The sequence below is a fragment of the Micromonospora sp. NPDC023633 genome (assembly GCF_040640035.1).
GTDB lineage: Bacteria > Actinomycetota > Actinomycetes > Mycobacteriales > Micromonosporaceae > Micromonospora.
In genome coordinates this window covers 1-47359 of sequence record NZ_JBFABB010000055.1, presented here as the reverse complement: position 1 = coordinate 47359, position 47359 = coordinate 1, and the positions used below count along the sequence as shown (strand labels likewise).

General features: G+C 71.9%; 45 protein-coding genes and 1 pseudogene. 19 read left to right on the top strand and 27 right to left on the bottom strand.

All coding sequences use genetic code 11. From position 1 onward, the window contains the following. The coding region (locus AB0G13_RS18780; RefSeq protein WP_357875764.1) for an RING finger family 4 domain-containing protein at nt 1-1611 on the bottom strand (1611 nt) is incomplete at its 3' end. 206 nt (nt 1612-1817) lie between these two features. Here AB0G13_RS18780 and AB0G13_RS18775 point away from each other — a divergent pair. Next, nucleotides 1818-3107, top strand: coding sequence for an MFS transporter (locus AB0G13_RS18775; RefSeq protein WP_357875762.1), 1290 nt, complete (start codon nt 1818-1820; stop codon nt 3105-3107). Between the two features lie 91 nt (nt 3108-3198). Here AB0G13_RS18775 and AB0G13_RS18770 read toward each other — a convergent pair whose 3' ends face one another. From AB0G13_RS18770 to AB0G13_RS18755, 4 genes are read right to left on the bottom strand one after another with little or no spacing between them, the layout of a single operon-like run. Beyond that, nucleotides 3199-4182: a nitroreductase gene (locus tag AB0G13_RS18770; protein ID WP_357875760.1), complete on the bottom strand. Its 984-nt coding sequence runs from the start codon at nt 4180-4182 to the stop codon at nt 3199-3201. Next, nucleotides 4183-5271 (bottom strand): hypothetical protein, encoded by a 1089-nt coding sequence (locus AB0G13_RS18765; protein ID WP_357875759.1) that lies wholly within the window; start codon nt 5269-5271, stop codon nt 4183-4185. Then, nucleotides 5268-5708 (bottom strand): DUF4188 domain-containing protein, encoded by a 441-nt coding sequence (locus tag AB0G13_RS18760; RefSeq protein WP_357875757.1) that lies wholly within the window; start codon nt 5706-5708, stop codon nt 5268-5270. The genes AB0G13_RS18765 and AB0G13_RS18760 overlap by 4 nt, the downstream gene beginning before the upstream one ends. A gap of 3 nt (nt 5709-5711) precedes the next feature. After that, nucleotides 5712-7292, bottom strand: a complete 1581-nt coding sequence (locus AB0G13_RS18755; protein WP_357875755.1) for a phenylacetate--CoA ligase family protein — start codon at nt 7290-7292, stop codon at nt 5712-5714. Nucleotides 7293-7693: 401 nt separating this feature from the next. Between AB0G13_RS18755 and AB0G13_RS18750 the strand changes: the two genes are divergently transcribed. Beyond that, nucleotides 7694-8371 (top strand): hypothetical protein, encoded by a 678-nt coding sequence (locus AB0G13_RS18750; protein ID WP_357875753.1) that lies wholly within the window; start codon nt 7694-7696, stop codon nt 8369-8371. Between the two features lie 60 nt (nt 8372-8431). Here AB0G13_RS18750 and AB0G13_RS18745 read toward each other — a convergent pair whose 3' ends face one another. Together AB0G13_RS18745 and AB0G13_RS18740 are read right to left on the bottom strand one after the other, a co-directional pair. Then, nucleotides 8432-8824 carry a hypothetical protein gene (locus tag AB0G13_RS18745; protein WP_357875751.1) on the bottom strand — a complete coding sequence of 131 codons (393 nt, stop codon included), beginning with the start codon at nt 8822-8824 and terminating at the stop codon, nt 8432-8434. Between the two features lie 267 nt (nt 8825-9091). Beyond that, a complete protein-coding gene (locus AB0G13_RS18740; protein ID WP_357875770.1) occupies nt 9092-9700 on the bottom strand; it encodes a CatB-related O-acetyltransferase in 609 nt (202 codons plus the stop codon). A gap of 200 nt (nt 9701-9900) precedes the next feature. Here AB0G13_RS18740 and AB0G13_RS18735 point away from each other — a divergent pair, with 200 nt between their 5' ends. Beyond that, complete coding sequence (locus AB0G13_RS18735) at nt 9901-10515, top strand: aminoglycoside adenylyltransferase domain-containing protein (protein WP_357875749.1); 615 nt, start codon at nt 9901-9903, stop codon at nt 10513-10515. A gap of 33 nt (nt 10516-10548) precedes the next feature. Here the strand turns inward: AB0G13_RS18735 and AB0G13_RS18730 are convergent, their stop codons facing one another. Together AB0G13_RS18730 and AB0G13_RS18725 are read right to left on the bottom strand one after the other, a co-directional pair. Next, a complete protein-coding gene (locus AB0G13_RS18730) occupies nt 10549-11301 on the bottom strand; it encodes an alpha/beta hydrolase (protein ID WP_357875747.1) in 753 nt (250 codons plus the stop codon). 139 nt (nt 11302-11440) lie between these two features. Beyond that, nucleotides 11441-11992 carry a hypothetical protein gene (locus AB0G13_RS18725; RefSeq protein ID WP_357875768.1) on the bottom strand — a complete coding sequence of 184 codons (552 nt, stop codon included), beginning with the start codon at nt 11990-11992 and terminating at the stop codon, nt 11441-11443. Nucleotides 11993-12160: 168 nt separating this feature from the next. Here AB0G13_RS18725 and AB0G13_RS18720 point away from each other — a divergent pair, with 168 nt between their 5' ends. After that, nucleotides 12161-12802 carry an MBL fold metallo-hydrolase gene (locus AB0G13_RS18720; protein WP_357875745.1) on the top strand — a complete coding sequence of 214 codons (642 nt, stop codon included), beginning with the start codon at nt 12161-12163 and terminating at the stop codon, nt 12800-12802. A 152-nt stretch (nt 12803-12954) separates the two neighbouring features. On the opposite strand, the gene AB0G13_RS18715 is transcribed toward AB0G13_RS18720, so the two are convergent. Then, nucleotides 12955-14604: a family 10 glycosylhydrolase gene (locus tag AB0G13_RS18715; RefSeq protein ID WP_357875766.1), complete on the bottom strand. Its 1650-nt coding sequence runs from the start codon at nt 14602-14604 to the stop codon at nt 12955-12957. A 967-nt stretch (nt 14605-15571) separates the two neighbouring features. Between AB0G13_RS18715 and AB0G13_RS18710 the strand changes: the two genes are divergently transcribed. Beyond that, complete coding sequence (locus tag AB0G13_RS18710) at nt 15572-17911, top strand: isoamylase (protein WP_357875743.1); 2340 nt, start codon at nt 15572-15574, stop codon at nt 17909-17911. A 54-nt stretch (nt 17912-17965) separates the two neighbouring features. Here the strand turns inward: AB0G13_RS18710 and AB0G13_RS18705 are convergent, their stop codons facing one another. From AB0G13_RS18705 to AB0G13_RS18650, 12 genes are all read right to left on the bottom strand, one after another. Then, on the bottom strand, nt 17966-18604 hold the full coding sequence (locus AB0G13_RS18705; protein WP_357875741.1) for a hypothetical protein: 639 nt from the start codon (nt 18602-18604) through the stop codon (nt 17966-17968). Continuing rightward, nucleotides 18601-20976: an FHA domain-containing protein gene (locus tag AB0G13_RS18700; protein WP_357875739.1), complete on the bottom strand. Its 2376-nt coding sequence runs from the start codon at nt 20974-20976 to the stop codon at nt 18601-18603. Before AB0G13_RS18700 ends, AB0G13_RS18705 begins: the two co-directional genes overlap by 4 nt. Before the next feature lie 22 nt (nt 20977-20998). After that, nucleotides 20999-22879: a protein kinase gene (locus AB0G13_RS18695; RefSeq protein WP_357875737.1), complete on the bottom strand. Its 1881-nt coding sequence runs from the start codon at nt 22877-22879 to the stop codon at nt 20999-21001. A 146-nt stretch (nt 22880-23025) separates the two neighbouring features. After that, on the bottom strand, nt 23026-23820 hold the full coding sequence (locus tag AB0G13_RS18690; protein ID WP_357875735.1) for an ABC transporter permease: 795 nt from the start codon (nt 23818-23820) through the stop codon (nt 23026-23028). Further along, the gene (locus tag AB0G13_RS18685) at nt 23817-24806 is read right to left on the bottom strand and encodes an ATP-binding cassette domain-containing protein (RefSeq protein WP_357875733.1); all 990 of its coding nucleotides are present in this window, start codon (nt 24804-24806) and stop codon (nt 23817-23819) included. The genes AB0G13_RS18690 and AB0G13_RS18685 overlap by 4 nt, the downstream gene beginning before the upstream one ends. Nucleotides 24807-24882: 76 nt before the next feature. Then, on the bottom strand, nt 24883-25239 hold the full coding sequence (locus AB0G13_RS18680; RefSeq protein ID WP_357875731.1) for a hypothetical protein: 357 nt from the start codon (nt 25237-25239) through the stop codon (nt 24883-24885). A 10-nt stretch (nt 25240-25249) separates the two neighbouring features. Continuing rightward, complete coding sequence (locus AB0G13_RS18675; protein ID WP_357875729.1) at nt 25250-25819, bottom strand: helix-turn-helix domain-containing protein; 570 nt, start codon at nt 25817-25819, stop codon at nt 25250-25252. Between the two features lie 378 nt (nt 25820-26197). After that, a complete protein-coding gene (locus AB0G13_RS18670) occupies nt 26198-26818 on the bottom strand; it encodes an L-threonylcarbamoyladenylate synthase (RefSeq protein WP_357875727.1) in 621 nt (206 codons plus the stop codon). An 83-nt stretch (nt 26819-26901) separates the two neighbouring features. Continuing rightward, nucleotides 26902-27288: a DUF202 domain-containing protein gene (locus AB0G13_RS18665; protein WP_357875725.1), complete on the bottom strand. Its 387-nt coding sequence runs from the start codon at nt 27286-27288 to the stop codon at nt 26902-26904. A gap of 52 nt (nt 27289-27340) precedes the next feature. Next, nucleotides 27341-27739 carry a DUF202 domain-containing protein gene (locus AB0G13_RS18660; protein ID WP_357875723.1) on the bottom strand — a complete coding sequence of 133 codons (399 nt, stop codon included), beginning with the start codon at nt 27737-27739 and terminating at the stop codon, nt 27341-27343. Next, the gene (locus AB0G13_RS18655; RefSeq protein ID WP_357875721.1) at nt 27733-28461 is read right to left on the bottom strand and encodes a sulfite exporter TauE/SafE family protein; all 729 of its coding nucleotides are present in this window, start codon (nt 28459-28461) and stop codon (nt 27733-27735) included. Before AB0G13_RS18655 ends, AB0G13_RS18660 begins: the two co-directional genes overlap by 7 nt. A 2-nt stretch (nt 28462-28463) precedes the next feature. Further along, entirely contained in the window at nt 28464-29339 is an 876-nt protein-coding gene (locus AB0G13_RS18650; RefSeq protein ID WP_357875719.1) for a hypothetical protein, read from the bottom strand. Nucleotides 29340-29465: 126 nt separating this feature from the next. On the opposite strand from AB0G13_RS18650, the gene AB0G13_RS18645 reads away from it, so the two are divergent. From AB0G13_RS18645 to AB0G13_RS18590, 12 genes are all read left to right on the top strand, one after another. Continuing rightward, nucleotides 29466-30248: a DeoR/GlpR family DNA-binding transcription regulator gene (locus AB0G13_RS18645; RefSeq protein ID WP_357875717.1), complete on the top strand. Its 783-nt coding sequence runs from the start codon at nt 29466-29468 to the stop codon at nt 30246-30248. Between the two features lie 247 nt (nt 30249-30495). Beyond that, nucleotides 30496-31716 carry a mandelate racemase/muconate lactonizing enzyme family protein gene (locus AB0G13_RS18640; protein ID WP_357875715.1) on the top strand — a complete coding sequence of 407 codons (1221 nt, stop codon included), beginning with the start codon at nt 30496-30498 and terminating at the stop codon, nt 31714-31716. Beyond that, complete coding sequence (locus AB0G13_RS18635) at nt 31713-33188, top strand: aldehyde dehydrogenase family protein (RefSeq protein ID WP_357875713.1); 1476 nt, start codon at nt 31713-31715, stop codon at nt 33186-33188. Before AB0G13_RS18640 ends, AB0G13_RS18635 begins: the two co-directional genes overlap by 4 nt. A gap of 5 nt (nt 33189-33193) precedes the next feature. Continuing rightward, complete coding sequence (locus tag AB0G13_RS18630) at nt 33194-34300, top strand: diphosphate--fructose-6-phosphate 1-phosphotransferase (RefSeq protein WP_357875711.1); 1107 nt, start codon at nt 33194-33196, stop codon at nt 34298-34300. Nucleotides 34301-34327: 27 nt separating this feature from the next. Next, complete coding sequence (locus tag AB0G13_RS18625) at nt 34328-35623, top strand: sugar ABC transporter substrate-binding protein (protein ID WP_357875709.1); 1296 nt, start codon at nt 34328-34330, stop codon at nt 35621-35623. 7 nt (nt 35624-35630) lie between these two features. Next, nucleotides 35631-36581, top strand: coding sequence for a sugar ABC transporter permease (locus tag AB0G13_RS18620; RefSeq protein ID WP_357875707.1), 951 nt, complete (start codon nt 35631-35633; stop codon nt 36579-36581). After that, nucleotides 36578-37399, top strand: a complete 822-nt coding sequence (locus tag AB0G13_RS18615) for a carbohydrate ABC transporter permease (RefSeq protein WP_357875705.1) — start codon at nt 36578-36580, stop codon at nt 37397-37399. Before AB0G13_RS18620 ends, AB0G13_RS18615 begins: the two co-directional genes overlap by 4 nt. Then, nucleotides 37396-38397: an alcohol dehydrogenase catalytic domain-containing protein gene (locus tag AB0G13_RS18610; protein ID WP_357875703.1), complete on the top strand. Its 1002-nt coding sequence runs from the start codon at nt 37396-37398 to the stop codon at nt 38395-38397. Before AB0G13_RS18615 ends, AB0G13_RS18610 begins: the two co-directional genes overlap by 4 nt. Then, nucleotides 38394-39305, top strand: coding sequence for a 2-deoxy-5-keto-D-gluconate 6-phosphate aldolase domain-containing protein (locus AB0G13_RS18605; protein WP_357875701.1), 912 nt, complete (start codon nt 38394-38396; stop codon nt 39303-39305). The genes AB0G13_RS18610 and AB0G13_RS18605 overlap by 4 nt, the downstream gene beginning before the upstream one ends. Before the next feature lie 22 nt (nt 39306-39327). Beyond that, nucleotides 39328-40014, top strand: a complete 687-nt coding sequence (locus AB0G13_RS18600; protein WP_357875699.1) for a GntR family transcriptional regulator — start codon at nt 39328-39330, stop codon at nt 40012-40014. Next, the gene (locus AB0G13_RS18595) at nt 40001-41056 is read left to right on the top strand and encodes an alcohol dehydrogenase catalytic domain-containing protein (RefSeq protein ID WP_357875697.1); all 1056 of its coding nucleotides are present in this window, start codon (nt 40001-40003) and stop codon (nt 41054-41056) included. The genes AB0G13_RS18600 and AB0G13_RS18595 overlap by 14 nt, the downstream gene beginning before the upstream one ends. A gap of 95 nt (nt 41057-41151) precedes the next feature. Then, a complete protein-coding gene (locus AB0G13_RS18590; protein WP_357875695.1) occupies nt 41152-41862 on the top strand; it encodes an IS701 family transposase in 711 nt (236 codons plus the stop codon). Between the two features lie 168 nt (nt 41863-42030). On the opposite strand, the gene AB0G13_RS18585 is transcribed toward AB0G13_RS18590, so the two are convergent. Next, entirely contained in the window at nt 42031-42957 is a 927-nt protein-coding gene (locus tag AB0G13_RS18585) for an NmrA family NAD(P)-binding protein (RefSeq protein ID WP_357875693.1), read from the bottom strand. A 105-nt stretch (nt 42958-43062) separates the two neighbouring features. Between AB0G13_RS18585 and AB0G13_RS18580 the strand changes: the two genes are divergently transcribed. Beyond that, nucleotides 43063-43632: a TetR/AcrR family transcriptional regulator gene (locus tag AB0G13_RS18580; protein ID WP_357875691.1), complete on the top strand. Its 570-nt coding sequence runs from the start codon at nt 43063-43065 to the stop codon at nt 43630-43632. 276 nt (nt 43633-43908) lie between these two features. Here the strand turns inward: AB0G13_RS18580 and AB0G13_RS18575 are convergent, their stop codons facing one another. Next, nucleotides 43909-44127, bottom strand: coding sequence for a hypothetical protein (locus tag AB0G13_RS18575; RefSeq protein WP_357875689.1), 219 nt, complete (start codon nt 44125-44127; stop codon nt 43909-43911). Between the two features lie 550 nt (nt 44128-44677). Beyond that, nucleotides 44678-45538, bottom strand: a complete 861-nt coding sequence (locus tag AB0G13_RS18570) for an MBL fold metallo-hydrolase (RefSeq protein WP_357875687.1) — start codon at nt 45536-45538, stop codon at nt 44678-44680. A 128-nt stretch (nt 45539-45666) separates the two neighbouring features. Here AB0G13_RS18570 and AB0G13_RS18565 point away from each other — a divergent pair, with 128 nt between their 5' ends. Further along, on the top strand, nt 45667-46278 hold the full coding sequence (locus AB0G13_RS18565) for a TetR/AcrR family transcriptional regulator (protein ID WP_357875685.1): 612 nt from the start codon (nt 45667-45669) through the stop codon (nt 46276-46278). On the opposite strand, the pseudogene AB0G13_RS18560 reads toward AB0G13_RS18565, so the two are convergent. Both AB0G13_RS18560 and AB0G13_RS18555 read right to left on the bottom strand, forming a co-directional pair. Next, nucleotides 46279-46483: pseudogene (locus AB0G13_RS18560) on the bottom strand (Tn3 family transposase); the annotation flags it as partial. It abuts the gene before it with no gap. A 603-nt stretch (nt 46484-47086) separates the two neighbouring features. Beyond that, nucleotides 47087-47221, bottom strand: coding sequence for a hypothetical protein (locus tag AB0G13_RS18555; RefSeq protein WP_357875683.1), 135 nt, complete (start codon nt 47219-47221; stop codon nt 47087-47089). Nucleotides 47222-47359: the final 138 nt, after the last annotated feature.

The window sequence follows — 47359 nt, the reverse complement described above, 5'->3', positions numbered from 1 at the left end:
GGCCCGGGCGGCGGCGCGGGCCCGCGCGGTCGCCGCCAGCTCGGCGGCCGTCGCCCGTACCGTCTCGTCCCGGCCGGCCAGTTGGGCCGCGGCCGCGGCGAGCACGCCGGGTGCCACCCGGGCCGCGGTCCGGTGCATGGCCGTCCCGATCGCGGCGGATGCCGCCGGATCGTCCCCGGCGACCCGCAGCAGGTGGTCGAGCCGGCGCCACAACTCGCCCGGGCGTTCGGTGAGCAGGCGGGCGGCCCCTGCCACGTCGCCGCCGGTCAGGGCCTCCTCCACCAGGGACGCGTGGGTCCGTAGGCGGACGGTGACCGTGTCGCCGGGATGCTCGGTCAGCAGCAGGTGCCGGGGCTCGCGGGCGCAGGCCGCCACGATGGCAGCGCCGAGGGCACTGGCGCGGGTCGCGCGGGTGCCGCGCAGCGCCGCGAAGGCGACGGCCGCCGCCGGGTGCGCGGCCACCTTCTCGTACGGGTGCAGCCGCTCGCCGAGGCGCTTCCAGACGGCCGGGTGCCGGCGCAGATCCTCCGCCGCGACCGCGGCGCCACAGGCGTCGAGCCGCGCGAGAGCGGCGCGCCGCAGCGGCCGGGGCAGGGCCCGCACCCGGGGCCCGGGCACGACGACGGCAGGCTCGTGGACCGGACGCCAGGTCGCGCCCGGAGCCGCGGACTCGTCGTCCCGCCGCGGCAGGACCAGCCCCGGGTCCCCACCCGAGTACGCCCACAGGGTCCGCGCCACGTCCGTCGCGGTCGACCAGCGCTGCCCGGCGGCGGCGACCAGGTCGTGCTGGCCGGGGGTGCCCGCCGTGGCGTGCAGCGCCCAGGCGATGACCAGCGCGAGGGTCTCCCGCGCGGGCACCGCCTCGGGCAACCAGTCGAGGCGGCCCGGCGCGGTGGATCTCACCAACACCTCGAGGTCGGCCCGGTCGGCCTCGCTCAGCGCGGCAGGCCGGGCGACGAGCTCGTCCCGGAGCCGGACCGCAGCGCCGACCGGGTCGGTCTCGAGCCCGGCGAGCCGCACCGGGAGCGGCGGCGCGTCCGGGGCGGCGCGCTCGCCCGCGTCCTCGACCGGCGCGGCGGCCCGCCGTGGCGGGCGGCGTAGCGGCGACGGGGGCGCGACGACGGTCAGGTACGTGTTGTCCGCCGCCAGCCGGCGGCCGCAGACAGGGCACGCGGTGACCTGCTCCGGCGGGAAACACGCCGGGCAGACGGGATGACCGCACGGGTCGAGCGGCGCGCCACCGTCCTCGCGGCCGCACAGCACGCAGGGCGCGCCGGGCACGGCGAACAGGTGGGTGAGCAGCCGCCGCACGTAGACCGCTTCGATGTCGCGCGGGGTGTCGGGGAACGCGCGGTAGAGCGGCAGCATCGGGCGGTCCGCGCCGACCATCTCGTCGACGGTCGCCAGCAGCCAGTCGGCCCAGCGGACGCGCACCGCCGCCGGCAGCCGGGCCGCCGCCGTACGCAGGTCGTCCCGGAGCAGCCAGCCACGATCGGCCAGATCGGCCTCGAGCGCGGCCACCCAGGCGGCGCCGTCGGCGGGAACGGTGCCCGTGCCCACCACCGCGACCCGGCCGGTGCGTCGCAGCAGCACCACGGCCAGCGCATCCATGCCCGCGACCTCCCCGTGCGAAGCGGTGGGCGGAGAGTCGCGACGCTAGTTTCGTCGGAAGAAGTGAGAAGGAAGCACCGCGGGGAGCCGCCCACCGCGGGAAGATCATACGAGGACGCCCGCCACCGGCACACCCTGGTTTCGCCATCGGTCGCCGGGCGCGCCAGGGACACCGCTCGTACGGGGGATCGGATTACCCTCGCCGAATGAGCCGACGCTCCGATCCGGTCCGGCGTCCCCTGTGGCGTGACCGCAACTTCGGCGCCTACTGGGCTGCGCAGTCGCTCTCCGCGGCCGGTGACTCGTTCGCCTACATCGCGGTGCCGCTGCTCGTGCTCCACGCGACCGGGTCGGTCGCCCAGATGGGCCTGCTCACGGCCGTGGCCGGCGCCGCGTCCGTCGGCGCGGGGATCTTCGGCGGCGTCCTGGTCGACCGGTACGACAGGCGGACCCTGATGATCGCCGCCGACCTGGCCCGGCTGGTGCTCTACGGCCTCATTCCGCTGGCCTGGCTCGGTGGTCCGCAGATCTGGCTGCTCTTCGTCGTGCTGCCGATCTGCGAAGCGGCCGGCATGGTGTTCCAGGTCGCCGCGGTGACCGCGGTGCGCAACCTCGTCGACCGGCCCAGGATCACCGAGGCCAACGGGCGCCTCCAGGCGACGTACGCGGCGGCTGCCGTGGTCGGGCCGCTGCTCGCCGGCGTGGTGTCGGCCCGGTTCGGCCCGACGGCAGCCATCGCCGTCAACGCGGCCAGTTTCGCCCTGTCGGCCGCCGGCCTCTGGCTGGTGCGGCTGCGGCAGTCGGACGAGAGTGCCGGGGCCGACGGCGCGGTGACGCGGGAGAGCCGGCTGGCCGAGTTCCTCGCCGGCGCGCGGTTCCTCTGGCGTCAGCCCGTGCTCCGCTCGCTGACCATCCTGCTGTCGGTCTTCATCTTCCTGACGTACGGCTTCACCGACGTCCTCGTCTACCACGTCAAGCACGACCTCGGCGGCTCGGACCGCACCGTCGGCACGGTGCTCGGGTTGGCGGCGCTCGGCACGATCGTCGGAGCGCTGCTGGTCGCGCCCCTGCGCCGCCGGCGCGGCTTCGGCATGACCTGGATCGGCGCGCACGCGATGTGTGGTCTCGCCATCGTGGGCATCGGCGTCGTCGGGAGCGTGCGGGGCGTCACCGTGCTGACCGCGGTCTACCTGTGCGGCGTCAGCGTGGGCGGGATCTGCTCGATGTCGCTGCGCCAGGAGATCACGCCCGACCACCTGCTCGGGCGGGTCACGTCGGCGTTCTGGAGCACGCACTACTCGCTCGGGCCGGCCGGCGCCGCGGTGCTGACCTGGGCCGCGGGCCGGTACGGCGTCCCGGCGGTCGCCCTCGTCGCGGGCGCGGGGTGTCTCCTGGTCGCGGTCGGCGGGCTGTTCACCCCGATCCGCCGGGCCGGCTCGGAGCCGGTGGCCCGCCACTCGGAGGCGCCGCGGGCCACGACCAGCCAGGCGTCCTGACCGGACGCCGGCCCTGCGCGTCAGGAGCGGGCGGTACTCGCCGACGCGACCGCGCCACCAGCGTCGTGGGGAACACCACCGTCGACGGGGATCAGCGGAGACCCTGCCCGACGCCACCGACCCGGCGCGCCGAGGGTGCCGCCGGACCCACCGGCCGGCCGACCCGCGCCACATGCAGCAGGCGCTCCGGCGCCACGCCCAGCAACGCCCCCAGCGTCTCGCGGGTGTCGGGCGCGTCGACGAGCTGGCTCAGCGGATGCGCCGCCAGCCCGGCCGCGTGCAGGGTCAGCCAGGTGCGCGCGAGCACCCGCCCGAACTCCACCTGTGTCGCGTCGTCCGTCCCGGGCGGTCCGACGAGGACGAGCGCGGCGCCACCGAGGGCGAGCGGGTTGCCGGACGCCGCCGCGAGGAGCCGGGACAGGCCCAGCCGGCGCAGTGCCGGGTACGCCGCCAGCGCCACCCGCAACGCGGTCGCCTCCCGCCCGGACAGACCCAGGCACCGGTCGGTGAGCCCGTCGGCGTGGTAGTGCGGGTGCGCCGGCGTGAGCCGCAGCCACGACCGCAACTCGCCGACCACCGCGGGATCCGCGTACGTCTGCCGGTCGGCGACCCGCAGCAGGCGGGCCAGCAGCCCGGCGTCCGGCACGGCCCGGACCGTCCCGCCCGACGCCCGCGCGACGGCGTCGGCGGCCGCCACCACCTCGGCGTCCGGGCCGGCCGAGAACCGGCCCCGGTGGGTGCGGCGGGTGAGCACCTGCGCCGCGTTGAACGGGGTGTCGTAGCGGTGCGGGGACGCCCGCAGCCAGCCCACCCGACGCTCGGCGACACAGTGGTCGGCGACGAACTCCATCCCCAGTCCGGCGTCCGCCGCGACGACCAGGCAGGTCTCGACGAAGGCGCCCAGGGAGAGCCGCAGGTCCCGCCCGGAGGGGTCGGCCGCCGGCAGCGTGTACGCCTGGTCCCAGCCCACCCGGATCGCCCCGGGCCGGTGGTCGAGCCGCCACGGTTGGGTGTTGTGCGCGCTCGGCGACCGCCAGCAGAGCGGCTCCAGCGCCCGGAACGCCGCGAGCTCCATCTACAGCGCCTTCTCGTAGAAGGTGTACCCGTGCAGCGGCCGGCCGCCCAGCGCCCGGTACTGCGCGGCCGAGGCCGGATTGTCCCGCCCGACGTAGGTGCTGCGCAGCGTCGTGTACCCGCCGGCGTGCAGGTTGCGACGCAGCGCGGCGGAGAGCAGCCGCTGGTATCCGCGCCCCTGGTGCTCGGGCAGCACCCCCTTGACGATCAACACCGCCTCCCGCCGGTAGCGGCGCCGCACCGCCAGCAGCCGGAGCTGGTTGACCAGGTTGAGGTTGCCGCGCACCCGGACCACGAACTCGCTGATGTCCGGCACGCACAGCACGAACGCCACCGGCCGCCCGGCCCTGCTCAGGTAGAGCAGCAGTGACTCGTCCAGCAGGTACGCGAGCCCGTCGGTCTGCCGGCGCAGCTGCGCGGCGGAGATCTCGGTGTAGTAGCCGAGCTGGGCGAAGGACGCGTTGAGCAGTTCGCGCAGCAGCTCGAGCTGGTCGGCGAGCCGACGGACGTCGCCCCGGTGCACCCTCAGCTCCGCGCCGTCCGGGTCGGCGCCGAGCGGCACGTCGTCCCCGGCGGGGACCGGGCAGATCCAGGTGTCCGACTCGAACCGCCGGCGGAACCCGTACGACTCGTACGCGCTCACGTACCGGGGCGGGTTCCAGGCGCTGTCGATGAAGCCCCGGTCGGCGTACCCGGAGGTGATGACCCCGCCCGCCTGGTTGGGCAGCAACGCGACCGGCCCGAAGAGCGCGTCGCGGTCGCCGGCGGCGTGGGCGGCGGCGGTGACCGCCTCGAACAGCGGTCGCGCCGCCGCGTCGGTGAACTCGGTGAGCCCGAAGAGCTGACACCGGCGGCCGAGCCTGGCGTCGAGGGCGGCGTCGGTGTGCAGGGTGGTGCGCCCCACGACGGCGCCGGTGCCGGCGTCGCGCAGCACGTACATCGGCACGCCGTCGCGCCACCACCGCCGCACCTGCTGGCGGGACGGCGGCACGAAGCGCGGCTCGCCGGCGTACACCCGGTCGGTGAGCGCCAGGAACTCGCGCAGGCCGCGCCGGTCGACGACCCGCTCCAGGCCACGCGGCGCGGTCATCGCCGCACCGCCGGTCCCACCGTCTCCGAGCCCAGCGGCGTGAACGTCGGGATGTGCCCCATCTCGGGGGACTCGGCCCGCCACAGGCCGTTGGAGTAGCCGTCGGGCTCGGCCGTGAAGAGCCGGATGAAGCCCGCGCTCGCGTTGCGGTTGCCGTCGGTGAGCCAGACCATCAGCTTGCGGTGGTGCCGGGACCGGGCGAAGCGCAGCATGGCCTCGCGGTCGGCGAAGAACGCGACGGTGCCGAGGGTGAACGGGAACTCCCAGTACACCCGGTGCCAGCGGTATCCGGACATGCGGCGCATGTCGCGGACCATCCGCAGCCAGGCCGGGAGGAGCCGCAGGATCGCCAGCGGCCCGCTGTAGCGGGTGGCGCCGAAGAACATGGCGCCGGCCTGGGCCCGCGCCGGGGCCTTGGAGAAGTCACGGGTACGCATCACTCAGCCCACCAGGTAGATGTTCTTGATCTTCTGTTGTCCGGCGAACGGGCCGGCGCCCGGTTCGTGCAGCTCGATGCGGAGATCGCCGGCGGCCGGGTCCTCGGTCAGCGACTGCGCGAAGTCGCGGGAGACCGCCGCCAGGTGCCGACGCACCCCGCTGCGGCAGGCGACGGCGAGAGCCTCACGCTGCGCCCCGGACAGCGGGCGGCGCAGTTCGAGGTGGACCACCGGCCGGGTCTCCAGCGTGGCGTCCTCGGCCAGCGCCAGGCAGAACCGGCTGATCTCGGCGGCGTACGGGTTGCCGGTGTAGAGGCCGTACTCCACGTCCTGCGGGTAGAGGTTGGCGCCCAGGTACGACACCGTCGAGTCGCGCCGGCCGAACAGCAGCAGCACCGGCAGGGTCATCCGCTCGCTGGCCAGCGCCGCGCGACACTCGGCCCAGCGCTGCGGGTCGCTGCGGACCAGGTCGAGGATCCGCAGGTAGCCGACGAGCAGCGCCTCGTCGCCGACGTTGTACCGCAGCCGCGGCTGGAGCACGTCGGGACCGGTGATCGTGCAGAGCAGTTCCCGGCGCTCGTTGGTCTCCAGGTAGGTGGCCAACGGGTTGTACTGGAACACCATCGGCAACCGCTGCTCGTCCCCGCCGAGCAGCGCCGCCCGCAGCTCGGGATCACTGCGCAGGCGTCGCCGCAGCCACACGGTGAACCGGGTCTCCGCGCCGATCCCGATGGTCAGGTCCGAGGCGCCGTACGCCGACCGGACCTTCAGGAACCGCTCCTCCAGGTAGCTGCGCAACGCCTCGGTCATCCCCTCTCCCCCACAGCTGGCGAAGATGCGGTGGCGCGCCCAGTCGAAGCCGTCGGCGTCGAGCCGGTCGCGCAGGTGCTTCAGGAACGGCGGGTACGCGGTCACCAGGTAGTCGAAGTCCGGGCCGAACTCGCGAATCGTGTCGACGATCTTGCCGAGGTCCGGGCCGGTGTTCTTGACCACCGCGATCCGGGCCATCGCGGCGCCGGTCGTCGTCCCGGTCGCCCAGGCGCCCATCGAGTAGGCGTTGATGACGAACGGGCGACGCATCGGGAAGACCAGGCTGGTGTAGCCGACGATGTCGCGGTGCACCGCGCGCAGTTCCCGCTCCCCGCGGGGCCAGTTGAAGGGCCGGCCCGACGAGCCGGCCGACTCGTCGACCACCACGCCCCGGGCCGGCAGCCGTCCGCCCCGGCAGCGCTTGGCGGCGTCGAAGGGGACGACGTAGCTCACCTTGTCGGTCTCCGGGAAGTCCCGCAGCCGACGACGGACCCCGGCCGGCCGGGCGCGCAGGTAGGCACGGTACGCCGGGACGTCCAGCGCGGCGAGCGCGCAGCCCGCCCGCGCGTTCGCCGCCGCGAGGAGGTCCAGTGTCGGGTGATGCCGCCTGGCCGACCACCGCCACCACGCGGGATGGCGACCGGCGAGCCGCACCGCCGCCCCGAGTGCCCGGCCGAAGAACGTCAGACGTGCCCGGCGCCAGCGTTCGCCGGCCGTCAGCCGTGGTGACGCGAGGGGGAACGGGTCGGCACGTCGGTGCAGCGTCTCGGTCATGTCAGAATCCTCGGCGGGTCTGGCCGAGGATGCCTGAGCTGGCGCACCGATCCGCCGCTGAGTATCCGCACCTAGGCCTGTTTCAAAAGTGACCGGGCTGCTCGGCTGGGTCGTGAGCCCGATACTCGGGCGACGAGTACGGCCGGAACTGCCCCGGCCGGAGGCCGAGTTCCGGCTCTGGGAGCAGGTCTGGACTGGTTCCCCTTCACCACCGTGCTGCTCGGGTAGACGCCGTGGTGCATGCTCCGGCGGCGTGGCGCCGCGGACCTCTACATCTTCGGCGGCGCGGCCATGGCTGGCACCGTCCAGCTTTCCTCTCGCTGATCCTGTTCGTCGGGAATGGCGGGTGGCCAGTCGAGGGGTTTCGGGGTCGATACTGGCCCTGGAAGCCTGCGGCCAACGTGCCGTACCTGGTGGAAGGGGCGGTGGCGGCTGAGGTGACGGCGGGGAATCATGAGCGGCAACTTGTGGGTCCCGTGTTGGGGCTGGAGATGGCGCAGATCGCGGCCCTGATCGGCCAGGGCGGGCGGTCAGAGCGGCCGACACTGGTCGGCGTGGAAGGGTTCGGCGGTGCCGGCAAGACCGTCTTCGCTCGGCGGCTTGGTCAGTTGCTGGGCAGTTTCCATCTGGTGCACCTGGACGACTTCCTGATCCACGGCGTGGTCAGCAACGAGGACAAGACTGACTTCGACCGCGGGGAACTCACGCGTCGGGTGCTTGAGCCGGCCCGGCGTGGTGAGCTCACGGAGTACCAGACTCTGACCGACAGCGACGGTGGGCCGGGTAGGTGGGTGAGGGTGCCGGCGGTCCGGTATCTCATCGTGGAGGGAGTGTCCGCCTACCACCCCGAGCTGCGGCAGTACTACCACCACCGGATCTGGGTCGATGCGCCGATGGAGATCGCTCGGGAGAGGGCCAGGCAGCGGGACATCCGGCGGGGTATCTACGACCGGGATCTGTGGGACGCCTGGGAACGCTCGGAGATCAGCTACAAGGCCAAGTACGTCCCGCACCTGACGTGCGACATCGTCTACGACAACGCTGGCGAGGCCGCCGACATCCGATGCGGAGACGAGTGAGTCGCCCCTGCACAGCACTGCTGGTGCGTGGACGCGGCGTCGCCTGACGATGCGGAAGGTTCACCGACTGCCCGGGGCGGGCGCATCACATCCCGGCCGATGCAGCCAGGGTGCAACCCTGGGCGCTGCGGCGACAAGGGCGACCGCGAGCACCGTGACGAACGCTTGCCCGATCCGTCCGAGCGTAATTCCAGGAGCGGTGTCCAGCACGTAGTTGGCATACCCGTTCGCCACCGCGTCGCTGGCGAGCACGACGCAGCCGAGCAACAGCCCTTCAAGCCGGCGCAGCGCCAGCAACAGCGCCGCAAGCGGGTCGAACACGGTCAGCGAGGTGAAGTACCACATCAGCCACACCGGCGTGGACGGACTTGGACCACCCGGCCGGACACCGAGCACATCGCCCAAGTGAACGATCCCGCCGTACGCGAAGACACAAACAGCGGCGATCACCACAACACGAACCCACCTGGGCACACCTGCCCACCGCCGCAGCGATGTCCGTGTCGCCGCCAAATGACCCCCCTCGGTCGGGCAATGGCCGACCCATCGATGCTAACGCGACGCCCCAAGAACGTCGCCTACCCGGCTCCAGGCGACGACCAACGGCATTCAGCCATACCCGGGATGGCCGCAGCCTGGCCTCGCCGCGACACTGGCAACGTTTATGGTCACGGCACCAGCCGGCCCGCCGTCTTCCGGGTGGCGGGCCTCGATCTTCCGCTACCGGTGCCCGGGTGCCGCAGCCTCGAGGGCGTCGACGCTGCCGGACATGATCGTGCGGAGGTGCTCGGTGATGTGCGGGAGCGGCCAGTCCCACCAGGCCAGCGCCAGCAGACGAATGATGTCCTCCTCGCTGTAGCGACGGCGGATGAACCTGGCCGGGTTGCCACCGACGACGCCGTAGTCGGGGACGTCGTCGACGACGACGGAACCGGAAGCGATGATCGCCCCGTTGCCGATGCGGACGCCGGGCATCACCATGGCGCGGTATCCGAGCCAGACGTCGTTGCCCATCACGGTGTCACCCCGTCCGGGCAGGCCGGTGATGAGGTCGAAATGCCCGGCCCAGGACCCGCCCATGATCGGAAAGGGAAACGTCGAAGGGCCGTCCAGACGGTGGTTGGCGCCGTTCATGATGAACCGCACGCCCTCGCCCAGTGCGCAGAACTTCCCGATGACCAGCTTCTCCGGCCCGTAGTGGTACAGCACGTTGCGAGTCTCGAAGGCGGTCGGATCATCCGGGTCGTCGTAGTAGGAGAACTCGCCGACCTCGATGAGCGGGGAGGTGACCAGCGGCTTCAACAACACCACCCGCGGCTGCTCCGGCATCGGATGCACGACGCTCGGATCGGGCGCGACGTCTACCATCACGGAGCACTTCCTCTCGGGCGCGGACTGACCACACCCATGATCGCAAAGGCTCCACCGCAAACTGTCGCATTCGCACGGTGGAGCACCTGTCCGGCAGACCGCGATCCCGCTTGCGCGGCGACGGCGGCAGACCGCCCGGCGCGCACGCGCGACGGCGGATGGACGATGAGGAACGAAGGGCACTCCTCGACGGGCTGTTGACGATCTCCGGCTCCCCCGCCGGGGCCCGCCCGGTCGAACTCACCGTGGTCGTCCAGTCCGAGGTCCGCCCGTGGCGGTTTCCGCCGACCGGTGATTTCCTGTACGGCGAGTGGCTCCGCGACGAGTTCGAGGCCGGTGGCGTCCCACGGCGGGAACCGATGCCGGACCTGGCCCTGCTGATCACGATGGTGCTGGCCGGAAACCATCCGCTCACCGGCCCGCCGCCGGCGCAGGTCCTGGACCGCGTACCGCGCGCGGACCTGGTCCGGGCGAGCGTGACGGGCATCCCGGGCCTGCTCGACGACCTGGACGGCGACACCCGCAACGTCGTGCTGACCTTCGCGCGCATCTGGAGCACGCTCGCCACCGGCGAGATCCGGTCGAAGGACGCCGCCGCCGACTGGGCTCTGGCCCGGCTACCCAGGGAGCACCGGCCGGTGCTGGAGCATGCCAGGGCGCTGTACCTCAGCTGCCGGTACTCCGACGAGCGCTGGAGCGACGAACTGAGGGCCCGGGCCCGTCCGCACGTGGATCGGATGCTCGCGGAGATCGACCGGCTGTCGCACCGCTGAGCGTCGCCGGTGCGGGGCGGGAAGGAGAGCCGGTCACCGGGCCAGTCGCTGCGAGATCCAGTCGGCCGCCCGCCCGACCGCCCGCCGGGACTCGTCGGTGTGGTCCAGCATGTCGAACCCGTGCTGCCCGTCCGGTACGTCGATCACCTCCACCCGTACGCCGGCGTCGGTCGCCGCGTCGAGGAACACCGCGACCGTCTCGGCAATCTCCTGTCGTTCCCGGCCGGCCCGGGTGAGCAGCAGCGGCGGTACGGGGCCACCCGGCTCGCCGATCGCCGCGCCCGCCTCGAAGCGCGGGTCGACGCCCCAACCCGGTATCGGCGCGAGGAGCGGATACGTCAGCGCCACCGCCCGCAGCCAGGAGGGCCGGTCCCGCAGCCAGTCCGTGCTCAGCAGTCCCCCGCCGGAGAAGAACCAGAGGGCGATCCGCCCGCCGTCGACGCGCGGGTCGGCACGTACCCGGTCCACGGCCGAGGCGACGTCGAGGGCGGCGGTCGGGCAGTCGGTGACGGGGCCCTGCGCACCGACGACGACGCGCATCCGGTGCTCGACGGTGACGGCCAGGAGACCGAGGTCGGCGAGGAGGCAGCCGTAGCCGCGGTAGACCGGCCAGTCGCGGGGACCCGGGTGCACGTCGGCCGGTAGCGGTCCCCCGTGGACGAGGACCACGGCGGGGTGCGGACCGCCGTCCTCCGGCACGTACCAGTCGAGATTCGCCTCCCGCTCGGGCTGGCGTGCGGTCGGCGTCAGCACGAACGGGCGAAGAAAGTTCGGCGTCTCGTTCACGATCGCATTCTGGCACGGTCCGGCCACTCTGTGACACCGCGGTCGAGCGTCGCGCCGTCGACCGCCACCTGGGGCCGTCGGGTGCGCCTGCCCACCGAGGCGATCCCCGCGATGCGTACGGCGGCCGTTGCCGTGCGGCTCAGGCCCCGGGGTCGGGCGACCCGGGCGGCGGCAGCGGCAACTCGACGGCGTCCACCGTCGCGACCCGCACGGCCGAATGCGCCGGCGGCAGCCTGTCGGCTCGCGGCGAACGACTGTGCACCCGGCCCTGGCCGGTCGGGTCCGGCCGCCTGCTCACCTCGCAGGTCACCATCAGGATCGGCGGGGGCGGCGCGGTGAACCGGCCGGCACCCCAGCGCACCCAGAGCGGGATCCGCCCCGCGTCGGCCTCGGCGAGCAGCTTCTCCCAGGTGCGGCGGCGCGTACCGTGATCGACCTCGACGACGACCGGCGGCCCGTCCGGACGGGCGCAGGCCACGTCGAGCACCGACTGCTGTGCGGACATCGGCGGCGGCAGCGGCAACACGCTGGACGCCCGCCGGTAGACCCGCCAGCCCCGCTCCCCCGCCCAGGCGACCACCGCGTCGATCAGCCGGGCGGTGACCTCGTCCGTGGTCAGGTCGGTGAAGGTGAGCGCGTCGAGCCGGTCGGCCAACGACGCCGCCAACCGCTCCCCGTCCGCACCGTCCACCACCGCCGCAGGGTAACCCGCGCGATCGGTCCGCCTCGCGACCGGGGCGGCACGAGGGCGAGCGCCCCGCGCGCGCTGTCGCCCCCGTGCCCGGTCCACCGCGCACCCGGACGCCGAGGGCAGGTCCACGGGCAGCCCTCCCGGCGCGCGAGGTGCTACAAGGGAGCGATGGAGCTGACCAAGTACGGCCACGCCTGCGTCCGGCTGGAGAAGGCAGGCCGAGCCCTCGTCATCGACCCCGGCGCGCTGACCCCCGAGCGCGAGGCGTTGGCCGACGTGGAAGCGGTCCTCGTCACCCACGAGCACTTCGACCACTTCGAGCCCGACCGGCTCCGCGCGGCCGCCGCGGCCGATCCCGCCCTGGTCGTCCACACCTGCCCGGGGGTCGCCCGGCACCTGACGGATCTGGACGACCGGGTCCGGGTGGTCCGCGACGGCGACGTGCTGCAGGTGGCGGGCTTCCGGGTGCGGGTGGTCGGGGAGAAACACCACCGCAGCCACCCCGACGTCCCGCCCGTGGACAACGTCGGCTTCCTGATCGACGACGAGGTCTTCCACCCCGGCGACGCGCTGACCGTCGTGGACGTGCCCACGCTGCTCGTGCCCGGCCAGGCGCCGTGGATGACCGTCCCGGACCTGATCGACCACCTACGCCGGACGGCTCCCCGGCGCGCCTACGCCATTCACGACGGCCTCCTCAACGACTGGGGCCTCCAGGTGCTCGACGGCGTACTGCGGAGCGAGGCCGACCGCCTGGGCGCCGACATCCGCCGCCTGCGACCCGGTGAGCGTGTCCACCTCGCCCGCTGAGACCAGCGGTGTCCATCAGCAGGACGCCGCCGCGATCGGGCTGAGCCCCTGCCCCTGTGCCAGGTCCGCCAGGGACACCTCGTCCGGTCACCACGATCCGCCCGGCCACCGTCGGGGTCCGTACCGTCGAAGGCCGTGGGTCCCCGGATCGCCTACCGCGCGTCGACGGAGATCGGCGTGCTGATCGGGCCCTCGTTGCCGCTGCGGTCCAGGCCGGACACACAGTAGGACAGCGGCCGGCCGGCGGGGGCGGTGTGGTCGACCCAGCCGGCACCCCGGACGGTGCCGACGAGCCGGGCCGCGTCGCCGTCCATGCGGTAGACGGCGAAACTCGTCGCGCCGTCGCCGCGCCAGGCCAGCGTCACCCCGCCGGCGTCCGCACGCCGCGCGTCGGTGACCGTGGGGGCGGTCGGCGGCGCCGCCGGCAGCTGCGCCATCGCGGGCACCAGCGCCGGGCCGGCGTAGTGGGCGCCGCTGTACCGGCTGACCGCCCCGAGCTTGTCGGCGCGCACCTGAGCGGCGCTGAAGTGCACGCTTCCGCTCACGCCGTACCGGCGGTTGAGGGCGAGCTGGCGGTCCAGCTCGGCCGGGTCGCGCCAGGCGCCGCGCTCGCCCACCCGGTAGTCGGCCTGGCCGATGTAGAGCTGCACCCGGGTGCCCCGCACCGTGGCCGCCCACCACGGCAGCAGCTTGGCGTAGTCGGCCCTGCCGAACCCGATGTGCCAGTAGAGCTGCGGCACGACGTAGTCCAGCCACTGCTCCCGCACCCAGAGCCGGGTGTCGGCGTAGATGTCGTCGTAGCTCTGCAACCCGGCCGTCGCCGAGCCGGCCGGGTCGGTGCGCTTGTTGCGCCAGATGCCGAACGGGCTGATGCCGAACTTCACCCACGGCTTGATCGCCTTGATCCGCTCGCTCATCTCGCGGACCAGCGTGTTCACGTTGTCCCGGCGCCAGGCATGCTTGTCCGCGAACCCCCGGCCGTACCGGGCGAACGTCGCGTCGTCCGGGAAGTCCTGCCCGGCCTCGGGGTACGGATAGAAGAAGTCGTCGAAGTGCACCCCGTCGACGTCGTAGCGCTGCACCGCCTCCAGCATCGCGTCCTCGACGAACTTGCGTGCCTCGGGGATGCCGGGGTTGAAGTAGAGGCGGCTGCCGGGCCGGTCGGCGCTGGGATAGGTCACCACCCAGTCGCGGTGCCGTCGCAGCGGGTGCGTCGGCGCGAGCCGGTCCAGCCTCGGGCCGGGCCCGCCCACCGTGGCCGGCTGCCCGCCCCGGTACGGGTTGAACCAGGCGTGGAACTCCAGGTTGCGGGCGTGCGCCTCGGCGACCATGAACTCCATCGGGTCCCAGCCCGGGTCGCGGCCGTCGCGTCGCCCGGTCAGCCACTCCGACCACGGCGCGTACGCCGACGGCCACAGCGCGTCCCCGCTCGGCCGCACGTGCACGAAGACCGCGTTGTGGTTGCGCCGCACCGCCAGGTCCAGCCAGCCCCGGAACTCCGCCCGCGCCGACTCCGCCGGCAACCCCCGCCGGCTCGGCCAGTCGATGTTGTTCACCGTCGTGATCCACATGCCCCGCAACTCGCGGGGCGCCCGGACCTCCCGACCGGCGCAGACGGGGGCGCCGTCCGCCGGGGCGGTACCGAAGGCGGTCACGGCGCCCTGCTCCGGCGCGCCATCCTCGCCGGCGACCCGGTCCCGCAGCGCCCAGGCGCCGAGCGCGACCGCCATGGCGAGCGCGGCGACCACCGCGACGAGAGTCTGGGTACGACGGCGGCGGGCGGGCGAGTCGGCGGCGGGCATCGCCTCAGTCTGCACAGTCGAACCTCCGGACGCACCAGGTAGACCGCTACTTGACGGTCAGCTAAGGCCGGCCGCCGACGACCGGGACTGACAGGGGCACGATCTGCCAGTGGGACTGCGACGCGTCCGGCAGCGGGGAGCGCTCACCCGCCAGCGGCTACCGGAGCCGGCTCTGCCGTGACCGATCTGGCGACTCTCAAGGCGTCACGGGACGCGGATCACCTGTAGCTAGTGTCGGTCGGCCTCGTCAGCGGTGCTGTGGTCAGTGTCCCGGGAGACGAACGGGGTGCGCATGCGGGTCATCGCGTCCGCGCTCACGTCTACCGCCTGCCCGTGCTCGCGGTCGGTGTCCCGGTCGCTCCCTGAAGCGAAGGGATTCAGGGCGGGCGGCGTCATGTCTGCCAAAACGCACTCCAAGGTGTCACAGGGCAGCGCACAACGGATTCGCTGGCAGCTGCAAGCCGGAAGAAGGCGGGCGGTCGGGGCGCGTCATCGGCCGTCACATACCCGCTTCGACAGCCTACCGCTTTCACGCCCGTTGCAGACGGTGAGGTGCGACCGGGGCGATCGACCATCGCGGCGAACCGGGACCGGCGGTCATGATCTGCGCCGAGCTGACCGCAGAGATGGGGACGCGGTGGATCACGTCGTAGGCGTTGTGGATCGTTCCAGGCCACCCAAGGCGGGGGGATGGCCAGGTGCGCGGCCAGCAGGGCGGCACGGTAGTCGACAGCGTAGGAGCGGCGCCGGGCTGGCCCTGGACACCCCCGAGCCGACCGGGTTCGATCGGCGGCCGTCGACCACTTTACGGCCTTGAAATCGACTGTTATCTTTTCGCCAATCTTGCAGAGAACTTTCAACACCCCCGGACGTCATACCGGTAGAGCGGCCGGGATCGCCCCACCTCGCATCGTCCGACCCGTCCCCTCACGTCACGTCGGTTCCGCGTCCCGTCCGGGAGAAGACCATGTCCGTACCGCAAGCCTCGCGTGCCCGAGCCACCCTCGCCGCCCTGCTCTGCGCCGCGCTGGCCGCCGTCGCCGCGCCCCTGATCACCGCGCCCGCACCGGCCGTCGCGGGCATCGACACTCGCACCCTCGGCGCCCGGTACGACAGCGCCGGGTCGCGGATCACGTTCCGGGTCCACTCGTCCGCCGCCACCCGGATGACGGTCAATCTCTACGCCGCACCTACCGGCACCCAGGAGAACGCCAGCTACCTGCTCACCAGGGATGCCGCCGGCACGTTCGCCGTCACCGTCGACGTCGCCGCGCTGCGCAGCGCGGGCATCAGCGGCACCGTCTACTACGGCTACCGCGCCTGGGGCCCGAACTGGCCGTACAGCACCGCCTGGACGAAGGGTTCCTCGGCCGGGTTCATCGCCGACGTGGACGCCGCCGGTAACCGGTTCAACCCCAACAAGCTTCTGCTCGACCCGTACGCCCGGGAGATCAGTCACGACCCGCTCCGGCCCGGCATGACCACCTCGACGGTGTACGCCTCCGGCCCGACGTACCGGGCTGTCGACAGCGGCCCGCACGCGGCGAAGGGCGTCGTCCTGCCCACGACCACGCCCGCTTTCGGCAACAAGCCGGGCCGGGCGCTGAAGGACGACGTCATCTATGAGGTACACCTGCGCGGGTTGACCCGCAACGACCCGTCGGTGCCGGCCGCCTACCGGGGCACCTACCGGGGCGCGGCGCTGAAGGCCGGCTACCTCGCCTCGCTCGGGGTGACCGCGGTGGAGTTCCTGCCGTTGCAGGAGACCCAGAACGACACGAACGACGTCGACCCGACCGGCACCACAGGCGACAACTACTGGGGCTACATGACCCTCAACTACTTCGCCCCGGACCGCCGGTACGCCTACGACCGCTCGCCAGGCGGGCCGACCCGGGAGTTCCAGCAGATGGTGAAGGCGTTCCACGACGCCGGGATCAAGGTGCTGGTCGACGTGGTCTACAACCACACCGGCGAGAACGGGGTCTACAGCGCGGGCGGGTCGTCCGTCTACGACGTCTTCTCCTGGCGCGGGCTGGACAATCCCACCTACTACTCACTCACCGCCGACCGGCAGTCCTCCTGGGACAACACCGGAGTCGGTGGAAACTACAACAGTTACCACCCCGTCGCCCAGGATCTCATCGTCGACTCGCTGGCGTACTGGAAGGACGTCCTCGGGGTCGACGGCTTCCGGCACGACCTCGCCTCGGTGCTCGGCAACACCTGCCAGCACGGCTGCTTCTCGTACAGCCGTACCGACCCGAACACCGCACTCAACCGAATCACCCGGGAGATGCCGCCCCGACCGGCCGGCGGTGGCGCGGGCGTCGACTGGATCGCCGAGCCGTGGGCGATCGGCAACGGAACCTACCAGGTGGGTAACTTCCCGACCGGGTGGGCGGAGTGGAACGGGCGGTACCGGGACACGCTACGCCGCGACCAGAACAAGCTCGGCGTGGACGCGGTCACCCCGGGCCAACTCGCCGACCGGTTCGCCGGCTCCTCCGACCTGTACGGCGACGACGGGCGACGGCCTTGGCACTCGGTGAACTTCATGGTCGCCCACGACGGGTTCACCCTGGCCGACTTGTACGCCTGCAACGGCAAGAACAACAACCAGGCGTGGCCGTACGGGCCGTCGGACGGCGGCAGCGACGACAACATCTCCTGGGACCACGGCGGGGTCGCCGCCGACCAGCGTCGGGCGGCCCGCAACGGGCACGCATTCCTGATGCTGTCGGCCGGCACCCCCATGATCACCGGCGGCGACGAAACCCTGCGCGGGCTGCGCTGCAACAACAACCCGTACAACCTGGACTCGTCGGCGAACTGGCTGGGTTGGAGCCCGACCACCGACCAGACCACCTTCCAGACCTTCGCCTCGCGGCTGGCCGCCTTCCGCCACGCGCACCCGGCGCTACGGCCGGCCAACTTCTACTCCGCCGCCGACGCCAACGGCAACGGACTTGCCCAGCTGGCCTGGTTCACGCCGGCAGGCATCAGCCCGGACGGTGCGTACTGGGGCGACGCGGGAAACCACGCGCTCGGCTGGCGGATCGACGGCACCGAGTTCGGCGACCCGGCATCGGCGATCTACGTCGGCTACAACGGCTGGTCCGGGGATGTGAACTTCACCCTTCCGTCCCCGGGAGCCGGGAAGCGCTGGTACCGGGTCACCGACACCGCCACCTGGGCGGAGGGCGCCAACCAGGTCGCCGCACCCGGGTCGGAGACGCTGATCGGCGATCAGGGCACCGGCTATCTGCTGCGCGGTCGCAGCCTGCTGCTCCTGGTCGCCCGATGATCCGAAAGGCGTAACCGTGCGTAGTTGCAGGCGACTGCCGTCTGATACTCCAGCCTAGTCGGGCACGACCTCGCCGGTGATGGCGCGGGAACGCTGCGCGACGGCTGCGCTTATCGGTGCGAGCGCCGGAAGGTGCATGCCCTGCGGGCCGAAGATCAGCCAAGCGACCGCGACCGCGTACCACGGCGCCGCCGGGCCATGCAGCATCAGCGGGTTGCCCTCCTGGTAGCGGAGGATGAACGACCACTGGGTCAGGTCGGCGGTGAGTTCCAGTACGCCGTTGTGCCAGAAGCTCAGCAGGTTGCCCTGGTAGTCCGCGAGTAGCCGCTGGTTGGTGAGGATCATCCGCACCTGCGCCTGGTCCCGCCACTGTGCCGCCGCCATCGCCTGGGCGCGGTTGCGGGCGCTGGCGTTGCTGATGGCGTCACCGGCCATGCCGGCGAGCACGAAACTCGTCGAGCCGAACCAGAGGTGGCTGCTCTCCCGATACTGCATGGCGGTGCCGTAGAAGCGTGCGTAACCCAGCACCGTGTCGCCGAAGATCGTTTCGTTCTGGCTCAGCCGTAGTCCGCTGGGCGGCAGCGCGATCAACTGGCCACCCCGCGCCAGGTGCTCGTACAGCCGGCATGCACTGCTCCAGCCGTCGCGCATCACGGCTTCGAGGGCGGGGACAGAATCTTTGCGGCGACTCACGTGCGGTTCCTCCGGCTTTCCAGTACGGGCTCGTGGCGGCGTAGCGCCCACCGCACCGCCGCGGACAGCAGTACGGTCTGGCCGGCCAGGACGGCCATAGCCCAACTCCACGTGCCGGTGGTATGCGCCCAGAGTGCGTCCGGCGCAGGCTTGAGCATTATCGCGCGCAGGTCCACTGTGGCAGCCGCGGCGGCGTATCCCCAGCGGGCCGGGGCCAGCCAGGAAAGCTGTTCGATGCCGGCGCGCTCGACCACGGCGAAAAGCCCGCCGCAGAGCACGAGCTGCGCCATCACGAGCCCGACCAGCACCGGCATCGTCTGCTCGCTCGTGGACACGTAGACACTGACCAGCAGCCCCAGCACGGTCGCTGCCAGCGTGGTCAGCCAGAGCACCGCGATCAGCTCGACCAGCGGCACGCCCAGCACGAGCGCCTCGGGGGGTACCGGCCGGCCCAACATGCCGAGAAGGACGAACAGTGCCGCCTGGAACGCGTTCAGTACGGCGAACACGACCAGCTTCGCGCTCAGGTAGGCGCCGGGCGCCATGCCGACCGCCCGTTCCCGGCGGTAGATGGCGCCCTCCCCGACGAACTCGCGGATGCCGCCGGCCAGCCCGATGAAGATCGCGCCGGTGATCAGGATGACGAGCAGCTCGGCGGCCTCGGTGCTACGCCCGGGCGGTTGTGCGGGCTGCCCGAGACCGTCGGAGCCGGGGACCACATGCAGCAGAACGGCGAGACCGACCGGCAGGCCGAGGGAGAGCGCCGCGTACAACCGGTCGGCGAGGGTGACGGCGACCGTGCGGCGGGCGACGATCGCCATCTGCCGCCACCAGCCCTGACGCGGCGGCGGCGCGGTGACCACCGCCCGCTCACTCGCCGGTGCGGCCTTGGCCGGCGGGCGGGTGGCCGCGAACTGGGCGGCCCAGACGTCCGGCTCGGCGGCGACCGCGGTGAACACGTCGGCGTACTCGGCCGCCCCGAAGAAGTCGAGCAGCTCGTCCGGCGGGCCGAAGTAGGCGACCTTGCCGCCGCGGGCGAGTACCAGCACCCGGTCGCACACGTTCAGGTGCAGCGGGCTGTGCGTCACCACCACGACGGTCCGGCCACGGTCGGCCAGCTCGCGCAGGCCGTGCATCACGTCGCGGTCCAGCGCCGGGTCCAGCCCGGAGGTCGGCTCGTCGAGGAAGAGCAGCGAGGGCTCGGTGAGCAGCTCCAGCGCCACCGAGGTGCGCTTGCGCTGTCCACCGGAGAGCGTGTCGATGCGCTGGTCGGCGTGCGCGGTGAGGGCGAGTTGGCCGAGCACCTCGTCGATGCGCTGGTCCCGCTCCGCAGGTGTCACATCGGGGCCGAAGCGAAGCCCGGCCGCGTAGCGCAACGCACGGCGTACGGTTAGTTGGCGGTGCAGGATGTCGTCCTGCGGGACCAGGCCGATGCGGTGCCGCAGGTCGGCGTACTCGGCGTAGAGGTCACGGTCCTGGTAGCGCACCGTGCCGGACTGCGCCGGGCGGTTGCCGGTCAGCGCCCCCAGCAGCGTCGATTTGCCGGCGCCGCTCGGGCCGACGACCGCGAGCAGACTGCACTCGTCCAACTCGAACGAGACTTCCGAGAGCAGGTTCCGCGCGCCGACCTTGACACCCAGCCCTTCGGCGCGCAGCGACACCCGGCCGGCGTCGACGTAGTCGTGCAGTGCGGCGCCGTCGAACACCATCTGGTGGTGCCCGAACGACAGGAGGTCCCCGCCGTTCAGCACCGCCCGCTCGATCTGCCGTCCGTTGACGTACGTGCCGTTGCGCGTACCCAGGTCGATGACACGGAATCCGGCACCGTCCCGAACAAGGTCGGCGTGGTAGCGGGAGACCAGCAGATCGTCGAGGACGATGTCGTTGTCCGGCTCCCGCCCGATCCGGATCCGATCCGCGGTCGGGTAACTGGCCGAGGGGATCCGGCCCGCCGCGAATCGTGCACCGGATGGTGGTTCGGCGCCGGGTACGAAGCCGTTCGGCCGCACCTCGGCCGAACGGGCTGGCTGCGCCGAACCGGTCACCGTCGGCGGGGCGGCGGGAGGCCCTTCCGGGCGGAAGGTGAGCACGGGACCGTCGACGTCGTTGCCGAGCCGCACCGCGCAGGCGACCGTTATCTCCAGCTCGTGCACCTGACGGCCGTCGACGAATGTGCCGTTGCGGCTGGCGAGGTCACGCAGGTGCCACCGTCCGGCCCGGTAGGTGAGCTCCAGGTGCTCGCGGGAGGCCCGCGAGTCGTCCAGGACGATCGAGCAGAGTGGATCACGGCCGATTCTCAACGGCCCGCCGACCGCCGTGACACGGCGCTCCCCGCCCTCGCCGGGTATTCCGACCAGCAACGTGGCGCTCACGCCACCACCGGCCCCGGGGCGGTCACCGGCTCGCCTTGGGTTTCGGCAGCCGCTTGGCCATCGACGTCGCCATTTTGATCAGGTCGCTCTGGTAGCTGCCGCCTACGTAGTCGTTCTGGATCGCGACCTGGAAGAGCACCTGGCCCGAGCGGACGAAGATCATCGCGTAGACGCCGTTGGATCCGCCGGCGGTGATCCCGAACGACTCCTGACCCAACTTCGGCACCGTGAACGGCCGCCATCCGCACCGCTCGGCCGCCGTGCGGACGGCATCGAGGAACGGGTCGGCAGCGTTGCCGTAGAAGCCGGCGACCGCCGAGCCGAGGTACGGGTACTGGCCGGTGGTCACCCAGTAGCCGTTGCTGCTGTGCGCCCCGATCGCATCACCGCGAACTGTGCCGTCCGAGCAGAGCGAAAGCTTGGTCAGACCATTGTGCAGCGCGTCGTTGGTGGAACTCTTCTTGACCGAGTCACGCTCTGTCTTCATCGCGGACCCGACATCGGCCACCGACAGCAGTACGGGCTCCAGTGCGGTCACCGCCGGCGGCGGGGAGGCACGGTCGACGCTGGGGGTGGGACTCGCGGTCAGGTCGCCGGGAAGGTTGCCCCGGACGAGGTTCCACCCCGTCGGTACGCAACAAGCGACGAGGAGAACCGTCGCCACGATTCCGATGATCATCGGGGCCTTGGACTTCTTCCGGGGCTGGCCGGGCGCCCCGGGGAAACCTGCCGGCCCTAAGCCGGGCGGCAGCGGGTACTCCGACGGTCCCGCAGCCGCCGACGGCCGGGGTCCGGGCGGCAGCGGGTAGTCCGACGACACCGGGTTGCCCGACGGCGGGCGGCCGGGCGGACCGGAGGTGGGCGGCAGCGGGTAGCCGAAGGGCGGTTGGTGGCCGGGGGCCCCGGAGGTGTGGGCCAGCGGCGAGCCGGGCGGTGGCGCGTAGCCGGGCGCCCCGGACGTGGGCGGCAGCGGGTGGTGCGACGGCCCGGGGCTGGGCGGTGGCGTGGCCGGCTGCGGTGCCCCGCCGACCGAGGTCTCCGGCGGTGCGTCCGACAGCGCCTTGACCCAGGCTGCCGCAGCGGCCGGCCGGCGCTCGGCGGTCACCGCGACCATCGACAGGATTCCGCGTATCACCCGGTCCTGCCCCGGACCGAGTGACGCGGTGAGCCGCTGGGTCATGCCGTCGATGTCGCCCGGCATCGGCATCTCGCTGGTCAGGGCGTAGTAGACGGTCGCGCCGAGGGCGTAGCGGTCCGTGGCCGGGGTGTACTCGCCCCGAGCCAGGGACTCCGGTGCCATGAACGGCGCCGTGCCGTACACCCGGGCGGTGCCGCTGGTGCTGCGCAGCCGGACCAGGCCAAAGTCGACCAGATAGGCCCGCCCGCTGCCAGAGACCAGGATGTTGGCCGGTTTGATGTCCCGGTGCAGGACCGGTATGCCGTCCGTGTCCTGGCCGCTGTGCAGGTAGTCGATGGCCTCGGCGATCGGCTCGAGCGGCTTGAGGATGCCCAACCCGCGTACCCCGCCGCTTTCCAGCATCTCCTGCAGGCTGCGGCCTTCGATCCACTTCATGACGAAATACAGTCGTGGTGCGCTGTCCGTGGTGGACTCTCCGGCCGGATGCGGCGACGGGCCGACGAATACCTCCTTGACCTTCACCAGCGCCGGGTGTTCGAGCTGGGTCGCCAGCGCCGCCTGCAGCCGGAGGCCCTCCAAGCCGCGGTCGGTCTCATCCTCCGCTGGTACCCGGAGGATCTTCACCGCGTACGAGAACGCCACGTTTCCGTGGTGCTCGCGAGCTCGCCAGACCTCGCCCTCGCCACCAGCGGCGCGCCGCTCGATCAGCTCATACCGGTCCGGCGCGTCCGGCGGTCCCACGTAGCTGTACTGCGCATCCGACACGATGATGATCGTGCCAAACCGTTCCGACGAATCAAAATTCGTCTTCTTATCGCAAGCCTTCAGAACTCCAGGTAGAAGCCGAGGCGGTACAAGCGGCGTAGGAACGTCTGCCAGGGCCGGACCGTCGCCCGGGTGGCCCGCCCCAGTCAGGCAACGTCCCTACGTAGGGGCAGGACGATAGCCAGCAGAGCGGCGGCAAGCGCATAGGCGACCAGCAGCCCGGCCCCGGCCGGCGGGGAGAGGAGCTGCGGTGCGGCCCCGGCCGTGTCCTGGGCCACCTGGGTGAGCGCGGTGAAGTTGGTCAGCGCGGCGGTGGCGCCGCCAGGCAGGAACGGGTAAGCCGTGTTCACCCCGGGAATGAAGAGCAGCAGGTTTTCCCCCATGTAGAGGTACGCGCCCAGGCCGGCCAACGCGATCACCTGGTTGCGGACCAGTGCGCCGATGCCCACGCCCAGTACCGTGTAGGCGGCCATCGCCACGACCAGGCGCAGCAGCAGACCGACGACGACATCGGGTGTTGCGCCGATGGGGATGTCCCGGACAGCCGTCCCGGCGTAGAGCGCGATGCCGGCCGTGGTCGTGGTGATCAGCCCATAGGCCGCTCCGGCGACGAGGTAGACGAGGAGTTTCGCGGCCAGCACGCTCCAGCGTCGAGGTGCGAACAGGAACGCGGTCGATATGGTCCGGTGCCGGTACTCGGAGGTGACCGCCGTCGCGCCGAACAGTGCAGGGACGATCACTCCGAGCCCGGCGAGGCCGAGTACCGCTCGGATGCCGGCCTCGGTGTCCATTCCGGGCAGTGGCGGATTGACGTTCTCCGGACCGATGACGGTGAGCAGCCCGACCAGGCCGCCTCCGAAGACGACCGCGGCGACCACCGCCCAGGTCCAGAGGCGGGTGGCGAACAGCCGGCGGAACTCGGCTCGGACGAGGTGGCTCATGTGATGGTCCTCTTTTCCCCGGTCAACTGCAGAAATGCCTGTTCCAGGTCGGTGCGGTACGGCGTCAGTCCGTACACCCTCAGGCCCGCGTGCGCCGCGGCGTCAGCCACCCGTTCGGCGTTGAGGCCATGGACTCGCAGGGTGCCCGGACCGGTGTTCTCGATCCGGGGCGGGCGACCGTCGGTCGTCCCGACATCGGCCAGTCGCGCGGCGAGGAGGTCAGCGTCAGGAGACTGGACCACGACGGCGGGAACGGTTACCGCAGCGAGTTCGTCGAGAGTGCCTTCGGCCATCAGGCGCCCGGCGTTGAGCACGACCACGCGATCTACCATCTGCTCCACCTCGCTGAGCACATGGCTGGAGACCAGAACGGTGCGCCCCTCGTCGGCGAGCTGGCGTAGGAACCGGCGTAGCCAGGCGATCCCCCCGGGGTCGAGCCCGTTGGTCGGCTCGTCCAGGAGTAGCACGGGAGCGTTGCCGAGTAGGGCCGTGGCGAGGGCTAGCCGCTGGCGCATACCGGTGGAGAATCCGCCGGTATTCCGGCCCGCGAACCCGGACATCTCCAGAGCCTCGATGACCTCGTCCGCGCGCCGTGCCGGCAGCCCGGCCATGTCGCAGTAGATCCGCAGGTGGTCCCGGGCGCTGATTCCGGGATGACAGCTCGATGCGTCCAGAGCCGCGCCGACGGTACGAGCCGGCTGCGGCAGATCGACGTAGCGCCGGCCACCGATGAGCGCGTCGCCAGAGGTGGGCCGGATCAATCCCAGGATCATCCGCAGGGTGGTCGACTTTCCGGCGCCGTTCGGTCCGAGGAAACCGGTCACCCGCCCGGGCTCCACGGTGAAGCTCAGGTCGGTGACGGCCGGGACGGCACCGAACCGCTTGGTGAGGTTGCGCACCTGCACCCTTACCCCGTCGGACGTCTTCGTGATGTCGGTGAGCGGCTCGTCGTGGTCATCGGGAATCAGTGTTCGGATCGCGGGCATGAGGCATCGCCATTCGTGGTGGGTCAAAAGGGGCCGGTGTGGCCGTCGGCCGGTGGGGGAAGGTCGGACGGACCGGTCAGGGCTTCCGGGTGGCCTCTTCGATGAGCCGGACCGTCGCGCGGGGGTCGCTGACCTGGATGACGAGGCGGTTGTAGCGTTCGTCGGTCAGTTCGATGACGACAGCCTGGGCTGGGTCGCGAACGTCCCAGAACACCCGCTCGCCGTCGAGGTGGAAGGTGCCCGCGACGATGACCCCGGGAAGGTGCGCTCCCGGCGCTCGCAGCCCCTTCGACTCCTTGACGATTCCCGGGTCGGCGGTCGCGCCCCTGACGTTGACCAGCGGAATCGTGAGTCGGCTCTTCAATGCCCAGAGCTTGTCCAGGCCTTCGATCTCCACGACGAGGGCCTCGCCGTCAATGTGCACGCGTGCCATGTCTCTCTCCTCAGATCTCGTGCCGGCTGAGCTGGTCGGCCACAGCGCCGCCGGCTTCGGTGGTGTGCGTCTCGGACGCGCCGGCCCTGGCCCGCAGGCGCAGACCCAGCACAGCGGCGGTCAGCTCGGTGGCCGGTGCCGCGACGCGAGCGGTCTCGTCAGCGCCCTGATACGTGGCGATCAGAACCCGGCCGAGGGCCTCGTCGAACTCCTGCAAGCAACCGGCGACAATTTCGGCGACCTCGGAGTCGATGGGCGCGCGTTCAACCGCGGCCCTCAGGAGCAGGTCGAAGCCGGGTTGCGCCGCGTCGGCGGCAAGTGCGCGACGCAGCGCCTCGGTGATGTCGTCGGCCGCCGAGACGGCCATGACGAGTGGTCGCACGTGGTGCTCCACGTGCCAGCGCAGCGCCCTTGTGTAGAGCCCTCGCTTGCTGCCGAAGGTCTTGTACAGGCTGTTGCGATGGACGCCGAGTTTGGCCACCAGGTCATCGACGGACGTGCCGTCGTACCCCTGGTCGGCGAACACCTCCACAGCCGCCTGAACAGCCTGTTCCTCGTCGAACCCGCGTGGTCTTCCCATGCCAACCACGGTAGCGGGTTTAGGAACGACCAGTCAAGAACAGTCGTTCCTAAATTCCGTTGAGAGACTGCCGGTGGCTGAGGGTCAGCGGAAGGTGACCGTCTGCAACCCGCGCCCGCGCCCCGACGGCACCAGCGGGGCGAGCGGGCCCCCGCCACCCCGCGATGCGTCCCGCGCACCGGGTCCGACACCCGCACAGCCGCCAAGTCCCACCCATGTCGCGGACACTGCGGCAGCCCTGTCACCCGGACGCCACGCATGTCCCCGCTGCCAGTCGGTCACCTGCCGGAGACGGGCCGACACCCCGGCAGCCGCCGGTCGGGATCGGGGGCGCTGTGATGAGGATTTCCCCGAACGACCGTCGCCCCAACGATGCGGCTACTCGAAGCAGCCCGGGTCTCCGGCCCCGTGGCGCAGGATCTCGGGCTCAGGTTGCGACAGGTCGACCACGGTGGTCGGCTCCTTTCCACAGTCGCCAGCGTCGATCACCGCGTCGAGGAGATGGTCCAGCCGTTCCTTGATCTCCCACCCCTGGGTCATCGGCTCGTCCTCGCCAGGCAGCATCAGGGTGCTCGACACCAACGGCTCGCCGAGTTCGGCCAGCAGCGCCTGGACGACCGTGTGCCTGGGGACCCGTACGCCCACGGTGCGCTTCCTGGGGTGCAGCAGCCGGCGCGGCACCTCGCGGGTCGCCGGCAGGATGAAGGTGTAGCTGCCCGGGGTGCACGCCTTCACCATCCGGAAAACCGAGTTGCTGACCTGCACGAACTGGCCGAGTTGGGCGAAGTCACGGCACACCAAGGTGAAGTGATGCCGTTCGTCCAGCCGACGGATCTCCCGGATCCGATCCAGACCGGACCGGTTGCCCGGCTGGCAGCCGAACGCGAAGCACGAGTCCGTCGGGTAGGCGATCAAGCCGCCGTTGCGGATCAGGTCGACGACCTGCCGGAGGACCCGGGGCTGCGGGTTGTCCGGGTGCACGTCGTAGTACCTCGCCATACGCCCGAGACTAGGTGTTGCCCGGACGACGCGCCTCCCCCTCCGGTACGGCCACCTCGACGCGGTCGCCGCGGTTCGCACGATCACGGGGGCGACGGCGGCGTCGCGGCGGTCAGCACGGTCACCGCGGCGGCGATGCCGAGAAGGCAGGTGAGCCCCGCGACGCCGGCCATCCAGCCCGCCCCCGGGGTGACGACCGGCGGCCCCGGTGGCACCGGCTTCCCGCGCGCCGTCGGGACCGGTTGCCGCCCAGTGGTGCGGTGCGATGGGACGCACCTCGCGAGGGCGAGCGCGCCCGCGCAGAGCGCCGGTGCCGCCACGGCCGGGTAGGCCCAGCCGCCGAGCAGCGGGGTGAGCAGGCGCGCGCCGACGGCACCGGCCACCAGGAACGCCGCCGCGGTGCGCCGCCAGGCCAGCATGGTCCGCTCGAGTTGCAGGCCGGGGTCGCCGTCCAGGGGCGGCGGTGTCACGGGGCGCCCTGTCGACGCCGATCGGTCCACATGCCGGGCGCGGCGGCGCGGCTCACCGGACGAGGCCGAGCAGGATCAGTCCGGCCGCCGCGACCAGTCCCAGGCCGAGCGGCATCGCCAGCGCGGGTGGCGGCAGGCTCCGGCCGAGGCGCAGCGCCGCCTCCGTGCGCAGCCAGCCGAGCCACGCCTGCACCGGCGCCGCGGCGCCGAGCACGATCAGGACGACGGCCGCCGCCCGGCGCAGCCCGGGCGCGATGGGCAGGGCCAGCGCCTCGAGAGCGATCCCCGCCGCGAAGAGCGCCAGCGAGGTGCGGATCCAGGCCAGGAAGGTCCGCTCGTTGGCGAGGCTGAACCGGGGGTCGGGGTCGACGCCGGTGTCGAAGACCCGGCCGGGCCACCGGCGTCGCCGGTCCGCCCGCGAGGAGGTGTCGTCGCCGGTGTCGACTACCACAGGGCGGTCACTCCCTTTCCGACGGCGATGATGCTGCCGATCAACGCCAAAGCGATGACCGACCGCCGGGCCCGCTCCTCCGGCAGCCAGCGGGACAGGAGCTGGCCTGCGGCGATGCCGACCGTCATCGCCACACCGCAGGCCAGCAGCAGGGGCCAGGACAGCGCTGGCGTGCCCTTGGCGGCCAGCGACAGCACGTTGGTGACCAGGCCGACGAGCTGCACGGTCGGCACGAAGCTGCGCTGGCCCCAGTCGGTGCTCACCGCGTAGACGGCCAGGGGCGGCCCGCCGGTGCCCGCGGTGGTGTTGAAGAACCCGGAGGTGAAGCCCGAGAACACCGGCCCGCCTCGGCGGCGCAGGAACCGCAGCGGGTTGCCCCGGGCGACCCAGGCGACGGAGACCGCCGTGATCGACCCGACGCCGATGAGCAGCAGCGGTCCGGGCAGGGACGCCACCACCCAGGCGCCGAGGGGGACGGCGACCACGACGCCGACGATCATCTCCACGGCCAGCCTGCCGTTCAGGGCTCGGAAGGTCGAGGCCAGGACGACGAGGTTGATCGCGGCGGAGAGCAGGTTCGCCAGCACGACACCGGTGAAGGGGCCGAGGATGATGACCAGGAACGGCGCCGCGACCAGCGCGAAGCCGAGCCCGGTGACCCGCTGCATGGCCGCCCCGAGGGCGACCGCCACCACCGCGAGGGCGGCGCCGAGGAGGGCCACCGTCAGCGGGACACGGCGTCGTCAACCACGTCGCAGAGGCGGCGCAGCCGGTCCACGGAGATGGTCCGCAGGTCGTCGGCCATCGTCGGGCTGCCGACGACCGACGCCCAGATGGCCCGGCCCGCGAGGAAGCCCGACGCGCCGGCCTGGCAGGCGAGGCGGACGGCGTCGGGGAAGAGCTCGGCGGGTACGCCGGACGACAGCACCACCCAGGGCCCGGCGATGGACTCGCTCAGCCGGGTGCAGCCGGCGACGATCTCCGCGGGGGTGCCCTGCCCGGCGGTGGGGACCTCGGCCTTGTAGAGGTCGGCGCCGAGCGATCCGAGCTCCCTGGCGGCGGCGAGGATGCCGGCGTCGTGGTCGAAGGCGCCGCCCTGGCGGGGGGCGCGGGACACCGGCTCGATGATGCTGACGAGTCCGTTGTCGCGGCACCGCCGCACGAAGTCCGTCACCAGGGCGATCCGGGCGGCGGGGTCCTCGTCGGGGCGCCAGAGCACGAGCAGCTTGAGCGCCTTGGCGCCCTGGGCGCGTACGGCGGCGGGGTCGACGTCGTCGTCGATGGCGACGTCGGCGACGAACTCGGTGGCGCTGGCGGTGAAGCGGTCGGCGGCGGCGATCAGGGCGCACTCGGGGGCGACGGCCTCCTGCGCGATGACGGCGTCCCAGCCGAACTGCTTGTCGACGAGGATCGCCGAGGCGTGCGGGCTCAGCGCGCGGGCGGCCGCGACCTTGAAGTCGGTGATCTGCGCGTCGGTCACCGGCTGGCTCTGGTGGGCGGCGAACATCGCCCGCAGGGCCTCCCGCTGGTCGACGGCGAGCATGGCGTAGCCGCCGGAGGGGCGGGCCAGGACGGTGGGCGACACGGTGGCGACGGTCATGGTACCTCCCAGAATTACCAAAGGACGTTGGCAACCTACCATCGGATGGTAGAAAAATAACATCCCCAGGTTGCTCTAAACTCTCCACCGAGCCCCGTGGGGTGACATCCGGCAGGAGGGCCCGGCATGAGCGTGCAGACGTCCCGTTACGAGAGCGCCCCCCGGCGCCGCACGCAGATCATGGTGGCGCTGCGGCGGGCGGGCTTCCTCTCCGTGGCGGAGCTCAGCGCCCAGCTCGGCGTCTCGCAGATGACCGTCCGCCGCGACCTGCGTCAGCTCGCGGAGTCCCACGAGGTGACCCTCGTGCACGGCGGGGTCAGCCTGCCGCCGGGCGGCGTCGCCGGTCCCGGCTTCGCCTCCCGGGCCCAGACCCACACCGAGGCCAAACTGGCCATCGGGGCGGCCGCCGCCCGCCTGGTGCAGCCCGGCGACACCATCGGCATCGACAGCGGGACCACCGCGGCCGAGGTGGCGCACGCCCTGCCCGCCGAGTTCGAGGGGTGCGTGGTCACGCACTCGGTGCCGGTGCTGGGGCACATGCTGTCGCGGCCGCGCGCCCGGGTGATCGGGATCGGCGGCGAGCTGCTGCACGACAACCAGGCGCTGGTCGGCTTCGCCGCCCTCGACCTGACCCGCCGCCTGCGGATCCGGATGCTGTTCCTCGGCGCCGGCGCCGTCGACGAGCGCGGGGTCTACGTGCGCTCGGAGATCGAGCTCAGCGCCAAGCACGCCCTGATGGAGATCGCCGACGAGATCGTCCTGGTGGTCGACGCGAGCAAGTTGACCTCCACCGCTCCGGTGCAGGTCTGCGGGCTCGACCGGATCGACAGCATGGTCGTCGACGCGCCGCTGCCCGAGGCGGTCGCGACGGCCGTACGGCGCAACGGCATCCGCGTCATCACCGCCTGATCCTCCCCGGCCCGGCCGTCACCTGCCGCGCGGTCCGCAACGGCCTCAACTTCACCGAGCGCGGCTTCGGCACCCGGGTCGCCTCCCACCGCATCGCACGGTGACGTGTCCCGTCGCGGTGCGCGTCGTCCTTTTTCGCCCTTCCCGCCCGTCGCCGGGTCGTCCCAGTTTTGTTTCCAGCCCTTGACGGGCCGATGAACGGCGGCTAGAACTGCATGCAGTTCTTCACAAGTGTGAGAGAGGCCTCATGGGACTCAGCGGAGATCTGCAGCACGCCCCGGACGCGGTCGGCCCGGCCGGCCCCGCGGCTGGCCGGGCCGACCGCCCGGTGGACACCGTGCGGCTGCCCGACGTCCCCGTCGCCGACGTGCGCTGCCGGGTGTTCCGCGCCCGGCCCGCCGAGCAGATCGCGATGTCCTTCGCCCCCCTGACCCACCGCGTGATGGTGCTGGTCGAGGTCGAGCTGGCCGACGGTTCGGTCGGCGTCGGCGAGAGCTGGGCCAACTATCCGTCCTGGGCCTGGCGCGAGCGCGTCGCCACGATCAGGGAGGGCGTGGCGCCGCTGCTGCTCGGCACGCGGCCGGTCGACCCCGCCGGGACGCAACGGGCGCTGATGGCGAAGCTGGGCCCGCTGGGCCGCCAGTGGGGCGCCCCCGGCCCGATCCACCAGGCGGTGAGCGCGGTCGACATCGCGCTGTGGGACCTGGCCGCCCGGCACGCCGGGCGGAGCCTGGCGTCGCTGCTCGCCACGCACCCCCGCACCGAGCTGCCCGTCTACGGCTCCAGCCTCGGTCCCGACGGGGTCGCGGAGACCGCGGCACAGTGCGCGGCGCTCGGGCTGACCGCCGTGAAGGTCAAGGTCGGCTTCGGCCGCGACCGGGACCTGGCCAACGTCCGCGCCGCACGACGCGTCCTCGGCGACCGGACGCAGATCTTCGCCGACGCCAACCAGGCGTGGTCGCTGCCCGAGGCGCTGCGGATGCTGCCGGCGCTGGCCGACCTGGGCGTCGCCTGGGTCGAGGAGCCGCTCGCCGGCGACCGCCCGGAGGAACTGGACGAACTCGGCGCCCGCACCGGCATGCCCCTGGCCACCGGCGAGAACCTCTACGGCGCCGCGGCCTTCATCCCGTACCTGCGGGGCAGCGGCGTCACCATCCTGCAACCGGACCTCACCAAGGTCGGCGGGATCAGCGAGTACCTGACGGTGCTCGCAGCCGCCGAGGCCGCCGGCAAGACCGTCAACCCGCATCTGTACAACGGCGCGATCGCGACCGCCGCGACCGTGCAGGTGGCCGCCAGCAGCGCCGCGACGTCCCTCGTCGAGTGGGACGTCCGTTCCAACCCGCTGCGCCGGGCCGCCGACGAGTTCCTGACCGCACACGGCACGGTCACCGTGCCTCACCGCCCCGGTCTCGGTATCGACCTCGATCCGGACCAGCTCGACCCGTACGAGGAGCAGCAGTCGTGACCGATTCCCCGATCGTCGACGAGGTCCTGGCAACCCGGAGCGCGGTGCGCATCGGCGGCCGGGCGGTCCCGGACGCCGCCACGCGGGCGCCGGCGCTGCCCGTCGTCGACCCGTCCACCGGGACGGCCTTCGCCGAGGTCGCCACGGGTGGCCCGGCCGACGCCGCCGACGCGCTCACCGCCGCCACCGGGGCGCTGCCGGCCTGGGCGGCCACCCCGGTGACGCAGCGCGCCGCCGCCCTGCGGGCCATCGCCGACGACATCGAGGCCCTGGCCACCGGAGCGGACTGGGCCGCGCTGATCACCCGGGAGACCGGCAAGCGGCTGGCCGAGTCCACCGCCGAGCTGGGGCTGACCGTGACGTACTTCCGGGTCATGGCCGACCTCGTCGAACGGCAGGACGAGGAGCGGCTGACGGTGGTGCCGCAGCACGAGCACCGGGTCGCCGCCCGGCCGGTCGGGGTCGCGGCCGTGCTCACCCCGTGGAACTTCCCGGTCTCGATCCCCGCCCGGAAGATCGCCCCGGCGCTCGCCGCCGGCTGCCCGGTGCTGTTCAAGCCCTCGGAGCTGGCTCCCCTGTCGTCGATGGTGCTCGCCGCGGTGTGCGAGCGGCACCTGCCCGACGGGGTGCTCGGCACCGTGCTCGGCACCCCGGCCGACGTGGTCTCCCCGTGGCTCGCGGCCCCGGCGGTGCGGGCGGTCTCGTTCACCGGGTCGACCCGGGTCGGTCGCCTGGTCGCCGCCCAGGCGGCGCCGCGGTTCCTGCGTACCGTCATGGAGCTGGGTGGTTGCGCGCCGTTCGTCGTCCTCCCCGACGCCGACCCGCAGGCCGCGGCGCAGACGCTGATGGTGGCGAAGTACCGCAACAACGGCCAGTCCTGCATCGCGGCGAACCAGATCCTGGTCGCCCGGGAGGTGGCCGGCGGCTTCGTCGAGGCGTTCGTCGCGGCCAGCCGCGCCCTGCGCGTCGGCGACCCCCGGGACCCCGGCACCGACATCGGCCCGCTCGCCCCGGCCGGCGACCCGGCGCGCATGGCCGACCTGGTCGACGAGGCCGTCGCCAAGGGCGCCCGTGCCGTCGCGCCGGGCGGGGCGGCACCGGCCGCCGGGCACTACGCCGCCCCGACGGTGCTGCTCGACGCGCCCGTGGACAGCCGCGCCATGACCGGCGAGATCTTCGGGCCGGTCGCGCCGGTGCACGTCTACGACGACCTCGACGAGGCGTTGGCGGTGCACCACGCCACGGGCTACGGGCTCGCCGGCTACGTGTGCGGCACCGACCTGGACGCCGCGCGGGCGGTAGCCAACCGGCTGCACGCCGGCATCGTCGGGATCAACACGGGCACACCGAACACGCCGTGGGTGCCGTTCGGCGGACTCGGCGACTCCGGCATCGGCTACGAGGGCGGCCGGCCGGGCCTGGAGGCGTTCCAGACCTACCTCAGCGTCGCCTCCCGGCCGGCGGGGGCCTGAGCGTCATGCGCCTGCTCATCGGCCAGACCGGCGCGCCGACCGCCGTCGTCAACGCGAGCCTGCGCGGCTTCCTGGAGGGCGCCGGGGGGCACGAGGTCCTCGCCCTGCGCGGGGGCCCCGACGGCCTCGTCGACGGCCGGCTCACCCCGGTCACCCTCGCCGACGTCCCGCCCGCGTGGACCAGCCGCGGCGGATCCTGGCTCGGCGCCGGCCGCCGGGCGGTCACCGGCGACGACCTCGACGCGGCGGTCGCGACACTCGCCGCGCACCGCGTCGACGGGGTCGCCCTGATCGGCGGCAACGGCACGATGGCGCTGCTGCGGGCCCTCACCGAACGCGCCGAGCAGGCCGGGTTGCCCCTGTGCACCGCCGGCATCCCCAAGACCGTCGACAACGACCTGGTCGGCGTCGACCACTGCCCCGGCTTCGGCTCCGCCGCGCGCTACCTGACCCGGGTCGTGCCCGACCTCGCCCGCGACCACGCGGCGATGCGGGCGATCGAGCCGGTGCGCATCGTGGAGACCCTGGGCCGGTCGGTGGGCTGGTTGGCGCTGGCCGCGACGTGGCACCGGGAGGACCCGGCCCACGCACCGCACCTCGTCCTGCTGCCGGAGGTGCCGTTCGACCGGGCGGACTTCCTGCGCCGGGTCGCCGACGCCATCGACGCGCACGGTCGCGCGTTCGTGGTGACCAGCGAGGGCGCCGCCCGCGAGCTGACCGACGAGCCCTTCGAGGCGGCCAACCACACCCGGATCCTGCTGGGCGGGGTGTCCCGCCGGCTCGCCGCGCTGGTCACCGCCGAACTCGGGGTCGCCGCCCGCGGCGAGGTCCTCGGCATGGTGCAGCGCTCGGCGGGCGCCCTGGCCGGCGACGTCGACCGCCGGGAGGCGGCCGAGGCCGGACGGCAGGCCGCGCGGCTGCTCGCGGACCGGCGAAGCGGACTCATGGTCGGCCTGCACCGCGTCGGCACCGAGCCCTACACCGCCGGGTACGACCCGGTGCCGCTGGCCGAGGTCGCCGGTCGGACCCGACCGGTGCCCGCGCGGTGGCGCACGACCGATCCCGCCGACCTCGACGACTTCCACGACTGGCTCACCCCTCTCATCGCCTGAGTGACCCCTCCATCGAAAGGCAGGCACATGCGGCACAGGTACCTGAGCGCGGCGCTCGCCCTGGCCCTGGTCGGCGGGCTCACCGCCGGCTGCGGCTCGGACTCCGCCGGCTCCGCCAACGAGATCAACCTGATCATGTCCAACCACCCCTGGCAGCGGGCCATCGAGCCGTTGATCGACGACTTCGAGAAGGAGTCGGGCGTCACGGTGAAGGTCCAGACGTTCGCCGAGCAGCAGATGCGCGACAAGGTGCAGCTCAACCTCCAGTCGCGCAGCTCCTCGATGGACGTGTTCATGACGCTGCCCTCCCGCGAGGGCCCGCAGTTCGCCAAGTCCAACTACTACGAGCCGCTCGACGAGCACGTCAGCAAGGCGGGCGCCGACTACGCCGTCGACGACTTCCCGACCGCCGTGCGGGCCGGCATGACCGTCGACGACAAGCTGATCGCGGCGCCGATCAACGTCGAGGGCGTGGTGCTGTACTACCGCACCGACCTGTTCGAGCAGTACGGCGTCACGCCGCCGAAGACGCTCGACGAGCTGACCACCGCCGCCGAGACGATCAAGCAGAAGTCCGGCGGCAGCGTCACCCCCATCGCGTTGCGCGGACAGTCCGCGGCGCTGCCGTTCACCTTCGGCCCGTTCCTGCACTCGCAGGGCGTGAGCTGGACCAAGCCCGACGGCACGCCCAACTTCGACGACCCCAAGGCGGTCGAGGCGATCAACCGGTACGCCACCCTGGCCCGCGACTACGGCCCGCCCGGCGTCGTCAACAACACCTTCACCCAGTCCTCGGCCCTCTTCGCCGCCGGCAACGCCGCCATGGAGCTGGAGTCGAGCAACGAGGTCAGCAGCATCATCGACCCCAAGACCTCCAAGGTCGCCGACAAGATCGGCGTCCTCGACTTCCCGGCCGGCGCCGCCGGCTCGAAGACCACCGTGCTCTCCTGGGGCCTGGCGGTCTCCTCGTTCTCGAAGAACAAGGACGCCGCGTGGAAGTTCGTGCAGTGGGCCACCAGCGCGAAGACCCAGCTGGAGCTCACCAAGTCCGGCATCGCCCCGCCGCGCACCTCGGTCAGCAAGGATCCCGCCTACACCGCCACCCTCAACACCGAGACGCTCAAGCAGTGGAACACCGTGCTGGCGAAGGCCCAGACCGACGGTGACACCGAGGTCGGCCCGGTCGGTGTCGCGGCCGCCGAGATGCGCAAGGTCATCGGCGACGCGGTGGGCACGGTGATCCTCGGCCGCGCGAGCGCCGAGGAAGCGGCCAAGCAAATCCAGGACGGCCTCACCCCGCTGCTGGCGAAGAACCGCGAGTAGGAGCCTCATGAGCACCGACACGATGACGAAACGCCCGACCGGCCCCCGCCCCGCCCCCGCGGGGCGGGGGGCGGGGCGCCGGCCGAGAAGGACGGTGCATCCGACGGCCCGGGGAATCTGGCCCTTCGTGGTGCCGGCCGCGGTGGTCACCGCCCTGCTGGTCCTGCTGCCGATCGCGTACACCGTCTGGTTGTCGGTGACCGACCGGCTCTCCGACGGTACGAACGCGGGCTTCCTCGGGTTCGACAACTACGCCCGGATGTTCGCCGACCCGGCCTTCTACAACTCCCTGAAGGTGACGCTCTTCCTCTTCGTGGTGTGCCTCGCCGTGGAGACCGTGCTGGGCCTCGCGCTCGGCTACGTGATGAGCCTCGACGTGCCGGGTCGGCGCGTCTTCCAGGGCATGATGCTCATCCCGGCGATCACCGCGTCGGTGGCGGTCGGCCTGCTCTGGCTGCTGATCATGGATCCGTCGCTGGGGGCGGCCAACGAGCTGCTGGCCGTCGTCGGGATCGACCCCGTGGTCTGGCTCGGCGACCCGTCGATCGCGCCCTGGTCGATCGCGCTGGTGGACATCTGGCAGTGGACGCCGTTCATGGCGCTGATCATCTCCGCGGGCATCCGGTCGCTGCCGGAGGAGCCGTTCGAGGCGGCGGCCATCGACGGGGCCAGCGGCTGGCGTACGGCGTGGAACATCGGTCTGCCCCTGCTGCGGCCGGTGCTCATCGTCGCGATGCTGCTGCGCACCGTCGACCTGGTCCGGTTCTTCGACACCATCTACATCATGACCCAGGGCGGGCCGGTCGACTCGACGAACAGCCTCAACGTGTACGGCTACAACGAGGCGTTCATCGACCAGGAACCCAGCTACGCCGCCACCCTGCAGATCGCCCTGCTGGTGCTCGTCGTGCTGATCGCCGCCGTCTTCACCCTGGTACGAAGGAGGGCCGCGAAATGAGCGCGGGCAAGCGGCTGGTCGGCGTCTACACCGCGTACTTCCTGTTCGCCGTGGTCTTCTTCGGCCCGGTGCTGTTCATGCTCTGGTCGTCGCTGCGGCGCAACGTCGACATCACCGGTTCCCTGTTCGACGTGGCCTCGCCGCTGACGCTGGAGAACTTCACCAACCTGTTCGAGCGGTTCGAGTTCGGCCGCTACATCGCCAACAGCTTCATCGTCGCCGGCGGCTCCACCCTGCTCGGCCTGGTGCTGGGCGCCCCGGCCGCGTACGTGATCGTCCGGCGGCAGCTGAACACGCTGGGCTTCGTCACCCTGCTCGCCCGGATGGCGCCCGGCGTGCTGTTCGTCCTTCCGCTGTTCGTGCTCTCCATCCGCATCGACGCCCCGTCGAACACCGGGCTCAACTACGCCCTGCTCGTCGTGGCGCACCTGATCGTCACCCTGCCGCTGTGCATCTGGCTGCTGATCCCGTTCTTCGAGGAGATCCCGATCAGCATCGAGGAGTCCACGCTCATCGACGGGGCCTCCACCTGGCAGCGGTTCCGCATGGTGGTGCTGCCGCTGGCCCTGCCCGGCGTCTCGGTGGCGCTGACGCTCAGCTTCGTCTTCTCCTGGAACTACTTCCTGTTCGCCCTGGCGCTCGCCAACGACCAGACGCTGCCGCTGACGGTCATCGCCTTCAACTTCATCGGCCAGGGATCGAACGACTTCGGCGGTCTGATGGCCGCCAGCACGCTCATCTCAGCGCCGGCCCTGCTGCTGACGATCTTCGCGCAGCGGTGGCTGGTGCGTGGAATCACCGGAGGTGCCGTCAAGTGACGACCACCAGTGTCCGTGCCCGCTTCCTGGGCGACGGTCGGATCGACTTCGAGCGGGCCACGCTCGGCCCGGTCGCGGACGGGCAGGTACGCGTCCGCGTCGACGTCTGCGCCCTCTGCGGCTCGGACAAGCGGCTGCTGCGGTCGGGTTCGCCCGTGGTGCCGGGACACGAGATCGCCGGCACCGTGATCGACGTCGGCGCGGACGTCGCCGTGCCCGTCGGGACGCGCGGCATCGTCTACATCCCGGTCTTCTGCGGTACGTGCCGCCGCTGCGCCGCCGGGCGCACCAACCAGTGCCTGCACCTGCGGGAGCTGATCGGCTGGCAGCGCGACGGCGGGTTCGCCGAGCACGTGGACGTGCCCGCCCGCTGCCTGCTGCCGGTGCCCGACGACGTGCCGCTGGACACGGCGGTGCTGGGCCTGGACACCGTCGGCACCGCCGCGCACGCCCTGCGGCTGTGGCAGCGCACCCAACCCGACGGCGTGGACCGGGCGCTGGTCATCGGCGCCGGGCCGTTGGGCCTCGGCGTCATCGCCGTGGCGGGCGCCTTCGGCGTCGGCGAGGTCGACGCCTTCGACCCGCACGAGGGTCGCCTGTCCACCGCCGTCGAGCTGGGCGCCCGCGCCGCGGGCGACCTGGCGGCGGAGAACCAGTACGACCTGGTGGTCGAGGTCAGCGGCGCCGCCGCGGCGCGGGAGACCGCGCAGCGGGTGGTCGCGCCCGGCGGCGCGGTGATCGCCCTCGGCGAGTCCGACGAGCCCTACACGATGCCCGCGACGCCCCGCTGGCGGCGCACCGACTGCTACACGGTGCGTTCCTTCTACTTCCCCACCAGCGAGGTCGAGGCGAACTGGGACCTGCTGCGCGACCACGGCGCCGCGCTGCGGGACCGGTTGACGGTGCCGGTGACCCTCGCCGAACTGCCCGACGCCTTCGCCCGCTTCGTCGCCGGCGACTACTTCAAACCCTGCATCGTGTCGGAGGACGCCCCATGAACCAGCCGCAGCACCTGCTCATCCTCGCGGTCGACCAGCGTCCCTGGCTCACCCAGGCGCTCTACGGCCACACCGGCACCGCCACGCGCAGCCAACGCGCGGCGATCACCGACGGCAAGCACATGGTGGTGGAGGGGCTCCTCGCGGCGCTCGCCGACGAGCCGGGGCTCGCCGCGCATGCCGGCATCCTCGTCGACGCGACGCTCGGCCCCGGCGTGGCCGAGCGGGCACACGCCAACGGCGTGACCGTGAGCATGCCGCTGGAACGTGGCGGCTGCGAGATCTACGAGTCCGAACCGGCCGACCTGAAGTCCCACCTGGAGCACCACCAGCCCGAGCTGCCCAAGGTCCTGGTCCGCTACAACGTCGAGGGCGACGCCGCCGGCAACCGGGTCCAGCGCGCCCGACTGGCCGAGGTCTCGGCGGCGGTGCGTGACTCCGGTGGCCGTTTCCTGTTCGAGCTGCTCGTGCCCCCCACGCCCGCGCAGCTGGACGCCGTCGGCGGCGACCCGGGACGGTTCGAGCGGGAACTGCGTCCCGCCCTGGTGCACCGCGCGATGACCGAGCTGCTCGACGAGGTGCCGGTGGACGTCTGGAAGCTGGAGCACCTCGACCGGCGGGAGCACTACCGCACCGCGGCCCGGATCGCGGCCGAGGCCGGCGGCGAGTGCATCCTGCTCGGCGCCAACGCGCCGGCGGCACGGGTCGAGGGGTGGCTCGCCGACGCCGCCGCCGCCGGATTCACCGGCTTCGCTATCGGGCGTAGCATCTGGTGGGACGCGCTGCGCGGGCTGCTCGCCGGGGACCTGGCCCGCCCTCAGGCGGTGGCGGCGGTCGCCGCGAACTATCGCGGATTCGCCGCCGCGTTCCTCGCCGCGGTGCCGGTCGGGCCCGAGCCACACGAGTGAGGACGCAGTGACGCCACCTTCCATGCCCCGGCCCCCCGCCGCGACGCTGCCGGCGCCCGCGCAGGAAGCGGACCCCCAGACCGGTGAGCGGGTCGGCGAGCTGCTCTACCGGACGCTGCGCGACCGGATCATCTCGGGCGAGCTGCGGCCCGGCACCCGGCTGAGCGTCCCCGCGTTGGCCGAGGAGTTCCGGGTGAGCCGCAGCCCCGTGCGCGACGCGGTGATCCGCCTGGTGCAGGACGAACTGGCGCGCGAGACCCTCAACCGCGGCGCGGTGGTCGCCCGCATCGAGGGAGAGGAGCTGGTCAGCCTCTACGAGGCCCGCGAGGCCCTGGAGTGGGCGGTGGCCCGGCTGGCCGCGCAGCGGTACACCCCGGCGCTGCGCCGCCGCCTGCTCGCCCTGCTCACCGAGCACCGGCAGGTCGCGGCGGACGGCGACTTCGCCCGCCACATCGAACTCGACGCCGCGTTCCACCGGGAGATCCGGCAGGCCGCGCAGAGCCCCGTGCTGACCCGGATGCTCGACGGCGTCCAGAGTCGGGTCCTGATCGCGATGCGTTCGACCAGCCTCACCGGAGGCATGGCCCAGGCCGTCGCCGACCACCAGGCCATCTTCGAGGCGCTCTGCTCGGGTGACCCCGACGCCGCGGGCGAGGCCGCCCGGGCGCACATCCGACGACTCAAGGAGCTGCTGCGTGCCGCTTACTGACGCCCGCACGATCACCGCCGTACGGTGTCACGGTCCGGGCGACGTACGCGTCGAGCGCCTGCCCGCGCGCGCCCCGGGTTCCGGCGAGGTGGCCATCGAGCCCCTGGCCGTCGGGGTCTGCGGCACGGACAGCCACATCGTCGGCGGCAGCTTCCCCGCGGCCTCGCCGGTCGTGCTGGGCCACGAGGTCTGCGGGCGGGTACGGGAGGTGGGCACCGGGGTCGACCGGCTCACGCCCGGCGACCTGGTGACCGTCGAGCCGCACGACTACTGCACCGCCTGCGCGTACTGCCGGCTGGGGCAGGAGCACCTCTGCGACGCCAAGCGGGGCTACGGCGTGCGGCTCGACGGCGGGATGACCGAGCGCATGGTCGTGCCGGCGCGGATCGCCTACCGGCTGCCGCCGGCCACGCCGCCGTGGATCGGGGCCCTCACCGAACCGCTCGCGTGCTGCATCCACGGCATGGACCAGCTCGCGCCCCGCTCCGGCCTGCCCGTGCTCGTCTACGGCGCCGGCCCGGCGGGCGCGATGATGGTGACGCTGGCCCGCTCCCGCGGGCTCGCCCCCGTCGTCGTCATGGATCCCCGCCCGGACCGCCGCGACCTCGCGCTGCGCATGGGGGCCGACGCCGCCCTCGATCCGGGTGACCCGGCCAGCGAGGCGGCGGCCCGGGCCCTGACCGGCGGCCTCGGCTTCCCGTACGTCGTCGACGCCGTCGGCTCGGCGCGCCTGCTGGAGTCCGCGATCGGCATGGCCAGCCGGGGTGGCCGGATCCTGGTCTTCGGCGTCGCCCGACCGGACGAGGAGGCGCGGGTGCGCCCCAACGAGGTCTTCGCGCGCGAGCTGACCATCGTGGGCGCGGTCATCAACCCGTACACCCATCACCGCGCGGTGGGCATGCTGCCGACGCTCGGCCTGGACCGGCTGCGGCCGGCGTTCTTCGGGCTGGAGGAGGTCTCGCAGGCACTTGCGGCGCAGGCCGGCGGGCGGGCCGACAAGGTCTTCGTCGCCCCGCGCGGGGCCGACGCCGCCCGCGGGTAGCCCCAGGGGATCCGCCCGGCCCACCCCTTTCAGATCTGGCGGTGGCCGCGTGCCAGAGCGTAAACCCTGCCCGGTGGAGGAAGGTCCTGGCCGGGGTGTGCGATGCGTTCGCGGGACGGTTCGGGCGGGTCGAGCCGCGTCGCACGGCGACGGCGTTCGTGTCGGGGCTGCTGTCCGACATCGAGGTCAAGACGTGTTGGCAGTTGGCGGAGCAGGCCGGTCATGCCCGGCCGGATGCGATGCAGAGGTTGTTGTATCGGGCGGTGTGGGACGCCGACGCCGTCCGCGACGATCTGCGGGACGTGGTCGTGGCCCGGTTCGGTGACCCGGACAGGTTCTTGGCCGTCGACGAGACCGGGGACCTGAAGAAGGGTGTGCACTCGGTCGAGGTGCAACGCCAATACACCGGCACCGCCGGCAGGATCGAGAACGCGCAGGTGGGGGTGTTCTGCGGCTACGCCAGCCGGCATGGGCACACGCTGATCGACCGCCGGGTCTACCTGCCGGTGTCCTGGACCGATGACCGGGACCGCTGCCCGGGCGCCGGGGTCCCCGCCGAGGTGGAGTTCTCGACGAAGCCCGAGCTGGCCGCCGACATGATCACCGCAGCCCTCGACGCTGGGTACGCGGCCGCGGACGAGGCCTACGGCAACAGCAGCGCCTTCCGCGCTCATCTGCGCGAACACCGACTGGGCTATGTCCTGGCCGTGTCTTGCAGTCACCTGGTCCCCGCCCTCCGTACCGCGCTGCCGCCTCTGCAGAACCCGGGTAGCTACTGCCCGGAAGAAGAGACAGAAGGAAATTGAGGCGATCCCTGGGCTGGCTGGGCTGAGCAGCAAGGAGAAGTCCCGGCGCGGGCGATCATCGCCGGTACGGCGGTGCCGTGCCGGCGATGATCGCGGGACCGTGGCAGCGCCCGGGAGCGCTGAGGATGACGGCTGGACCGGTGGACAGAGCGAGTGCCCCGGACCGGGTCAGGCTGTGGCCCGGAGGTGTTCGTGCGTCCATTCCTCGAAGGTCGTGAGGGGGATGCCGAGGGCTCGGGCGAATTCCGGGCGGGCGGGTTGCCCGGCCACGTTCATGTGTGCGTGTGAGGCGCCTGCCCACACCGGCATTCCCGCGGCGATCGCTTCCTCCTCGGTCATCTCCGGCGCGGTCAGCTCGGTGCCCAGTGCACGGGACAGGATCTTGGAGATTTCCGTCATGGTCAGGTAGTCGCTGGCCAGTTCCAGCTCGACCCCGTTGAACCGATCGGGTTCGGCGATGGCCGCGGCGGCCGCACTGCCGATGTCATCGACCGCGACGAGGGAGAGCCGGGTCTGCGGCTTCAGCACAGTCGCCAAGCCGCCCTCGACGCCCCGGGGGAAGAGGTACGCCGAGGAGGGCAGGAAGTTCTCCATGAACCAGCCCGGCTTGATGAGCGTCCAGTGCGTGAAGCCCGCCTCGCGTACCCGGTTCTGGATGCTGGTCTTGGTGGCGTAGTAGGGCTCCAGGGGCGCCCAGCGCCCTTCGGCCCAGCCGGTGGTCTCGGTGTGCTGTCCGGCGCCGGAGACGGACGTGTGCACGAACTGCGGCACTTTCGCGGCCAGCGCGCCCTCGATCAGGTTGACGGCCTGGATCAGCTCACCCTCGAAGTCGATGGAGGCCCCGTTCATCGCGGGCATCTGCACCGAGAAGACGGCTCGGGCTCCTTGCGCGGCCCTGACCAGCGAGTCGCGATCGTCGAGGTCGCCGATGACCAGTTCGGCACCGAGCGCTTCGACGGCCCTCGCCCGGTCGGTGGCGGGGTTGCGGACCAGCGCCCGGACGGGAACGCCCGCCGCGAGCAGGGCACGGGTGGTGGCGCCACCCTGCTGTCCGGTGGCGCCGATGACCAGGACGGGTGCGGGATCGGTGGGCATGAGGGCTCCTCCTGGATTGCGCAGCTATTAAACGGCGGGCCCCACCGTTTGTGCTTGGCTACTATACGGAGGGCCCCGCCACTTAGCAAACCTTCGAGGTGACCAATGCCAGTCCAGCGTGCAGACGCCCGGCGCAACTACGCGCGCCTGCTCGCCGTGGCCGAGCAGGAGATCGCCGCACACGGCGCCGACGCATCCCTGGAACAGATCGCCCGCCTTGCGGGAGTCGGGTCAGCCACGGTGCGCCGGCACTTTCCCAGCCGCCACGCACTGCTGGAGGCGGTCTTCCGTGAACGGATCGAGACCCTGTGCGCGCACGCCCGCAACCTGGGCGGCAGAGCCGATACCCGGGCCGCGCTGCTGGAATGGCTCAGTGCCGTCACCGCGTCCGCCGCGACCATCCGAGGACTGGCCATCGCACTGACCCGCGACAGCGCGGCGGACCCCGCCGAGGCGCACGAGCACTGCGCTTCGGCGCAGCTCACCGAGGCGGGCGAACCACTGGTACGCCGCGCAACGGACGATGGCGCGCTGACGCCCGGCGTGACCATCACCGACCTGATCATGCTGATCACCGGTATCGCCCTGGCCACGGAACACCATCCGGACCCCGCTACCGAGGCGGACCGACTACTCGCCCTGACCGTGGTGGGAGTCAGTCCCCGTCAGAGGTGAGCGCAGAGCGTACGGGTGTTGGTTGGCGCACGCCGCGAACCTGTCAAGGCGGTGCCCTCACACAGATGTCAGAGGGCGCTTCGGAAGTTCAGGTACGTTTCGGGGCGAGTGTGAATACTCGGGCTTGTCTTCGGGCAGGACCTGGCGGTCGACCATGCGTTTTCAGCTTCGCGCGGGCGCCTTCGACGTGCTTTGGTGAGGGCTCTACCCGAGCGCGATGCAGATGTCCTTGGCTCGCATGCCGGTGGCCGTGGTGTCGAGAATGGCCAGGATCTGCTAATACGGGGCGCTGGCGATGGTCGGATCATCAGCGGTGAATTCGGCTGCGGTGAGCCCGCGCAGTGTGGTGCGGGTGGTCGCCAGGTCGGCCAGCTCACGCTCGATCTGGGCGAGTTCAGCGGTGAGTGTGGTGATCTGCTCCCCCAGCCGGTTGGCGGTCTGACTCGCGGTGGCCTCGCGTTCGGCGATGAGGTCGAGGATCGTCGGAAGGTTCACCGGTGCCGCCAGGACGGGGTGCTGGTCCCGGTCAGCCGTCGGACCATGTCAACCACGCCCCGACCCCGTTCGCACGTAGGCACTGACCGCGGCATTACTCATTGAAGATCATGACTGCTGATCACGCCAACCTTGAAAGGAGGCGTGGCCTGAAGCCCCAGGACGGCCATGGGCAGCACCCCTACCACGGATGGGAAGAAGGGGCAGCACCCGTCGCCCACCACCGTCATGCGTGCTGCGCGAACACGACGAGCAGGCTGCAACGGCAGAGAGCACATGACCACGATCACCAGGCCCTGGCCGCTACTTTGCGGTGGATGTCTGGGCCAGGACTCCGGTGTCCAGTAAGCATCTAACGTGACAAATCATCCTGCACCGGCGGAGTACAGCTATCCGATCCCTGCGCTAATCGCCGATCATGGCTGGAGGCGAGGCGGTAGGGGTGCGTGTCTGTTGGCCCAGGCGTAGCTTCCAGCGAGAAACCAACGGTCAAGTAGCTAGACCCGAGTCGCTACACACGGCACCTTGCCGGGCGTGCAGTGTTCGCAGGTTAAACACGCAGGTGGTCGAGAAGGGCAGCTAGGCGGTGATGCATGTGCTCGGCTGTCATGCGAGGGCTGATCGCGCCGTGGGAGGGGATGATCTGCTCGAAGCGGTGATCCAGGAGGCGTTCGAGCGACGCAAGTTGTTCGGGCCAGGAGTGCCAGCACACCGCTTCCTCTGCCCATAGGTCGGCTCGGGCGGGATCCCAGGCGAGGGAGTCACCGGTGAGAAGCATGGTGGCGTCGATGAGCAGCATGACGTGGCCGCGGGTGTGTCCGGGTGTGGGGATTACCAACGCTCCGGGCGCCAGTTCGATCGGCTCATTGCCAGTGCCGGTGAGGGCGGCGAAGGGCGCTGCGCCGTGGTCGCCCTCGTGGATCCATACCGGCGCATCGAAGCATTCGGAGTAGCGTTCGGCGTCGGCGACATCGTCAGCGTGGGTGATTAGGATCGTCGCTATGCCACCGAGTTCGTCGAGGCGGTGAGCCAGGCGGGCACTCCAGCGTGGCGCGTCAACGAGGATGTTGCCGTCGGGGCGTTGCACCAGATAGCTGTTGCCGCCGGCTGATGCCCAGGCGTTGCCTCCGCATCGCCAGACGCCATGAGTCAGCGCTAGCGGGTGGTGCGGGCTCCACTGCAGCCGCGACCGGGTGCCGATGGAGCGAGTGGGGCAGAGCTCCGCAGCCATCTGAGCCAGGCGAACTTCCTCTTGCCCCGAGGGCTGGCGGGCGATGACGAACTTGCCGTCCGAGGCGGGCGCGACCAGGTTCGGTGCGACGGACGACGAGGCACCGCAACTGATACACCGGCGGTCGATGAACCACTCTCCATCAGCGTTCTCCATGTGACGCTCGGCGAGTCTGGCCATGATCACGCTCCTGTTCGCGCGCAATGGTCGGGGAGAGTGAGGCGTCGAGGCTCACCCGAGGATGGAACACTAGTGTTCCGTATCGGGCTGCGCAAGCTCCATAATGGCGCAGGGCATATCTTGCATGGGTGAACACGCACCATGATCGTTCTGGCGTATCCGCACGTACGAACCGGGCCATCCTCGATGCCGCGATGCAGCTGCTCGGTCGACGCCCCGATGCGCCGTTGAGTGAGATCGCTTCAGCCGCCGAGGTCGGACGCACGACCCTGCACCGCTACTACCCGGATCGAGCCAGCCTCGTGGACGCCATATCCGGCGAGGCTGCCGTGCGAATCTCCGCAGCCCTCCAGCGGGCCGGACTGACCGAAGGCGACGCCCGTGAGGCGCTGCTACGGGCATCGCGGGAACTGTTCGATCTTGGCCCGGTGCTCAGCCTCGTGTTCGGCCCACTGCTCAGCGACCGACCGGAGTGGCGCGATACAGGTGACGTCGAAGCCGCGCTGGTCGAGGTCGTGCAGCGCGGGCATGCTGACGACAGCATCAATCCGGCGCTGACGCCGCTGTGGGTCCAGAGCCTGTTGTGGTCGATGCTCTACGCTGCGGACAGCTACGCCCGCGATGTCGCAGCTTCTCGTCATCAAGCGCTCGCGATGGTCCTGTGCTCACTCGACGGCGCCCTACGTCCCCCCACTCGCCTCTCCTCGTCCAATGGTACGAACGCCAAGGTCCAGCAGTAGGGGCACCCCGCGCGACTCGGCCAACGCGGTCAGGCCCCTGTTCGTGGCCTCGGCGACGATCACGTACATCAGGTTGCGTTTCAGCTCCGCTGGCCGGTTTGCCCTGCCGCCAGCGTGCACCAGGTGGTCGGTGAACCCGGTCCGGGCGTCGACCTCGACCAGCATCGAGGCGGAGGGGTACTCGCGGCAGCATCGCGGCCATCTCGGTGCACGGCGCCGAGCCGACTGCCGGTTGTCCACCTGGCGGTCTCCGCCACCGGGCGGTACGTCTGCGCCGCCGGTCCATCCTGGTCCAGCCAGGCGGGCAGCCTGCCGTCGAGTCGCACGGCGTCGACGGTGAGCTGGGCGAGGTCGCCCACCGCCCTTTGGACGCCTCCGCCGGCCCGAATGGCGCCCCCCTCCGGTGTCCCTGGACGCTGTTCCAGCGGGACGGGGCTGGCGATGATGTCGCCCATGACGCCGACCGCGTCAGCGGCTCGGCGTAGGGAGCGCGCAGGACCGGTGGTGACGACCGGCGCCGGCGGGTACTGCTCGGCCACCATTGCAGCGGCCCGCAACCCCACGTAGGACCTGGTCAGGCTCTGCCCGTGTCGCTCGAGAATAAACGCAGCCGCCGCCCGGTCCGGCACCTCGGCGGCGGGCCGGCCGCCGACCAGCAACTCAGTGACCCTGGCCAGCTGGTGGTGGAGATCAGATCGGGCACCAACCAGGGCGTTGATCTCAGCAGCGGTGCTCGCGCAACGTCCGCTCATCGCCGCAGTGGCCGCGCGCACCGCCCGCTGCGCCTGCGCGTGCCAGAAGCCGACCGTCATGCCAAGGCCGCCGCTGCCCGGCGCAGTTGCTGGGCGGCGGCGTCGTGGTCGAGGCGCTGGGCCAGCCCGTCGTGGGGGTCGGCGGCGCGACGATCGTGGTGCTGGGCGAGATGCTCGACAAGGTCCCTCACCGCGGCCCGGATCTGGGGCCATCGGCGGTCGGGGCGCCGGCGTCGACGAGGACGTCGTCCTCGCTGTAGAGCCGGCCCCGGACGTCGAGCATCTCCAAGCCGAACCGGTCCCACGCGGTGTTGGCACGGGACAGGTGC

Bases quoted from the DNA above. Each gene is read 5' to 3' on its own strand.
- AB0G13_RS18775 (WP_357875762.1), top strand. From the start codon at position 1,818: ATGAGCCGACGCTCCGATCCGGTCCGGCGTCCCCTGTGGCGTGACCGC.
- AB0G13_RS18770 (WP_357875760.1), bottom strand. From the start codon at position 4,182: ATGGAGCTCGCGGCGTTCCGGGCGCTGGAGCCGCTCTGCTGGCGGTCG.
- AB0G13_RS18765 (WP_357875759.1), bottom strand. From the start codon at position 5,271: ATGACCGCGCCGCGTGGCCTGGAGCGGGTCGTCGACCGGCGCGGCCTG.
- AB0G13_RS18760 (WP_357875757.1), bottom strand. From the start codon at position 5,708: ATGCGTACCCGTGACTTCTCCAAGGCCCCGGCGCGGGCCCAGGCCGGC.
- AB0G13_RS18755 (WP_357875755.1), bottom strand. From the start codon at position 7,292: ATGACCGAGACGCTGCACCGACGTGCCGACCCGTTCCCCCTCGCGTCA.
- AB0G13_RS18740 (WP_357875770.1), bottom strand. From the start codon at position 9,700: ATGCCGGAGCAGCCGCGGGTGGTGTTGTTGAAGCCGCTGGTCACCTCC.
- AB0G13_RS18735 (WP_357875749.1), top strand. From the start codon at position 9,901: ATGGACGATGAGGAACGAAGGGCACTCCTCGACGGGCTGTTGACGATC.
- AB0G13_RS18720 (WP_357875745.1), top strand. From the start codon at position 12,161: ATGGAGCTGACCAAGTACGGCCACGCCTGCGTCCGGCTGGAGAAGGCA.
- AB0G13_RS18715 (WP_357875766.1), bottom strand. From the start codon at position 14,604: ATGCCCGCCGCCGACTCGCCCGCCCGCCGCCGTCGTACCCAGACTCTC.
- AB0G13_RS18710 (WP_357875743.1), top strand. From the start codon at position 15,572: ATGTCCGTACCGCAAGCCTCGCGTGCCCGAGCCACCCTCGCCGCCCTG.
- AB0G13_RS18690 (WP_357875735.1), bottom strand. From the start codon at position 23,820: ATGAGCCACCTCGTCCGAGCCGAGTTCCGCCGGCTGTTCGCCACCCGC.
- AB0G13_RS18685 (WP_357875733.1), bottom strand. From the start codon at position 24,806: ATGCCCGCGATCCGAACACTGATTCCCGATGACCACGACGAGCCGCTC.
- AB0G13_RS18680 (WP_357875731.1), bottom strand. From the start codon at position 25,239: ATGGCACGCGTGCACATTGACGGCGAGGCCCTCGTCGTGGAGATCGAA.
- AB0G13_RS18675 (WP_357875729.1), bottom strand. From the start codon at position 25,819: ATGGGAAGACCACGCGGGTTCGACGAGGAACAGGCTGTTCAGGCGGCT.
- AB0G13_RS18670 (WP_357875727.1), bottom strand. From the start codon at position 26,818: ATGGCGAGGTACTACGACGTGCACCCGGACAACCCGCAGCCCCGGGTC.
- AB0G13_RS18650 (WP_357875719.1), bottom strand. From the start codon at position 29,339: ATGACCGTCGCCACCGTGTCGCCCACCGTCCTGGCCCGCCCCTCCGGC.
- AB0G13_RS18645 (WP_357875717.1), top strand. From the start codon at position 29,466: ATGAGCGTGCAGACGTCCCGTTACGAGAGCGCCCCCCGGCGCCGCACG.
- AB0G13_RS18640 (WP_357875715.1), top strand. From the start codon at position 30,496: ATGGGACTCAGCGGAGATCTGCAGCACGCCCCGGACGCGGTCGGCCCG.
- AB0G13_RS18630 (WP_357875711.1), top strand. From the start codon at position 33,194: ATGCGCCTGCTCATCGGCCAGACCGGCGCGCCGACCGCCGTCGTCAAC.
- AB0G13_RS18625 (WP_357875709.1), top strand. From the start codon at position 34,328: ATGCGGCACAGGTACCTGAGCGCGGCGCTCGCCCTGGCCCTGGTCGGC.
- AB0G13_RS18620 (WP_357875707.1), top strand. From the start codon at position 35,631: ATGAGCACCGACACGATGACGAAACGCCCGACCGGCCCCCGCCCCGCC.
- AB0G13_RS18615 (WP_357875705.1), top strand. From the start codon at position 36,578: ATGAGCGCGGGCAAGCGGCTGGTCGGCGTCTACACCGCGTACTTCCTG.
- AB0G13_RS18605 (WP_357875701.1), top strand. From the start codon at position 38,394: ATGAACCAGCCGCAGCACCTGCTCATCCTCGCGGTCGACCAGCGTCCC.
- AB0G13_RS18600 (WP_357875699.1), top strand. From the start codon at position 39,328: ATGCCCCGGCCCCCCGCCGCGACGCTGCCGGCGCCCGCGCAGGAAGCG.
- AB0G13_RS18585 (WP_357875693.1), bottom strand. From the start codon at position 42,957: ATGCCCACCGATCCCGCACCCGTCCTGGTCATCGGCGCCACCGGACAG.
- AB0G13_RS18580 (WP_357875691.1), top strand. From the start codon at position 43,063: ATGCCAGTCCAGCGTGCAGACGCCCGGCGCAACTACGCGCGCCTGCTC.
- AB0G13_RS18570 (WP_357875687.1), bottom strand. From the start codon at position 45,538: ATGGCCAGACTCGCCGAGCGTCACATGGAGAACGCTGATGGAGAGTGG.